This is a genomic window from Paenibacillus sp. JMULE4 (assembly GCF_013337105.1).
Classification (GTDB): domain Bacteria; phylum Bacillota; class Bacilli; order Paenibacillales; family NBRC-103111; genus Paenibacillus_G; species Paenibacillus_G naphthalenovorans.
Map to the genome: position 1 here is coordinate 1 of NZ_SGWF01000018.1, position 57,671 is coordinate 57,671.

Sequence of the window (57,671 nt, forward strand, 5' to 3'; positions counted from 1 at the left end):
TTCTGACCTCACCGTTTAGATCGACATACTCACAGATTTTCCAATCCACTTGCGCTTGTTGCCCGGGTTTCGTCTCGTACCGTTGCACAGCTGGCATTTGTCCAGGTGGACGAAACGGTTTTACATAATCCTTGAGGATGGTGATGCCTCCGGTGTAGCCTTGTTCTTTCAAGAGCCGCATCAGCACTTCACAATTGAATATTCCTTTGGCCAAGTATCGATCGACGAGTGGTTTGTACGGATCCAGTTTGGACGCTTTTTTCTTCCGGGGCTTTGGATCAGGTATTCCATCGGCTCTCAGATATTTGCGAATGGTATTTCTTGCGTGCCCTGTTTCCCGAACAATACCGCGAATACTCTTGCCAGTGGCTTGGAGTTCATGTATTCTGATCACAGTCCCACTCCTTAGCATATGTCTCCCCTCTGAAGCTACTTTGGTCGGTAATTTCAGAGAGATATATTCTACAGGGGTGGGTCATTTTCATTCCGGCGATGATGGGTCAATTATATCCCGGCGGTGACAAATTGTAAGTTATTTAGGGCTTGCTGAACGCTCGAAAATTGGCTAAAAACGGCGTCACAACAAGGGGTTTGAGCTCATTATGTCGAATTCATATGCAAAGAAAACACAGGAAATAGCAGCCAAAACCTTGCAGACGGAGAGTGACGAGCGTGTACAAGCCGACCGTGCATCTAGAAAACCAAATGATTTTGCCGGACGATTTCTTTCTGCCCTTCGGCGGGAAACTGGATAAAGAAAATCGTTGGGTTCAGTTGGCGAAGCTGGTACCATGGGCGCATGCCGAGAAAAACTACGGCCAGTTCTTCAAGGACACGTTTCGCGGGCAGCACACACTCAGCTTGCGAATGGGACTGGGCGCTCTCATTATTCAAGAGCGGATGCAGCTGACGGATCGGGAGACGCTTGCGTCGATCAGCGAAAATCCGTACATGCAGTACTTCATTGGCTTGGCCGGGTTCGAAATGAAGCCCCCCTTTCATCACTCCATGATGACGCATTTCCGCAAACGCCTGAAGGATGTGCTCGCCGAAATCAATGAGATCGTGGCCACCGAAGGCGCGAAGGAATGGAAGGACGATGACGAGGGCGACGCGAATGGCGGCGGCATAAGCAGTAAAAGAAAACGAGCAAGCAAGAAGAGCGCCTCTTCAGATACAGCGGAGCAACAAACGATGTTTGATGATGCGAAGGCCCAAGCCGTGAAGCCGGCGATCCCAGCCACTACGGAGCAGGCGCTTGCGGAACAAGCCCAGGAATGGGCGAATGAGCAGGCGTCAGCAAACGAGCCGCTTTCCACAGATAGGCAAGAACTCGTTACGGAAGCACCGCTCACTCCCAATGCAGGAACGCTTCTCGTTGATGCCAGTTGTGCACCGGCGGATGTCGCGTATCCAACCGATTTGAATCTACTCAATGAGGCACGGGAGAAGCTCGAAGGGATCATCGACACGCTGCATGAACCGGTTGTCGGTAAAGCGACAAAGCCGCGTACCTACAGGGAAAAAGCGCGCAAGCAGTATCTGGCGGTCTCCAAGCAGCGCCGTCCGGGACCGAAAGTGATTCGCAAAGCGATCAGGCGACAGCTTGGATACGTCGGGCGTAATCTGGCCATCATCGCCGAGCAGGCGAAAGAGCAGCCGCTTACGCTGCTTAGCCGCAAAGCCTGCCGCGACTTGTTGGTCATTCACGAACTGTATCGCCAGCAACTTCAAATGTACAACGGTCGTACACATCAGATCGAAGATCGGATCGTCAGCATTCACCAACCGCATGTCAGGCCGATCGTGCGCGGGAAAGCCAAAGCGCGAGTCGAGTTTGGAGCCAAGATCGCCGTAAGCATGACGAAGGGCTATGCGTTCCTTGATCGTATTTCCTGGGACAATTTCAACGAGAGCACGACGCTCATCGAGGCGATTAAGAAGTACCGCAGCCGCATGGGATGCTATCCGGCGGTTGTACAGGCGGATCAAATCTATCGCACGCGGGAGAATCGAAACTTCTGCAAACAACATGGCATTCGGCTCAGCGGACCGGCTTTGGGTCGACCGCCGAAAGACGGTCAGACAAACGAGCAGCGGCACCTGGCTAAACAAGATGCGGGGGAACGAAACGCCATTGAAGGCAAATTCGGAGAAGGCAAGCGAAAGTACGGGCTTGACCGTATTCGAGCGCGCCTTGCACAGACGAGCGAGTCCGTCATCACGCTGCAACTGCTGGTGATGAATCTGGAACGCAGGCTGCGCGTTCTCTTTTGCTTCATTTTTTCCATTCTGCTTCGCCGTCGCCCCACCATCATTTTCAGGTAAACAATCGTTCAGCAAGCCCTATTTATTCCAAAAATTATTCATTTTGAGTAGAAACCTTATATACCTATATAGTTAAATTTAGGAACCCCAACCCTTGTCTGCATAATTGTCCAACCCTCCACATAGACATGTTATCAAGATCAGTTTGATTATGTCGTGGAGGGGATGAAGCTATGCGGCGGTTCACGTGGGTGGTGGCCCTTGTGATGGTTTGCTTGAGCTTGGTGGTCAGCGGATGCGGCCTGATAGGGAAGAAGGATGCGGGATCGGTTGTTAAGGATTTGGATGGGGTAAGAAGCAAGCTGCAAAGTTACCACGGCAAGGGGAAGATGACGCTCAATACGGGGCAGGAGCCGCAGGAGTACGACGTTGAGGTTTGCTACCTGGAGCCTTCTTATTACCGGATTGTGTTGACGAATGCCAAGAAGGACATTACGCAGATTGTGCTTCGCAATGATGATGGGGTGTTCGTGCTGACGCCGCATTTGAACAAGAGCTTCCGCTTCCAGAGCGATTGGCCGGAAAATCAGGGACAAGTTTATTTGTACCAGTCACTTGTGGACAGCATTCTGATGGATAATGAGCGCCAGTTTACGTCCGATGAGAAGTCGTATGTATTTGATGTGGTGGCGAACTACCAGAACGGGTCGCTTGCGCGGCAGAAGGTGTGGCTTGATAAGAGAAATTATGCGCCGCAGCATGTGGAAGTGTCGGATGCGAATGCAAATGTTTTGGTGATCGTGAAGTTTGATGTATTTGAATTCGGTACGAAGTTTGAAAAGGATCATTTTGATATGCAGCGCAATATGACCGGTTGGAACCTGATGACGCAGCCGACGATAGTACATCATGACGATGCGAACGCCGGTGCGGCGGAAGCGGGAAAGACAGGTGAGAGCAAAGGCGCCGCGGCGAACGGAACCGGGGCAAAAGGTACGGCTTCGGGTGAGAAAACGGATGCGGCCAAGCAGCAGTCGTTCGGTATTATTGAGCCGAACTATATGCCGAGCGGGGTGAAGAAGCAGGATGTGACGGAGCTGACGCTGGGTGATGATAAAGCTGTAATGCTTCGGTACTCAGGGACTTATAATTACACGCTGTTGGAATCGCGGCCTGTGACGAAAACGGTGACGAATATGCCGGGGGACATCCTGGACCTGGGCTTTACGCTCGGTGTTGTAACGGGGGATGCCAAAAAAACGCTGACCTGGACATATGATGGGGTAGAGTTCCGGTTGTCGACCGCAGATCTGCCAGAAACGGAAATGATTAAGATTGCGCAAGCCGTTCAAGGAGAAATGGGGAAATAACACCTCTATGGCCTATTGGAGTATGGCCCTGCAGGAAAAATTTCTGCGGGGCTATGATTGGCTATCGCCGCTAAAAGGGTAGAATGAGGCTTAAGCATTTGAATTTTCAGTCTCCAAGCGGAGTGGTGGTTTTTTAGGATATCCAATGTAAAATCGTGGAGTTGAGCTCTTGCTTGATTTCGGCGAAGCGATCGTTGATTCCGGCAGAATTCCCTTTTGGCAGCCTGTCAAAATTTGAAGCTCTACCCGTGTTTCTTTCCGAAGGTCTGGGGCGAGTAAACGGAAATTTTGTTTTTGGCATCTTTCCCAAACTGTTAAAAATCCGTGATATCGTTGACAGGACAAGGGTATACGGATTAACATAGTTCTAGTCATTAGGGAAGCTCTTCCCCAAATGGGGTGGCTTCCCTTGCTTTTGTGAGACTTGAGAAGAAGGTGGACCTAGTGGATTCGTTTTACCGGCCGACGCGGGTAGAAATTTCGCTTGATGCACTGCGTCACAACCTGGAGGAGTTTCGAAGAGTACTTCCTGAGCATGTAAGCATGATGGCTGTCGTCAAAGCGGACGCTTATGGCCACGGCGCCGTAGAGGTTTGCAGGGAGGCGCTTAGCAGCGGTGTAAAGTATATTGCTGTAGCTTTTTTGGACGAGGGCCTGGAGCTGAGGCAAGCGGGAATAACAGCGCCGATCCTGGTGTTGGGTTATACGCCGCCTGAAGGGCTGGAGACGGCCTGGGAGAACGATATTACGCTAAATGTTTACACGCATGAGCTGTTGGATGCTTGGGAGCGTTTGGGGCCCAGGGAGCGTCCGCTGAACATTCATATTAAGATTGACTCCGGCATGAACCGGCTCGGGTTGACTGAAGAGCATGAAGCGATTGAACTGATTGAACGGGCGATGCGGATACCCGGGCTGCGGGTGGAAGGGCTGTTCACCCATTATGCTTGCGCAGACGAGACGGATAAAAGCTATACACTGGAGCAGTACGGTCGCTTTGAACGGGTGGTGGAGCATTTTCACCGTCAAGGAATCCGGTTCCCCTGGGTGCATGCGGGCAACAGTGCCGCGGCGATCGATACGCCGAATTTGACGTATAATATGGTACGGCTCGGGATCAGCATGTACGGCTTGTACCCTTCGGAGGAGGTCAATCAGCAAATCATTGATCTTCAGCCGGTACTAAGCATCAAATCGGCCGTAGTCATGGTCAAAAAGGTGCCTCCCGGCGCAGGTGTTAGCTATGGCGCGATTTACCGGACAGAGGGCGAAGAAACAATCGCTACGCTGCCGATCGGGTATGCGGACGGATTCTCGCGAATACTGACGGGCAAGGCGCAGGTGCTGATCAAAGGACAGCGTGTGCCGATCGTGGGCAGAATTTGTATGGATCAATGTATGATGAATGTGACGGGTCTTGCCGATATATCTGTCGAAGAAGAAGTCGTCATTCTGGGAAGCCAGGGAGAAGAGCGAATCACGGCGGAGGAGCATGCTCATTGGCTTGGAACCATCAATTACGAAGTCATCTGCATGATCTCGCACCGCGTTCCGCGAGTTTATATCAAAGAGGGGCGCGTCTCGCATACGGTCAATCCGCTGCTCCGGCATAGGTGGGAGCGGACAGAGTAAGGGGTTCATTTTTCCAAAGGTTTTTTTCTCCGGGTTGAGAGGATTTTCATGTTTTTCCGCGAATATGTATACTAATAGTCTGTGGACGCCAAACGGTATAGCATATTTGCTATACCTTGTGCATATATTGATTTTGTATATTTTTACTGGGATGTTGCCATAATGGAAATAGGTGTTTGTATGTTTTTGGGGGTGTATGTTGGTGGCGGGTGCGCATAATACGAAGCGAATCATGATCAGCTTGCCGGATTACTTGCTGAAGGAAGTCGACCATCTGGTGGAAAAGGAAAATTCCAACCGCAGCGAGTTTATCCGTCAGGCAATGAAGCTGTATTTGATTGAGCGAAAAAAGAGGCATTTGCGCGATTCCATGCAGCGCGGCTATATGGAAATGGCTAAGATCAACCTACACATAGCCTCGGAAGCATTTCAGGCGGAGGAAGAAGCGGATGGCACGCTTGACCGTCTTGTAAGCGGGGTGTGACGATTGATTGTCAAACGTGGCGATGTCTTTTTCGCGGATCTCTCACCGGTCGTGGGTTCCGAGCAGGGCGGCATTCGTCCTGTTCTGATCATTCAGAATGATATTGGCAATCGCTTCAGCCCCACGGTGATCGTGGCAGCGATTACAGCACAGATTCAGAAGGCCAAGCTGCCGACGCACGTGGAGATTGACGCGGAAGCGCACGGTTTTGACAGGGATTCGGTCATTCTGCTAGAACAAATCCGGACCATTGACAAGCAGCGGTTAACGGATAAAATCACGCACTTGGATGAAGAAACCATGCGCAAGGTCGACGAGGCTTTGCAAATCAGCGTAGGACTAATTGAGTTTTAAAAGGTGCTGGCGAGGCGGGGGTGCGTGTGCCCTCGTTTTTTCGTTGTTGGCATATGGAGAGGAGAAACTTTGGATGGCACAAGAGCAAACGGTACAAGCGGAGAATGAACAATCTAAGGCAGAGCTGACCGCAGAGATGAAGTCGGCGATTCAGGAGCGGATTGTGAAGCAGATCGCTTCGGAGCTTCAAATTGCGGTAAGCCGGGTGAAAACGACCGTTGGGCTTTTGGATGAGGGGAATACCATTCCTTTTATCGCGCGGTACCGTAAGGAAATGACGGGAGAGCTCGATGAAAATCAACTGCGTGACATTGAGGAGCGGCTGACATATCTTCGCAATCTGGAGGACCGGAAGCTGGAGGTTGTCCGTTTGATCGACGAGCAGGGAAAGCTGACCGACGAGCTGCGGACTGCCATTGAACAGTCGGTGAAGCTGCAGGAGGTTGAAGATCTGTATCGGCCTTACCGTCAAAAACGCAAGACGCGGGCAAGCGTGGCCAAGGAGAAGGGCCTGGAACCGCTGGCGGAGTGGATTTTGGCTCAGCCCAAGCAGGGCGAGCTGCTGTCGGAAGCGGCGGGCTATATTAGTGAGGAGAAGGGCGTGCAGACGGCTGAGGAAGCCGTTCAGGGCGCTATGGATATCATTGCCGAGCAAATCGCGGATGACGCGAAAATCCGGGCTTGGGTACGCCGCTACACGTTTGAGCAGGGTGTGCTTCGTACGGAAGCGAAAGACGCTCAGCAGGAGTCCGTCTATGAGATGTACTACAGCTATCAGGAGCCGGTTCGCAAACTGCCGCCTCACCGTATTCTGGCGGTAAACCGCGGGGAGCGGGAGGAAGTGCTGAAGGTGACGCTGGATGTGCCTGTGGGGCGTATCCATGAATATATAGCGAAGCAAATCATCCAAGGACCTTCTGTGGTTCAGGATACGCTGCAGGCCGTCATTGAGGATGCGTATAAAAGGCTGATATCCTCATCGATTGAGCGGGAAGTGCGTAACGAGATGACGGAGAAAGCGGAGGAAAAAGCGATCGAGGTGTTCGCGGAGAACCTGCGCAACCTGCTTCTGCAGCCGCCGGTTAAAGGCAAGGTGGTGCTCGGCGTGGACCCCGCTTACCGGACAGGCTGTAAGCTTGCGGTAGTGGACGATACGGGCAAATTGCTCGAAATCGCCGTTACTTATCCGACACCTCCGAACAATAAGGTGGCGGAAGCGAAGGTCATCTTCGGGCGGCTGATCGACAAGTACGGTGTAGAATTGATCGTTATCGGCAACGGAACGGCTTCCCGTGAAACGGAGCAGTTCGTAGCCGAACTGATTGGCGAACTGAAGGGACGGAAGCTGCAGTATTTGATTGTCAGCGAGGCTGGGGCGAGCGTGTACTCGGCGTCGAAGCTGGCGCAGACGGAGTTCCCTGATCTGGACGTGGCGGAACGTAGTGCGATTTCGATTGCCCGGAGGGTCCAGGATCCGTTGGCGGAGCTTGTCAAAATCGAGCCGAAAGCGATCGGCGTTGGGCAGTACCAGCACGATGTTACGCAAAAAAGGCTTGATGAAAGCCTGACCTTCGTTGTCGAGTCCGTGGTGAACCATGTGGGAGTAGATGTGAATACGGCATCCCCGGCGCTGCTGTCCTATGTGTCGGGTGTGAACAGTACACTGGCCAAAAACATCGTGAAATACCGCGATGAGAACGGGAAATTCGAGAGCCGGAAGCAGCTGCAGAAGGTGCCGCGGCTTGGGGCGAAGGCATTCGAGCAGTGCGCGGGCTTTCTGCGTATCCCGGATGGCGCTAATCCGCTGGATAATACGCCGATCCATCCCGAGTCGTACGAGGTGGTGGATAAGCTGTTCCGCGAGCTGAAGCTGGAGCTATCGCAGCTTGGCACCGCCGAACTGAAAGAAATTCTCGGCAGGCTGGAACCCGAGGAGTTGGCCTTAAAGCTGGATGTCGGGGTACCGACGCTTCGCGACATTCTCGATTCGCTGCAGCGGCCGGGACGCGACCCGCGGGAGGAGCTTCCTGCTCCGATTTTCCGCACCGATGTGCTGCAGATCGAGGATTTGGCTCCGGGCATGGAACTGAAGGGGACCGTCCGTAACGTGATCGATTTCGGCGCGTTCGTCGATATCGGAATTAAGAACGACGGGCTTGTCCACATTTCCCAGATGAGCGATTCCTTCGTAAAGCATCCGATGGATGTCGTTTCCGTAGGCGATGTAGTGACGGTGTGGGTGCTTAACGTGGATGTGAAAAAAGGCCGCGTCGGTTTGACGATGAAAAAGCCTTCTTAAGCAAATAATAGAGCATAGGCCGGAGGCAAGGGGCTTCGCTTGGTTGACATGGCGAGGCGAGTCCCTTTCGACTGGCATATGCTCTATTCGCATTGGTGTGGAGATGTTCAATGAAGCTGGGATTCCGTATAATGCGCGTCTTGTCTGCGTGTCCGGTAAAAGAACCAGCAATCGTTAAGTAAACGGATTTGCCGGTGGTTTTTGTTGTAAAAGGCGCGCATCAGTTGGTTGCATAGCCACTGTGGCAAGCCGATCAGCCCCTTCCCGTCATGCTTCGTACATCTTTAGCATATGGTGAAAGGGACCGTGGGGTGCAGGTCCTTATGAATTACGCAAGTTCTTCTACCTCTTCGTACCACTGCTCAAGCTGTGCTTGAAGGGCGCGAATTTCCGTAAGAAGGGAAATGAGAGGGTACTCTTTTTCCTGTTCCCTAAGGGCGGAGAAGGCTTTCTCGAGTGCATTGATGTAATCCAGGCCGTGCTGCAGCTTGTATGCCGGATGGACGATCTCAAGCTGTTCGAATTCCGCAATAAATACCGGCAAGGCCGGTTTGGACGGGATGGTCAGCTTATCCAGCTCCTTGTGAAGTCTTTGATTGAGTGCGGCCAATTGGTACATATGCGTTGCCGGCATTTCGACAAATTCCAATTGATCGTTATGTTGAAGTAAAGCGTATTTCATTTTGGGCATTGGAAGGCGGCTCCTCTCATAAGATCAAACGTTAATTCGTGCGCAAGAATGATTTTCATGATTCCTACTTGACAGTTTAGCCTAACCTGCGGTTACAATTCAAGTGATGAAACTTGAGGTAGAAAACAAATAAAGGATGGGAAAAATCAATGGATGACCGGCAGCTTCAGCTGTGGGTGGAGCAAATATCATTGACATCGTTTGGGCTGCCTTTTGAGCATCAGGCTCGATTTAACCGGCGGCTGCGTTCTACAGGGGGACGGTATTTTACCCGTACGCATGACATTGAAATCAGTTGGCTTCAGTACGAACAATTTGGTGCCTCCGATGTGGAAAAAATCATTAAGCATGAGCTGTGCCATTACCATCTGCATATTCGGGGCAGAGGTTATCAGCATCGGGACAGTGACTTCAAGCAACTGCTCGCCAAAGTGGGCGGAACTCGATATTGCAGATCACTGCCTCAATCGCTGCGGCGCAAGGAGCCATACCGGTACAAGCTCGTATGTGTGAGCTGCAAGGCGGAGTATTTGCGTAAAAGGAAGGCCGACCCGCGCAAATACGTTTGTGGACATTGCAAAGGGAAATTGAGATTGCTCACAATTGAAATGGCACATGCTTGACTTGGAGCAGCAATCATGATAAATTAAAAATTGTTCTTCCCCGATAGCTCAGTCGGTAGAGCACTCGACTGTTAATCGAGTTGTCACAGGTTCGAGTCCTGTTCGGGGAGCCATTCTTATCTTGGAGAGATACCCAAGTGGCTCAAGGGGACCCTCTGCTAAGGGGTTAGACTGCGTAAGTGGTGCGAGGGTTCGAATCCCTCTCTCTCCGTATATATAGCAAAATAAACCGCCGGAAGGCGGTTTTTGCTATATATGGGAATATGAGAGGGTTCGAACACGAGAAGAGGGGGCGGCGGAGCAGCGTAGGGAACGCTGCGGAGTCTCGCGGTCTCGTAATTCCAACGGTGAAACCGATCATTAAAATCCATACATTCAATAACCGAAAGGCCAATTCAGTTTGGGAATCCTTTTGAAGTTCATGCCTTAACAATTCGACAATAAAGGTCAGCGGCGGAAAAATAAAGCTAATGATCGTGAGCATTTTCGTAATTTCGTTCATCCAATCCGATTAAAAGGCCTGTCAGCGATTCTCTATATATGTCGAGCGGGTCGATTACCCGGGAAATATGATCATCGATGTCGATGACATAAGCTTCTGCTTTCTTGCATAGAAGGTAAGTTTTTGATGTCTTATGGCGTCGAGAAGCGATTTTTCTCCACAAGATGACTCGTCGGAGTTGAACGTTTGAAATGGAAAATTTCATGCGATACGAGAACATAAGGATTGTGGCAAGTGTTCTGCTTCGTACAGTCCAAAAGACCTTTCGTAATATTTCTCGACAATGGCAAAAAACGTCAATCCAATGTTCCTTATGGCGGTTCATTTTGAGACGCTATTTCAGCATGATGCGGACCTCCACCACCAAGGGCAGCAGTGAAACGGCTTTCCAGGAATACTCGACCTGCGCCGGAACCGGGTCGGAGATATGTATCCAGGCGCTATCGTCTTGATCCGGAACGCGAATGTCTTGTTCGGTCATTCGGTCGGCGGTTCATCGGTAATTCAGCAGATAACTGGCACCTCATTAAAAGGCTTTATTTTTCCCTGACTGGCATAACGGAATTTCCGTTCCCAAAGCTTGCTTTTGTTCCCGAAAAACTGTCGAAAAAACATCTTGTCAACCTCGGAACATTCCGCTATAATAACTCTTGTCGCTTAAAAAGCAGTCGATTTTCATTATGGCATGGCCCGTTGGTCAAGGGGTTAAGACACCTCCCTTTCACGGAGGTAACAGGGGTTCGAATCCCCTACGGGTCATATTAAAGGGGATTTGAACCCCTGAGGGTTCGTCGGAGGATAAGCTTCGCTAGCATCGGCTTCGCAGTCTCGGAGCGCAGCGAGGAGTATCCCCTACGGGTCGTTATAATCATTTTAACCTGCGGTTGTGGTGGAATGGCAGACACGCTATCTTGAGGGGGTAGTGAGCGTACGCTCGTGGAGGTTCGAGTCCTCTCAACCGCATTCAATAAGCCTGGTGATCCCAATAGGATCATCAGGCTTATTTTCTGTCGAATGTGGTAAGGGAGAGACGCTCTGGAGGCAAACGCTTGGATGGCGTCTCATCTTTTCCGACGTTGGAGCAGCCTCAATAAATGGATCGCTGCCGGGATCTCTGAAATTCCAGGAAGCGGGTGCCTTGATAGGAAAGCTGCCCCTGATCGCCTTCCGCCAACAGACCGTAATCGCCGGGGCGAACATGGAATTCGCGTCGTTCTCCCTGATCAAATTCAAACGTGACATAATAGGAAGTATGGGCTGAAGTGTGTTCGCCCCCGCTGACTCTTGTCCGTTTGGAAACGACAAAAGCCGGCTTGGTGATTCGTTCGCAGGCGTTATTGCTCATCCAGGTGTAAACCCCCCGGCCCAATATAAACAAAGCAACCCCCACAATGAGCGTCGTAATAAGAGTAAACATCATTGAAAAAACAGGCGGCGGACCACCAAAAGAACCGCTAAACGGATCGCCAAAAGAGATCATTCCGTCCACTCCCCATATGGAAATTTGTTCATACGGTTTAAACGTATTTCCGTGCCGGGATGTTTCATGGTTTAAATATTTCAAACCAATAAAAAGAAATATAGTAAAAAACATTCGGGTATGAAGTGCTGTCAAACGAGCGGGCTTTACTCTTGCTGGAGAACAAGATATAATTATATTATGCGCGGTTGTGGTGGAATGGCAGACACGCTATCTTGAGGGGGTAGTGGGCGTACGCCCGTGGAGGTTCGAGTCCTCTCAACCGCATTTTGGCTTAAATCCGGAAACCCTTGGTATTCAAGGGTTTTTTCTTTTGCGCTTTATCTCTTCGCTGAGAGTAAATAGGGATTAATGCACATTTTTGATGTGTTCAGCATATAAATCAGACATGCCTTAATGGGAGCTGGTTGGGTTGCTGTACCATAAAATCGTTGCAATCATAACGGGAAGCTTGCTGATCGCGATGGGTGTGAATTGTTTTTTGATGCCGTTTAAAGTTTTGGACGGCGGGATTATTGGCATAGCTCTCATTATTAATTATTTGTTCGAATTCAAAGTGGGACTTGTAGTCATCCTGTGCAGCATACCCATCTTTACATTGGCATGGATTTATTACCGGGAGTTGGTCTACAACAGTTTGCATGGCATGCTGCTTTCCTCCTATCTGATTGATATCTTGGAACCGTTCCACTATTATTTTCTCTATTATGTAAATTTGACGCCGGTCAGCAGCAGCGTAATCGGAGGCTTGATTATCGGCGCGGGAATCGGAATCATGCTGCGATATGATACCAGTACCGGGGGAACGGATTTGCTGGCTCAATTTCTTTCGAAGTATGTTACGTTTAATGTAGGGATCATCATTTTTATTCTGGATGCGATCATTATCAGCTTGGGAGGCCTGCTGATCTCGGCGGAGACATTGGTGCTGTCTGTGATTACGATTACGGTTGGAGGCGTGACGACAACGCTCTGTACGCTTAAATCCGTTGGACGGACGCATTGAAAATGACAAAAACCTCCTTCTCGGGAGGACTCCTTATGAGTAAGCTATAGGCGCAGCAGGGCCTGCCGTTCGGCTTGAGGACGGCATAATTTGCAGACACCGACCACTCTGCCGCGGCCGGAATAAAAGGTCAGTTCCTTTGGAGGGACTTTCTTTTTACAGTAAGAGTAGCTTTGCTTGGACAGAGGTCGTTTGCTTCGGCCAGAATGGATGTGCTGCGGGCGATTTCGTTTCTTCCTTAAGACGAGCCGGACGGCGGCGGCAGCAATCACAAGAATAAGCCCATACAGGAGTATCTTTTCTTGATCACCGAACATGATGTCCCTCCCTCGTTTTTGAACCGATGATGAATATGGCCTTACTACACCAATATTTCGTCAAACGGGCGTTGATTCCTTTTTTCGGGTCGACTGTCTATTAACGGAGCATTGAATGCAGCGGCCGCCGGGGATGCCTTGAAACAAGCAATCGGTATAGCCCTCCTCGAAAAGGGAAGAATCTACAGGTCGTGCATTCCGGGACGAATTCAAGGTTTGCTGTAACAAAATATGCCCCTCCTACCGATAAAAAAGGAAAGAGATGGGAGGTATTGCGACTCATGAGAAATGCTAGCAGCCCGATGTGGCGCAAACTCGTGCTTCTGGTGTCATTCACTCTTTTGCTGTCGTTATTGCCGGTCCGGGCATTCAGTGCGGACACCGGCTTCCGGGACGTCGATCCGCAGCGCTACGCCTGGGCGATCAACGCCATACGGCTGATGACCGACAAGCAAGTGTTAACCGGTTATCCCGACGGCCTGTTTCGTCCGGATCAAACGGTCAGCAAAGCGGAATGGACGGTGATGGTCCATCGTTTGTTTAATAAGTACCGTCCCAACCAGTATGCGGTGGGGATGGAGAAAATCAGCTATTTTACGGACGTGCCTCCGCTTCACTGGGCACATCGGCCGATTATGGATATGTATAACGCGTCTTTTCGCATCGGCGGATACGGCGTGAGCCGAACCGGGGATTTGGCCTTCCGGCCTGATCAAGCGTTGAACCGGCTTCAGCTGGCGCAGATGCTTTACGCATTCTTCGATCAGCGGCTGATGGACCGCAGGCTGAGTGAAAACGATGTGTGTGCCGTTATGATGGAGTTTAAGGATGTCCCTGTCAGGCTGTTTACGGATCCTGAGGAATATGCTGCCGCCAAGGCGGACGGAAGATACGAAGCGGGAGGGTTGATGGATATTGAAAGCAGCAATGTATATCCGTCGCTCTTTATGGGCAACCATTCCAGCAACTGCAAGTTTGGAGACGATCCGCTCTCGAACGTGCAATCTACGGCGCTCGTCAGTCTGAAGGCCAACGGCATCATGACGCCGAACGACGATGGATACTTCCGGCCGAAGGATAGAGTGACACGCGCGGAAGCTGTGACCATTCTTAACCGGATTTACAGCTACCTTAAAAACAACAGCCTGCTCTCGGACTATACGTCTGTCGAGCTTGATGCATCCGGCTCCGGCAGTGGTTCTGCGGGAACAGGCGGAGGAGCGCCGTCATCAGGCGGGGGTTCCTTCAATAACAATCCAGGCAGCAGTATCATCGTTCCGCCGAATTCGGGCGGCTCTGCCGGCGGGAATCATCAGAATCCGGAATGGTCGGATAAATCGGTGATTCGTGTAACGGATTATTTTAACGATCAGGGTGTCATTGTGAAAAATGTGAAGCTGTTCGGTGAGATCGAGACGGCGGTGCAGCCGAATGGGAAGAGATTTTTGACCATCGATATGAAATCGCAGGAGAAGGTGGATCTGTACGTTATTCTGGACGGTCGTGTGGGCTTCGTCAAGCAGGAGGAACTGCCGCTTACTCTGCCTTTGGACGGCATTGGGATGGTGGGTCTCCGTTCGCAGAAGCGGGATATGAAATCGCCGCGGACAACGGAGTATCAAACCACATTGAGCGTGGCCCTGTACGACGAGGATCCGGGAAATGGCAAAAAGCGGAAATAGACCGCCGTATGGGAGGCCTCCGTTCCCTTTGAGGGACGGGGGTCTTTTTGTTGAACTCCTGTTTATAACAAGGGGTTCACGCAGCAAAAATCCCTCCCGGCGTATCGGAGAGGGATATCCAAGCTGCTACTGAAGCAGATGCTTATAAGCGGTATAGTCGATTTGCTTCTTGTCGAGAAAGGAGGTCAGACTCTTGTAATCGCGTTTTGGCGTTGCGAGAATGTAACCCTTGATGCAATGATCCTTTGTGATTTCAGTGGCGTTGTCCTCCAGGGCCACTTGTCCGATCCGGGCGGCGATGGAATGCCTGGCGATGTCACGGAAAGGCTTGGGGACCGGTTCAACGAGCATTTCAAGGAAGGCTTTGGATTCCTCCGTCCATAGATGCCGGGATGATTCGACATAATGATTTTGCCAGTCGAGCTTGGATTTACCGTCATTTCCCATCGGAAGCACCTTCAAAAATTTGCGGAACATAAAATAGCCGCCGATCGACATAAAGAACAGCAGCACGAACACCCAAAACAGGATAAACCACATAAATCCCGAGGGCGGGACGGAACTGGATAAAAGCATCGTACATTTCACCTCGCTTCCATTATACCGTAAATCCGGGATTCAGGAAAACGGCAGAACGGAGCAGGAGCGCCTTTTGGTTAGAGAAACATTTCCTATTCTAGATTTCCGGACGCAATCCTAGTAAAATAGAGAGATGTGATGTGAAAAGGAGTGAATTCCGGTCATGGTTAAAATTGGATCACACGTATCGTTTTCAGATAAAGGGCTGCTGAATGCTGCGAAAGAAGCTGTTTCGTACGGCTCCGGCACGTTTATGATTTATACGGGGGCGCCGCAAAATACGCGCCGCAAGCCGATTGAATCGCAGTATATCGAAGAAGGCAAAGAGCTGATGGACAAGCATGGCATCGATGAAATTATCGTACATGCTCCCTATATCATTAACCTGGGATCGTATAAAGAGGACACATTCGAGCTGGCGGTACGTTTTCTTCAGGAAGAAATTCGCCGTACGGATTATATAGGCGTAAAGCAGATTGTACTGCATCCGGGCGCTTACACGGACAAGGATGCCGAGTTCGGTATTGCGCGCATCGCTCAAGGCTTGAATGAGGTGCTGGCAGGCGTGAAGGATACGGATGTAAAAATTGCGCTGGAGACGATGGCTGGCAAGGGGACGGAAATCGGCCGCAGTTTCGAAGAACTGGCGCAGATTATCGAGAAGGTGGATGACAACGGCCGTCTGTCAGTGTGCTTTGATACGTGCCACGTGAATGATGCGGGTTACGATATCGTGAACGATCTGGATGGCGTGCTGGAGGAGTTTGATCGTGTGATCGGTCTGGACCGTATTGCGGTGGTTCATCTGAACGACAGCAAAAATCCGATTGGAGCGGGGAAAGACCGCCATGCCACTGTTGGCTCGGGCTGGATCGGTTTCGATGCGATGAACGGCGTGGTTCACCACGAGAAGCTGAAGCATCTGCCGTTTATACTGGAGACTCCGTGGATCGGTAAGCAGGATAGCTACCAGCGTCCGATGTATGAGGCGGAGATTGCTCTGTTGGGGGGCACCGTGAAAGAGCGGTTCGGCGAAGAGTTCCTCTCGGATGTAGAGCGATTGGCGCACTTTTTCTCGAAGCAGGAGCTGAATCCGAGAACGTATGTGCTTCAGACGTGGGAAGTTCTCAAGACGGATGCCAAAGCCAAAAAAGCGGATGGCCGCGAGCCGATGGAGCGACTTTATGACATGGTTGTTGCAGAAGGCTTGTTCCCCGAATTAACCGAAGAACAGATTAATCACCGTTTGACTGCGTGGTTTGCCGGTGAGCATTTGTTTGCCGCCGTATAATGGTCAGTTTAATGAAGGAGTAGAAAATGTAATGGTTCCAAAAATCACCCCTAAGAGAACAAGTACAGATTTACAAAATCGTGCCCGCATGCTGGTATCCTGTCCGGACAGGCCGGGTATCGTGGCCGCGGTTTCGCGGTTTTTATACGAGCATGGCGCCAATATCGTTCAATCCGATCAATATACGATGGATCCGGAGGGAGGCTTATTCTTTATCCGGATCGAATTCGATCTCGACAATCTGGATGCACGGATCGAACGGCTCAAAGCCGATTTCGACAACGTGGCGAAGGAATTTGAGATGGACTGGAGGATGACACGCGCAAGCCGCAGGAAGCGCCTCGCCATCTTCGTATCCAAGGAAGACCACTGCCTGCTGGAGCTGCTCTGGCACTGGCAGTCGGGGGATCTCGATGCGGACATTGCGATGGTCATCAGCAATCATGACCACATGCGGGAGCTTGTTGAGCCGCTCGGCATACCTTATCATTATATTCCCGTGACACCGGATACGAAGGCTGAAGCGGAGAAGCGTCAGCTTGAGCTGGTGGCCGGGAAGGTGGATGTGGTCATCCTGGCCCGCTACATGCAGATTATCTCGCCGAAGTTTATAGAGCATTTTCCGAACCGGATTATCAACATTCACCATTCGTTCCTTCCGGCTTTCATCGGCGGCAAGCCGTACGCTCAGGCATATAACCGCGGCGTAAAAATCATTGGAGCTACGGCGCATTATGTCACGGAGGAGCTGGATGGCGGGCCGATCATCGAGCAGGACGTGCAGCGGGTAAGCCACCGCGACAATGTGGATGACCTGAAGCGCATCGGGCGCCATATCGAAAGAACGGTGTTGGCGCGGGCCGTCGGTTGGCACGTGGAGGATCGCGTCATTGTGCATCAAAATAAAACGGTAGTGTTCAGTTAAAATAAAACGTGAAAGGGTCAGGAGACCCGGATGCGATTGAATCATGAAGGTCGACACGTCTTCTTTGAAGTAAAGAAGCGGGTCGGCCTTATTTTTGTACTATGAAAGATGTTTATGGAGACTGGTGATATTGAAGTAACCTATCAGCTTTGATTTATATGTAATATAATATAACATAAAATTGAAGTTTATATATTCATTTGAAGGGAAACTTTTATAAAAAACGAACAATAAAATAAATTAAATCATTTAATATTCGGTTTTTTAAAAATAAATACATAAAAAATCAATAAATTTCAGAAGAATATATTGTATAATACGGATTTATCGTGTATATTGGTTTTACACGATTAAATGTAAATAAACATTACACAAAATAGGATTTCCGGATGAAAATATTCAATAATTTCTTAAATATAACGTTTTGTGTAATGTATTTTAGGATGAGGAGTGGAGAGGCATGAAACGGAAGCTGGTGCTGGTTGGCAATGGGATGGCGGGCGTACGGTGTGTGGAGCATATTTTAAAGCTGGCCCCTCAGATGTTCGATATTACGATTTTCGGGGCGGAGCCATATCCGAATTACAATCGGATTTTACTTTCGTCGGTGCTTGCCGGGGATTCCGGGTTGAAGGACATCGTCCTGAACGACTGGGACTGGTATCGGGACAACAACATTACGTTCCATGCAGGGCATACCGTGACGAAGATCGATACGGCCAACAAGAAGGTTGTTTCCGATAAAGGCGTGACCGCAGCTTATGATGAGCTTATCCTGGCAACGGGCTCGCTGCCGTTCATGCTTCCGATTCCCGGGGCGGACAAGGAAGGGGTTATCGCTTTCCGGGATATCAAGGACTGCGAAACGATGATGGAGACGGCCAAGCAATATAAGAAAGCGGTCGTCATCGGCGGAGGTCTGCTCGGACTGGAAGCGGCGCGCGGACTGCTCAATCTGAATATGGAGGTATCGGTTGTCCATATTAACCATTATTTGATGGAGCGCCAGTTGGATGAAACGGCTTCGAGAATGCTGCAGGCCGAGCTGGAGCGTCAGGGCATGAAGTTTCTTTTGGAGAAGCAGACGGAACAAATCGTGGGCAAGAAGAGGGTAACCGGGGTCAAGTTCAAGGACGGCGGCTTTGAGGAAGCCGACCTCGTCGTGATGGCGGTCGGGATACGGCCGAACGTTACGCTTGCCAAGGAAAGCGGGATTGAGCTGAATCGCGGCATCGTGGTGAACGATTACCTGCAAACCAGCGTCCCGAATATCTATGCGGTCGGGGAGTGCGCTGAGCACCGCGGCGTTGCTTACGGACTTGTAGCCCCGTTGTATGAACAGGGGGATGTGCTTGCCAAGAAGCTGTGCGGTCTTGAGTGCGAAGGGTACCGGGGATCGGTCACGTCCACCAAGCTCAAGGTGTCGGGCGTTGACGTCTTCTCCGGCGGTCAATATAACGAAGAGCCGGGAACGCGCGCCATTAGGATTCAAGATGAAATTGACGGCATCTACAAAAAGATTTTGATCCGGGATGGGAAAGTGGTCGGCGCCGTGATGTTTGGCGATACAAGCGACAGCTCCCGCATCTTCCAACTGATACGAACGGGGGAAGATATCAGCGGCCGGGAGAAGGAAATCGTGCTGGGCGAAGACTTTGGCAGCAGGAACGGTAACGGCGGGACGGCGGTCGGGGCGATGAGCGATGACGAGATCGTATGCGGATGCAACGGCGTGACCAAAGGAACCATAGTGAAAGCCATTCAAGAAAAGCGACTCACTTCGGTTGAGGAGATCAAGGCTTGTACGAATGCCTCGCGATCCTGCGGGGGATGTAAACCGCTCGTCGCCCAGGTACTGAACTGTACGCTGGGGGAGGATGCCGTCACCGCGGCCAAAGAGGGAATCTGCGGCTGTACGACATTGGACCGGGACGAGGTGGTAGCGGCTATCCGCTCGATGCATTTGACGACGAGCAAAGAGGTTATGCATGTGCTCGAATGGTCGAATCCGGAGGGCTGCTCCAAATGCCGTCCTGCGCTGAACTATTATCTCGGCATGGTTTGGCCGGTGGAGCACGCAGAAGAGCGGGAGTCGCGCTTTGTTAATGAACGGAATCACGCCAACATTCAGAAGGACGGCACTTACTCCGTCATACCGAGAATTTATGGCGGGGTGACTTCTCCCAAGGAATTGAAAAAAATCGCCGAAGTGGCGGAAAAATATGACGTGCCGATGGTCAAAATTACAGGCGGTCAGCGTATTGATCTGCTCGGCGTGAAGAAAGAAGATCTGCCGGGGATGTGGGAAGAGCTCGATATGCCGTCCGGCTATGGTTACGGCAAAGCTCTCCGTACAGTGAAAACTTGTGTCGGTTCGACCTTCTGCCGGTTCGGAACACAGGATTCGATCTCCATGGGTATTGAGCTGGAGCGGCGTTTTGAGCGGTTGAACACACCGGCCAAGGTGAAAATGGCCGTATCCGGATGTCCGCGCAACTGTGCGGAAGCGACAATTAAGGACTTCGGCGTTGTGGCCATCGACGGCGGCTGGGAGCTGTATATTGGCGGCAACGGCGGCGTCAAGGTCAGGGCATCCGACTTGATGTGGAAGGTCAGGACGAAAGAGGAGGTGCTCGAATACTCGGCCGCTTTCTTGCAGTATTACCGGGAGAACGCCAAATGGAACGAACGGACGAGCGAATGGGTACAGCGTGTCGGCCTGGACGTGATTCGGCAGGCTTTGGATACCGAGGAGAAGCGAAAGGCGCTTGTGGCGCGTATCGACGAGACGCTGAAGCTGATGAAGGATCCTTGGAAGGAAATCATTGAGACGCCCGAGCTGCGCGCCATGTTTGAATCGCTTCCGGCGAAGGATGCCGCCGCCGCGGCGGAATAAGAGGAAACCGGACGGTGGCGCCCGGATTGGGTCGACATTATTTTGAACGAGGTGAGCGCTGATGGAGCGTATTATGGTAGCCCGGGTATCGGATATCCCGGCGCTGCGGTCCAGAACGGTAAAGGTAGCCGGTACGGAGATTGCCGTCTTCAAGCTTTCGAGCGGGGAATTGCACGCCATCGAAAACCGCTGCCCCCATAAGAACGGGAAGCTGTCGGAAGGAATCGTTTGCGATCATCACGTTTTTTGCCCCCTGCACGACTGGAAGATCAATATGAAGGACGGTTTGGTGCAGGCTCCCGATGAAGGCTGTGTGACGACGTTTCCGGTTGAAGTGGATGCGGAAGGGAAAGTGTTTCTGCTGTTGAACAAAGACAGTCTGTCCGCGTAGCAACATATGCGGCAAAAGAAAGACGGTGCTGGCTATGGCTCAGTACCGTCTTGTTTATTTTCCTGTTGCAGCTTGCGCAGAGACCATGCGCCGCAGCGGGCGAGCAGCACAGAATACAAGAAGTGGCTGGCAAGCCACCAGGCCAGCGCCGCTGTGTCAGTGAACAACAATTTTGCAGTAGATTATTTTGTAGAATAGAAGTGTACGGGTTATGGAAAACTCATGCGGAGAATGGTACAATAGGGCAAGTACTTGAAGTGGCCGGAGAATGATGCACACGTGAACAGCTTACGCTGCATAAGGGTAGCTTGCTGTTTGTAATGAAGGCGATTCACGGCTTGACACACTGATGCGATACAAGACAAAGATGTAGAAGTGGGAGGATAATAATGACGGTAACAAACAAATCGATTGAGCAACTTTCCGTGGATACCATCCGCACCCTTTCCATCGATGCGGTAGAGAAGGCGAAGTCCGGACATCCCGGCATGCCTATGGGAGCCGCGCCGATGGGATATGAGCTGTTCGCCAAGCTGATGAAGCATTATCCGGATCAGCCGAATTGGATCAACCGCGACCGGTTTGTGCTGTCGGCCGGACATGGTTCCATGCTGCTGTACAGCTTGCTGCATCTCTGCGGATATGATTTGCCGATGGAAGAGCTGAAGAATTTCCGGCAATGGGGCAGCAAAACGCCGGGTCACCCGGAAGTGGGCCACACGGTTGGCGTCGATGCGACTACAGGCCCGCTTGGACAAGGTTTCGGTATGGCGGTAGGTATGGCCATGGCGGAAGCTCATTTGTCTGCCGTATATAATCGTGATCAATACCGTGTGATCGACCATTATACTTATGTCATTTGCGGTGACGGCGACCTGATGGAAGGGATCTCTTCGGAGTCCGCATCGCTTGCCGGTCATCTGAAGCTTGGCAAATTGATCGTACTTTACGATTCTAACGATATCTCGCTGGACGGCGAGCTCAATCTGTCCTTCTCCGAGAATGTGGCCAAGCGCTTTGAAGGCTACGGCTGGCAGGTGCTTCGCGTAGAGGACGGCAACGATCTGCAGGCGATTCACAATGCGGTGCTGGAAGCGCAGGCCGATTATCGTCCGACCTTGATCGAGGTGAAGACGGTTATCGGTTACGGCAGCCCGAACAAAGCGGGCAAAGGCGGACATGCGGGCCCGCATGGATCGCCGCTGGGTGCGGAAGAAGTCGCGCTGACGAAGAAGGCTTACGGTTGGGACGATACGCAGCATTTCCACGTGCCGGATGAAGTGCGCAAGCATTTTGAAGACGTGAAAAAGCGCAACAGGGATATATACGAAGGATGGAACGCCATGTTTGCCGAATACGCCAAGGCGTATCCTGAGCTTGCAAAGCAGTTTGAAATTGCCGTGAAGGGCGATCTGCCGGAAGGCTGGGATAAAGACATCTCGATCGCTCCGCCTGCAGAGAAAGGAACCCGGACGGCATCGGGCATCGTGCTCAACGAAATTGCCAAGAATGTGCCGCATCTGATCGGCGGATCTGCGGATCTCGAATCGTCGACGATGACGCATATGAAAGACCTCGGCGTATTGTCGGCCAAGGATTACAGCGGGCGGAACGTTTACTTCGGCGTACGCGAGTTCGGAATGGGCGCGGCAGTGAACGGGATGCTGCTGCACGGCGGTCTGAAAGTATTCGGCGGAACGTTCTTCGTTTTCTCGGATTACCTGCGTCCGGCCATTCGTCTCGCAGCCATCATGAATGTACCGGCGATCTACGTCTTTACGCATGACAGCATCGGTGTCGGCGAAGACGGCCCGACGCATGAGCCGATCGAGCAGTTGGCGGCGCTTCGCGTCATTCCGGGCGTAACGGTGATCCGTCCGGCGGACGGCAGCGAAACTGCGGCGGCATGGCGTTATGCGGTAGAGAACAAGGGCGGTCCGGTCGCACTGATTCTCTCCCGTCAAGCGGCTCCGAAGCTGGAGGGCTCGGAGAAGGGCGCGGTCGATCGCGGCGCGTATGTGCTTGCCGATGCTCCGGACGGCAAGCCGCAAGCGCAAATTATCGCGACAGGTACGGAAGTGCAGCTGGCTGTTGAGGCTCAGAAGCAGCTTGCCGAAGAAGGCGTGGCTGTCCGGGTCATCAGCATGCCGAGCTGGGAGTTGTTCGATAAACAGGCGCAAGAGTACAAGGATTCGGTTATTCTGCCGGATGTGAAAGCGCGTTTGGCAGTGGAAATGGGCCATGAGTTTGGCTGGGAGCGTTATGTCGGCGAGCAGGGCGACGTGCTCGGCATCAACAAGTTCGGCGCATCGGCTCCGGGTCCGGTCGTTATCCGTGAGTACGGATTTACCGTAGAGAACGTGGTTGCCCGCGTAAAGCAGCTGTTGAAATAAACCATTCAGAGGGGAACGTTGGCGCGATGTCGCAGTTTGAGAATGTAACGGTAGTAAAAAAAGCAAACGTCTATTTTGACGGGAAGGTCACAAGCCGCGCGGTTCTGTTCGCGGACGGCACGAAGAAGACGCTCGGCATCATGCTGCCCGGCGAGTACGAGTTCGGTACGGACGTGAAGGAAGTGATGGAAATATTGGCCGGTGAGCTGAAGGTGCTGCTCCCCGGTTCAACGGAATGGCTGGAGATTAACGGCACGGGAGAATTCACCGTTCCGGCCGGACAGAAGTTCAAGCTTGACGTCCGTACGGTGACGGATTACTGCTGCTCCTACATTAGCGAATAGTACGGCAAGTCAAACCCCGCTTGTCCGATCCATGATGACATAACGATGGCGGATGGGCGGGGTTTTTATTTTTTCGGCGGCCGGCCTTTCCGCTGCTGCCCTGCAAATCCGTCCGATCGTGTTGATCTCGTCATGGCTGCATGGATTTTTGTATTTTATGGGAGACTGTGAATGTTCTCTTGCGTTATGGACAGAAAGTAAAGTATTCTATGTGATAGGGATTTACGACATAGTCTTCATAAAGAGAGAACCAGATGAATGGATAGGAGGACATGTTTACGATGGGAGCAAAACTTCGTTTTGATTACAGTAAAGCACTGAATTTCATTGGACAACATGAAGTGGATTATTTGGCCGGGGCGGTAGCCGCGGCACATGACCAATTGCATAATAAAACCGGTGCAGGCAATGATTATCTCGGCTGGATCGATCTTCCAGTCAATTACGACAAGGATGAATTTGCCCGCATTCAGAAAGCGGCCCGGCAGATTCAATCGGATTCCGATGCGCTCGTGGTGATCGGTATCGGAGGCTCTTATCTGGGAGCCAGAGCGGCGATCGAGATGCTGTCGCACAGCTTCTATAACCTGCTGCCCAAGGACAAGCGCAAGACGCCTGAAATTTATTTTGTCGGCCAAAACATCAGCTCCACCTATGTCGCTCATCTGCTCCAGTTGCTCGAAGGCAAGGACATCTCGGTAAACGTGATCTCCAAATCCGGAACGACAACGGAGCCGGCGGTCGCCTTCCGCATTTTCCGCGAGCTGCTGGAAAAGAAATACGGCAAGGAAGCGGCGCGCAAGCGTATTTATGCGACAACCGATCAAGCCAGAGGGGCTTTGAAGAAGCTGGCCACGGAGGAAGGCTACGAAAGCTTCGTGATTCCGGATGATGTGGGCGGCCGGTATTCGGTGCTGACAGCAGTAGGATTGCTGCCGATCGCAACGGCCGGCATCGATATCGAAGCCATGATGCGCGGCGCGGCGGATGCGCGTGAAGCTTACTCCAATCCGAATTTGAAGGAAAACGAAGCTTACCAGTATGCCGCGGTACGCAATGCGCTCTATCGCAAAGGCAAAACAACCGAAATTCTCGTCAACTACGAGCCATCCCTGCACTATGTGTCGGAATGGTGGAAGCAGCTGTACGGTGAGAGCGAAGGTAAGGATAACAAAGGAATTTACCCTTCCTCGGTCGATTTTTCAACGGACCTTCATTCCATGGGACAGTTTATCCAAGAAGGCTCGCGCAATTTGTTCGAGACCGTGATTCAAGTCGAGGAGGTTGCTGAGAAAATTGTGATCGGCAGCGATCCGCAGGATTTGGACGGACTCAACTTTCTCAGCGGCCAAACGATGGATTTTGTCAACAAGAAAGCGTTCGAAGGGACGATGCTCGCCCATACGGACGGAGGCGTACCGAATCTTATCGTTACCCTGCCGGATATGAGCCCGTACACGTTCGGTTACATGGTTTACTTCTTTGAAAAAGCGTGCGGAATCAGCGGATACTTGCTTGGAGTCAATCCGTTCGATCAGCCGGGCGTGGAAGCATATAAGAAAAACATGTTCGCGCTGCTTGGAAAACCGGGATACGAGAAACAAAAAGCTGAGCTAGAAGCCAGACTGAAACAGTAAGGCCGACGGACTCTGGCACACGCGACAAAGCGGCTCATCCCTTGGGAGAGCCGCTTTTTTTAGATCTAACACGAATCTACACGGGCAGGGCGGTTAGATATAAAGGAGGCACTGAAAGACCATGCTCACACAGTACAGAACGGTAAAGCGTTTCGGTTCGGCGGAGGTCGTCATCAAGAAATCGCGGTTTATCGGTTATGCCAAGCCGGTGGAGACGGAAGACGAGGCGATCGCTTTTATCGAAAGCATCAAGAAGGAGCATTGGAACGCTACGCATAATTGCTCGGCTTACATGATCGGGGAGCGGGATGAGATTCAGAGAGCGTCGGATGATGGAGAACCGAGCGGTACGGCGGGGAAACCGATTCTCGAAGTCATCAAGAACCAAGGGATGAAAAATGTTGCCGTAGTCGTCACCCGGTATTTTGGCGGGATCCTGCTTGGCGCAGGAGGCTTGGTTCGCGCGTATACCGATGGAGCGGTCATTGGACTCGCGGCGGCGGAGCCCGTGTATAAGGTATTGCACACCGAGGTATTGGTGGAAATCGACTACACATGGCACGGCAAAGTGGATAACGAGCTGAGGAACCGGGGGATGCTGATGGGCGATACCTCATTCACCGACAAAGTGACGCTGACCTGCTTGCCTCTGGCTGAAGAGACGGAGCGGTTCATCCATTGGATGACGGATATTACGCAAGGACAGGCAACGATTATTGAAGGGGAATCGCGTTATATAGATCATGACGAGCTTCCGTGAAGAGTGAAGTGGGGGCGCGGCTGATATAGAATAGTCCATGACAACAATGACACAGTGGGGGTTGGGAAATTTTGGCCAGGAAGGCAGTTGCACAGGAGCTGAGTCGCGAGCGCATATTGGAGGAGGCGAGACAGCTTTTTATCCAGCACGGTTATCATGCATTAACGATGCGGAGCATCGCAAAGTCAATGGGTTACAGCCATGGGGCATTGTACTATCATTTTAGCGAGAAGGCGGAACTGTTCTATGCATTGGTTAGCGATGATTTCCGAATGCTGCTGGATCGGCTGAAGGATATGCTGAGGCGCACCCGCTTAGGGGATCTTGGGCAGCTGGAGAAGCTGATGTTTGAATTTATCCGCTTCGGGTTGGAGAATCCGAACCATTACGAAATCATGTTTATGATCAAGGACCCCGAGCTGCAGCGTTATTCACGGACGGAGCAGGCGGAGTGTTTGGAGCTGTTTGCAACTGTTGTGCGGTCAGTCGTCTCTAAGCGGACGGACGGCGATAAAAAGATGTACAGCCTGCCATGGAGCTTGTTCATGTCACTGCACGGATTTATTTCTTATAATATTCGTTATAATCAATCGTTCGAAGATGTCAAAAAGTTGGCGGAACAACATGTCAAATATTTGTGCGAAGGGCTGCAAGGATAGTGTCATCTCGGCATCCGGAGATGCTTTGCAGCCCCCTGCCACATGACGTTGAAACTCCAAAGTTACCCCCGCATAAACTTCACCATACAAGTCCTCTCGCGAGGACCATCGAATTCGCAAAAATAAATGCCCTGCCAACGGCCTAATATCAGACGAGAACCGGCTATGAGTACGGTTTGCGACGAACCGACGGTCATGGCCTTCAAATGGGAAGCCGTATTTCCTTCGGCATGCTTGTATTTCGGGTGCTGCCATGGATAGACTTCGGAAAGCCTCATCAGAACGTCGTGCTTAACATCAGGATCGGCGTTTTCCTGAATGGTGATACCTGCCGTGGTATGCGGGCAATAGATGACCGCAATTCCTTCCTCAAGTCCTTCCTGCTTTAAGAGATTGTACACCAGGTGGGTAATTTCAATCATTTCGTCCCGTTCTTTTGTTTGCAAGTGCAGCATATGTATCATCGAAGCTCTCCTTCCGGCCGGGGGATAAATACTTTTATTTCGTCATCATTATATTATAAGAAGCGTCTGTTCACAAAACATGGTACAATAAGGGCATATGCTAAAAGCGCCAAAATGGAAAGGGTGATCACGGTGAACTTGACAGCCAATACATTGGAAAATACGGAATTCATGATAGAAGAAATCAAGAAGAAGCTGCGTATGGCGAGCGGCGCCGCGCTCAAAGCATCCAGGCTGAACGATGAACAGTACGATGATCTGCGCGATATCTATGAAATGGTGGCCGGTAAAAGCCAGTTCAGCATCAGCGAGATTGAAGCGATCACGATGGAGCTCGGCCGATTGCGTAAGCCTCAAAGCGCCCCCAAGGCTTAGGACAGCGGCACATTTTGTCTGAAATACGGACAGGGATACAAGCAGGTAAGGGTTGCGCCTCGTATGATATAGCGTTAACACCAATGTTGGAGGGCTTTTAAGCCCGACGCTAACGATATGGAGGTGTACGACTATGCAAAAAGCAGTCCGTAAGCAGGATGCAGCCAAGCTGATCGGCAAGCTGATTTATGCGGTGAAAAAAGACGGTACGGTTGTTCAGGGCAAGCTGGTGCGCATCAGTGGCGGCAAGCTGCTTGTTGCTCCGCAAAAAGGCAAACAAGTTCGAACGTCGGCTATTATCCCTCTCGTTCTTTTTGATCTGCTCGCTATTGGAACATCCCCCTTCGCCTTCGGCGGCGGATTTGGCGGCGGATTTGGCGGTGGATTTGGCGGCGGATTTGACGGTGGCTTCTGGTGATCGGTTGAAACATGAAAAACCTGCGTTTTGCGCTTCTCCCGCAGAACGCGGGTTTTTATTCATGCCCTCGCATGATTGTGTTTTCTTGTTATAACAAGGATCTCAAGTCAACAGAAGAACGGCCTTGTCTCAAGCATGAACGGGACAAGGGCCGTTTTTTTTGGTTGCAAGTAGGCATTGGAAACAGTAACAAGAGAGGATGATCTAACATAAATTATTTTGTCAAGGGAGATCGGCCTAACTAAGCTTTGATGGATGTCTCCATCAAGGCCGGTGGTTTCCCTCATGAATAGAATTTAGCGGAGGGTGTTAACATGAATGATTTTAAAAAAGATATTCAAAATCTGCAGGTTGCCGAATTCAAGGCGGGCGAGGTAACACCCTGGGACAATCAGGCACAGTACGATAGTGCCCGCTTGTGTGTTGGCTTCGGCGGGTTTTGCGGCGGGTTTGGCCAATGCGGCGGATTTTGTGGCGGGTTTGGCCGATGCGGCGGATTTTGTGGCGGATTTGGCCGATGCGGTGGGTTTTGCGGCGGGTTTCGCTGCGGCGGATTTTGTGGAGGCTGCGCTCGCTGCGGAGGCTGTGCCCGCTGCTTCTAGTTACCTCAAGGAAACTGTCGCCGTTTAAGGAGAAATGGCCCCTGCAGCCGCTGCCCGGCTGGCAGGGGTTTTTCTCGACAAAATCAGGCATGAGGGACAAATAGCCATACATAAGATGAGAGTGAAAGTGACGGCTTTTAAGAGCAGCTTGCGGTAAGGAGGAGTGAAATGACAAAGCTGAATCCTTCTATGCGTCTGAAGGTAAAAGGGGATACCTTTTTTCTCCCCGCCTCGAACGGAAGCGTGTATTTTCGTAATAATTCAGGCTCGTTTCGAATGGAAGGCAGCGCGATTGATCAGTGGATTTCCAAGCTTCTGCCGGCATTAGACGGGCAGTACACCTTGGAGGAGCTGACGGACGGATTGCCGGACGAATACCGTAACCGGGTGGTGGAAATCGCAGAAAAGCTGTACCACAACGGCTTCGTACGCGTTGTAGAAGACCGTCCTCATCAATTACCGGATCCGATTCTGCAAAAGTATGCCTCTCAAATTGAATTTTTGAACAGCTTCGGCGGCTCGGGTGCGTACCGTTTTCAGTGCTACCGCCAGGCCAAAGTGTTGGCGGTAGGCTCGGGCTCATGGTTGGTCTCGTTGGCCGCGTCATTGCTCGAATCCGGGTTGCCCCGATTCCATGTCCTGATAACCGACTTGGTTTCGACCAACCGGCAGCGGTTGACGGAGCTTGCGGCTCACGCCCGCAAAACAGACCCTGAAGCGGCGGTAGAAGAAATCACCCTGCCGAAGGAGGGGGTGAGCTCTTGGCGGGAGGCTGTGCGGCCGTTTGATTCGGTTTTGTATGTATCGCAGGAGGGCGATCTGGAGGAGCTGCGGGCGCTTCATGCGGTTTGCAGAGAGGAGAAAAAAGGATTTCTCTCTGCCATTGGTCTGCAGCAGACAGGTCTGGCCGGTCCGCAGGTGCATCCGGACTCTGAAGCCTGCTGGGAATCGGCTTGGCGCCGCATCCACCGGTCTGCCTTGAATAAAGACCAATCGATTCACTTCCCCTCTCCTACAGCCGGAGCAATGCTTGTGAATGTGATCGTGTTTGAGTGGTTCAAAAAGGTGGCGGGCGTGGATGAACCGGAACGTAATAATAAGTTTTTTCTGCTTGATTTGGAGACATTGGAAGGCAGCTGGCATTCGTTCATCCCCCATCCGCTGGTGACCGGACATGCTGAGGCCCGGAGGATCTACGATCTTGAGCTGCGGTTGGACGAGAGCACGGATGAAGGAAATTCGACCGATTTGCTTACTTATTTCAGCTTGTTAACCTCGGAAGAGTCGGGAATTTTTCATCTTTGGGAGGAAGGGGACTTGAAGCAGCTTCCGCTCGCTCAGTGCCGGATTCAAACCGTTGATCCGCTGTCGGAAGGGCCGGCCGGGCTGCTGCCGGAAAAGATCTTTACGGGTCTGACGCATGAAGAGGCAAGGCGGGAAGCCGGATTGGCGGGAATTGAGGCCTATGTGTCACGAATGGCAGGCCTGCTCGTACCTGATGAATTTATCGGCGTCGGAGCGGGGGAAACGATCGTGGAGGGCGTTTGCCGCGGGTTGCACCAATACTTGGCCGAGGAGCTGGGCAAGCGCCAAGGGAATCAGCCGCCTATTGTGGCCCTGGTAAGGCTGAGTGAGGTAGAAGATGAACGCTGCCGGTTTTACTTGCAGGCGTTAACCACAATGCAAGGTGCGCCCACGATCGGCTTGGGAGAGGCAGTATCCGGTTTCCCCGCGGTTTGGGTCGGTACAGGCGGCCGCTGGTATGGCAGTACAGGCTTGAATGTGACCCTGGCGCTCAGGAAGGCGCTCCAGCGGGCGCTGCTGGATGTCCAACATCCCGAGGCCGGCTCTATCACGAGGGAGTTGGAAGCTTCGCCGGTGCTTCGGGAAGAAGCCGAGCCGCTAAGCCTTACGATCCCGGCGTGCGAACAGAGGGCGCAGCGGGAGACGCTTGAGTCCGCCCTGCAGCTTTTGACACGGAACGGCAAGCAGCTGGTGACCTTTGATCTAGCGGTTGAACCGTTTCTGAAAGAGAAATTGGCAGGCGTGTTCGGCGTGTCGTTACGAGAGGGGGAGTCCCGGTGAGCGGCGCTGTCGTGTTGGTTGTCGGAGAAGGGCTGTTGGCGGATTTCGTGTATTCCCAACTGTCTGCACAATACGAGATTGTCCGTCAGTCCGATTTCAAAACAGGAGCACCCCAAGCGGCGGATTTGGTCCTGGTGCTGCACGACGGATGGCAGCCTTATGCTCATTACGAAGCGGAAGAGGTGATGCAATCGGCGGGCATCTCTTGGCTGCGCGGCTTCGTTTCCTTTGGCGAGGCCATGGTGGGACCGTTGGTTCGTCCGGGAAAGCCGGGATGCTCCCAATGTGCGGATTCGCGGTATCTGATGGCAAGACGCGACCGCAAGGAGATGTGGGGACTGCGGCAAATGCTGGCCGAGCATGGGGGAGTGCCGCGTGATGCATGGGCATCCCGTACAGGGCTATTGCAGGCGGCGCACCTGCTTGCGGCGGAGGCGGACAGGGTGCTGCGGGGAGGCCGGGGAGGCCTGGAAGAGAACGTGGTGCTGCTTAATCTGCAAACGCTGAAGAGCTCGCGTCATTTCTTTTTACCCGATCCGCAGTGTGCGGTTTGCGGTCGATTGGCCGACGATACGCCGGAAGCGGCCCGAATACCGTTAAAGCCCAGTCCCAAAATCAACGCCGACAGCTACCGCTGCCGTCCGATCGATGACTTGAAGCCATTTCTGGCCGCGGACTACATCGATTACCGGATAGGTTTGTTGAATGGGAAAATGGTTGATTTCGTATCGCCCTTTGCCGATGTGAGCGTGAATCTGCCGCTGTTTTCGCAGGACGAAGCATGCGGAGGACGAACTCATTCCTATGCGGACAGTGAGCTGACCGGCATTATGGAGGGTTTGGAACGGTACTGCGGTGTGGCGCCTCGCGGCAAACGGACGGTGATCCGCGACAGCTTCCGCCGTCTCGAGGCTCAAGCCCTGGATCCCGTCAAGGTAGGCGTATATGATGTGCAGCAGTATGCGCGGCCCGGATTCCCGTTCAAACCGTTTGATCCGGATCGCCCGATCGATTGGGTATGGGGCTATTCGTTCAGGCAGGAGCGGCCGATCCTGGTTCCTGAGATGCTGGCTTATTACAGCCTGGGGTGCGGGGATAAATTTGTCCATGAAACGTCCAATGGATGCGCATTGGGAGGCAGTCTGGAGGAAGCTGTTTTCTACGGCATCATGGAAGTGGTGGAGCGCGATTCGTTCCTGTTGACCTGGTATGCACAGCTGCCTATTCCACAGCTTGATCTTTCTTCCGCCGGCGACCGGGAATTGCAATTGATGATCGGACGTCTGCGGGCGGTGGCGGGTTATGATGTGGCTGTATTTAACGCTACGATGGAGAATGGAATTCCAAGCGTGTGGGCGCTCGCGAAAAACAGGAAACCCAACGGAGTCAATCTGATCTGCGCGGCCGGGGCTCATCCGGACCCGATCCGCGCGGTGAAAGGCGCGATTCACGAGCTCTCGGGCATGATGATGACGCTGGACGAGAAATTTGAAGCGAACCGGCAGGAAATTGAGCAAATGCTCCACGATCCGTTTCGGGTACGCCACATGGAGGACCATTCCATGCTGTACAGCTTACCCCAAGCGGAAGAACGTTTGCGGTTTTTACTGGATGAGAATCGTCCGCTGCGGACCTTTGACGAGGAGTTTAAGCCGAAGGCGGGATCTGCGGATTTGACCGATGATTTGAAGGACATTCTTCAGGTGTTTCACGACTTGAATCTTGATGTGATCGTGGTGGATCAGACTGCACCGGAGTTAAGGCGAAACGGATTGTACTGTGTGAAAGTATTGATTCCAGGGATGCTCCCTATGACGTTCGGTCATCATCTTACCCGTTTGACGGGACTGGAACGGGTATTCACCGTACCGGTGGAGCTGGGATATGCCAAGCAGCCGCTAGAGCCGGAACAGCTCAATCCGCATCCGCATCCGTTTCCATAATCCGTGAAGAGGAGTGAGGAGGATGAACCTGGATGCTTTTATACACCATCTGCATTATGACACGGATAGGGCGAGGCCTCCGGACTGGGAGACGGATTGGGAGGATGCGCCGCTTTCCTATAAGCTTTACCGCGGTTTGCCGGAGGTGCCCTTATCTCCGGAAGTGCCGCTGACGCTCGAAGGACGGCAAAAGTCAGGAAAGGCAGGTCTTCGCGAAATCGGCCATTTTCTTTGGTATGCATTCGGGCTCACACAAGTGTGCCAGTCCATTCTGCCTTTCAATTCCGAGCATCAGGCGGTAAGCTCCATGCTGTTTAAGCGCCGGTTTATTCCCTCCGGCGGCGGGTTATATCCCAACGAATTATACATATATCTGAAGCTGGAAGACTTGCCTGCCGGGGTATATCACTACGATGCGGCACATCACCGTTTGGTGCTCCTGCGCGAAGGCCATTTCGATTCTTATCTGGCCAGGGCTCTGGGCAGCCATTGTGACGTGTCGGCTTGTTTCGGTATGGTATTTGTTTCAACCCTGTTTTGGAAAAACTTCTTTAAATACCATAACTTTGGCTACAGGCTGCAGGGTCTGGATGCCGGCGTGCTGATCGGACAACTGCTGGAGGTGGCTAAACGGTTCGGTGTTTCCTCGGGGGTGTATTTCCAGTTTCTTGATCGGGCGGTGAACCATCTGCTCGGGCTATCCGAATGGGAGGAAAGTGTGTATGCGGTGATTCCTCTGTCGTCCGATCCTGACATCGCATGGTTTGCAAACCGCGGGGACGGAGATGCGATGGTTTCGACGGCCGAACTGTGCCGGGAGCTGCCGGCAGTTTGGCATCGGCACTATGTCCGGTCACAGAGGATCAGGGGTTATCCGATGCTGGTCCGGATGAACGAAGCGTCCTTGATGGAGTCGCCCCGGTCGTTTCGGCGGATCGGAAAAGAGTGGACAGCTGACGATGCAGGTGAGGGCCCGACGGTAAAATTATCCCCTGTCCGGCGGCTTTCGTATGATCTGGCAGCGGTCTGCAAAAAGCGCTATTCGCCGGAAATGGATTTTGTGACGGGACGGGTAAGCGAGCCGAATTTGGCCGCGCTGCTGCGGGAGGCGGCGGAATCTTACGGATATCGCAATGATTTGGATGGAAACTGTGAGGACCCCGCGCCTCGCGTCGTCCTGTATTGTTGTTTATACGGCGTTGAGGGCATCCCGGACGGCGCTTACCGCTATGACAGTGTTCGTCATGTGCTCAGTCAGGTTCGTCCCGGGGACCATCGGCTTTGGCTGCAGCAGGGGATGTCCCTGGACAATGTGAACCTGTACCAAGTCCCGTTATGCCTGCATGTGGCGGGAGACAAGGACCATCTTCATTCGGCACTGGGGTACCGGGGGTATCGTGTCCAACAGATGGAAGCGGGGATGCTCGTTCAGCGCCTGCTGCTCGCGGCGTTCGCCTTGGGGATGGGCGGGCATCCGCTTCTCGGATATGATGTAAGCTTGTGTGACGAGGTCTACCATATGGCTCGGCAAGGACGAACGAGCCTGATTCAAGTTCCGGTCGGCCCTTATCGTGATCGCCCCCGATTATCGGGCGGATTGCATGGTTGAGAGAGGCGGAAAAACATAAATTACAGCCCGAATGCACACGGCATTCGGGCTGTCCTTCTGTACGTGATTAATAATGAACCGGATAAGAGCAAGGATGATGTTGATGTTGGTGGTGATGCGTCCAAGGATGGTGATAGAACCAGGGATCGTAGTGACCGTGGTGTTGCCACGGACTGTACCAGCCAGGATGGAAGCCGTCAAAATAGCCATGATGAACATGAGCATGATGATAGTGGTGGTCGCGATAAGGATAACCGTACTGATAGTAGTCATAATAAGGGGCATAAGCTTGCGCATCAAATTGAGCCTGCTGCGCAGGGTAATCGAATTCGGCTGCATCTGCCGGTTGTATTACGGATGGGTTTTCCTGAGTCATCTTTGTTCCTCCTTTGTTAACTTACTCTACAATATGCAGAAACGAAAAAAAGGGCACTTGTCTATATCCATTGGCTTGAAAAATTTTATTTTGAACAGCACAACAAAACAGACCTTCCGAAACGGAGGGTCTGTTTGTTATGTAACCGCCGTGCCAGCCTTTCAACGTGTCGGCACGCAGGGATGGTTTATTTACTGCTCAGCGCAACGGCTGCATGTAGTTCTTTGCCCGATGTTGTCCAATTGACGTAAGCCCCGAGAATGTCCCGGACCGTTTTCACGGGAATCATCGTTTTCTCATTGATGATGTGCGGTATTCCTTCATTATATATCTCTTTGCCGTCAACATGATATAGGTTGGAATCGTTCTTCACAGTTATGCTTTTACCCTGCAAAGTGACGACGGCCGATCTTGTCGCGCTGTCCCACGCTACCGTTCCGCCTAATTCTTCGACAATGTCGCGAAGAGGGACATAGAACTTATCGTTGTTCATTACAGTAGGGGAGATGTGTTTCCCGTTGACATTCACATGGATGCTTAGAGACTCCAGAAAATCAGTCTTACGAATGAGACCGTGTATTCCCTTGGTCCGGTCCACAACCTGAGATACTTCATAATCTGTGGCGGCGCTGAGATAAGCGTAAGCCACTTCGCGGCTCATGCCCAGCTTTTCCGACAGGAAGGCAATCGATTCGCGAACCGCTTCTTTCATGGCTTCATCCAGATCGGGATCGAGTCCGATCGGAATCCAGTAATCATCCGTTTCGGCAAAAGGCTGGGTGAATTCGCCGTTGCGGGGAATGGACGGATCTCCCTTTTTAAGTACGGTTAAACGCAAGGTTCCACGCAGGGAAGCTTCTAAAGCGGTTAAAGCGACTTCGCCGTCCCCTTGTGCAAAGTGAGGATCGCCGGTATAGAAAAGGGCGCCGTTGACTTTAACAGGCAGATAAAGCGTCGAGCCTACACCTAATTCATTAATATCGATGTTGCCTCCCGTTTCGGATGGAGGCACCGAATTTATTTTTTCACTCGAGTCGGGGGCCACACCCATGATACCCAGAAACGGGTTGATCGGAAACCGGACTTTTTGATTGTTTTCCGTAGGCAGAACACCGTACCATCTACCATGGATCTCTTCAATAGGGGTGAAGATCGATACGTTATTATACCGTTCCGGATGTTCAGCGCCGGCCCCTTCTTGTCGCCCTTTATTTTCGGGGAATTCGCCAGGTAATGCTCCTTTGTAGTGACGATTGGAAATAACGCCATAGGGGACTCTTGTCTGCAATGAAAGAACTTCTACTTTTAATACATCTCCAGGCTCCGCCCCTTCGACTGCAACAGGTCCTGTAACGATGTGAGGACCGTCTTTATCGAAATCATGCTCGATGGAGGAGGCGGCAATCGCCTTGGCATCATCCAACACCTGATCCGCAGGAATACCGTGAGCTCCAAAGTATTGAACTGGATTTCGTCCCTGGTCCTCGATAATGCCCTCATGAGAGACGGTATCGAATGTCACCGTACTTCCGGAAGGAACGGTGAGTACCGGTTTGCTGTCGCGATTAGGCAAATGCCCCCAACGAATATTTTCTACGGTTGACGGAACATAATATTCCCCTTCCACCTTCTCTAAAGTAGTAGGTTGAAGAGGCATGGCGCTTGCACTGGAAATACCGAAAGATGGTAAGGTTAGTATTGCTGTCATAAATAATAGGAATCCTGTTCGCGAAACCTTACTTTTTTGATCTTTCATCTCAACTTCACTCCCAATTATGTTATTTTATCTAACATATATGAGAGAATTATATAAGATAACTGATTTTTTGACAATATATTTGATTAAAATGTTATAAAACATTACATAAAAATGGAGCGGTATAACTGGAACAGAATCGTTTTCCAAGCGGCGATGTATAAATCTTCTTAAATGTTGTCAACAGTAATCATGACGAAATGAACTTTTCCTTTGGTTGAAACCATCAGTCATCCTGATTTACGATGAAACCATAAACCTTTGTCTGAATAGCGGCAAAGGCAAGTTACAATCAAAGGGGGCTTTTCTAGTGAATACAGCTGCGGCGCAGCAGTCATCGTCCGGCGGGGTTCGGGTAGCTGTACAACGTTTCGGCCGATTCCTGAGCGGCATGGTCATGCCGAATATGGGCGCTTTCATAGCATGGGGTTTGATTACGGCTTTATTTATTCCGACAGGATGGTTTCCTAACGAGTACCTAGCCAAGCTGGTAAATCCTATGATCACTTACCTGCTTCCCATTCTTATCGGGTATACCGGGGGACAGATCATTCACGGTTCCCGCGGCGGGGTCATCGGCGCTGTGGTAACGATGGGAGTCGTAGTAGGTGCGACCATTCCCATGTTTTTGGGGGCTATGATCGTCGGACCGGCCTCGGCGTGGGTTTTGAAGCAGTTTGACAAAGCGGTCGACGGCAAAATCCGTTCCGGTTTTGAAATGCTCGTCAATAACTTTTCAGCCGGGATTATCGGGGGCGCGTTAGCTCTGGTAGCGTATACGGGCGTAGGCCCGGTCGTTCAAGTGATCAGCAATACCTTGGCGGCAGGGGTCCAATTCCTGATCAATGCCGGGTTGCTTCCGCTGGCTAATATCCTGATTGAGCCGGGTAAAGTTCTTTTCCTGAATAACGCGATCAATCATGGCGTCTTGGGTCCGATTGCTTTGGATCAATCGGCCAAAACAGGGCAATCGATCATTTTCATGCTGGAATCGAATCCGGGACCGGGGCTCGGTATTCTGCTCGCTTACTGGCTGGTAGGGCGCGGTACGGCGAAGCAATCCGCACCCGGTGCAGCGGTTATCCATTTCTTTGGCGGAATCCATGAGATTTATTTCCCTTATATTCTGATGAATCCGCGCCTGATTTTGGCTGCGATTACAGGCGGTGTAGTCGGAACGTTCACATTCTCCTTATTTCAAGCCGGACTGGTGGCTACGCCATCGCCGGGGAGTATTTTCGCTTACATCGCGATGGCGCCCAGAGGCGGGCTGTTCCCGGTATTGGCGGGTGTCCTGACGGCAACCGTCGCTTCATTCCTGGTTGCGTCGCTTCTGCTCAAAATGAGCCGTAAGGCAGAGCAGGAAGGCGATTTGGAGCAGGCTGCCGAGAAGATGAAGCAAATGAAAAACGCGGGTAAGGCCGAAGCAGTAGCGGTGGCAGAGAACAAGAAATCCGAAGTGAACAAAATCGTATTTTCTTGTGATGCCGGGATGGGCTCCAGCGCGATGGGGGCATCCATTTTAAGGAAGAAAATGAAAGAAGCGGGCGTTGAAGTGACGGTCATTAATACCGCAATCAGCGAGATTCCGCAGGACGCGGATATCGTGATTACACATAAAACGCTGACCGATCGCGCGAAGGTGCAAGCGCCGAACGCCGAGCACATTTCGATCGACAACTTCCTGAAGAGCCCGGAATACGAAGAGCTCGTCAAGCGGTTAAGCTAATTCAATTGCAGTATATTTAACGCTGGCATTCTGCCGGCGTTATCTCCATTTTGTAAAAGAGGAGATTGTCCGTTATGAACATTTCCAACCGACAACGACAAATCCTGGAGCTGCTGCTGAACCGCAAGGATGAGATCACGGCAGGAGAAATTGCCGCTGAAATCAAAGTCAGCACGAGAACGGTTCACAGAGAGCTGTCGGAGTTGGAGGAAATTCTGGCGGCTTATGACGTCTCACTGCACAAAAAATCCGGCATCGGCATCCAAATTCAAGCTGAACCGGAACAGCTGGAGAAGTTCAAACGGAGTCTCTCCCACATGGGTACAGTGGAATTCTCGGCGGAGGAACGAAAAGCATTGATGCTTTGCCTGCTTTTGGAAGCCGAAGAACCGGTGAAGCTGTTTGCTCTGGCGCATGATTTGCATGTTACCGTACCGACGGTCAGCAGTGATCTGGACGACCTGGAGGATTGGATTCAGAAAAGCGGTCTTACCTTGGTGCGGCGAAGAGGGTATGGCGTGCTTCTCGGCGGATCTGAAGCGAATAAACGCGAAGCCATATGCCGGCTGGCCCGCAAGCATCTGGATGATTCCGATTTGTTCGGAAAAATCGCAAGCGGACCGCTTCATCCGCTTACCGGACGGCTGCTTGCGATGATAGGTAAAGAGCATTGGATGGATGTGGAGCAAGCGCTATGGCAGATGGAGGACCGGTGGCCCTTGGAGCTGTCGGAGGCGGCCTATACCGATCTCTTGATCCGGTTGTCCGTGGCGCTTACGCGAATCAGGCAGGGCAAGACGATCGAGCCGGACCGAAGGGGAGTCCCGGATACCGGCGAAACCGTCCGTGAGGGTACGGTCAGGGATCAAATGGTGCGTCATTTATCCGAAACACTGCATCTTTCCTTGCCTCCGGAGGAAGCCGATTATATAGCCGGGCTATTCGATGAAAATGGGGAGACCCGCACCAACAGCCTGCTGCCTCAAGATGATCTGAGCTTGCTGGAGACCGTTCAAAAGCTTATACGCCGCGTAGAGGATCAGACCGGTGTTCCGTTGAGTGAAGACCGTTCCTTGAGGGACGGTCTAATCAAGCACATTGAGCCTGCATTGCAGAGGATCAGGGAAGGCGTGCAGATCCGCAATCCGCTGCTTGCCCAAATCAAAAAAGATTATGAGCATCTGTTTGGATATGTCAGGCAAGCGGTAGACGAAATTATCACCGGATTTGCAGTGCCGGATGAGGAAATCGGATTTCTGGTCATGCATTTCGGGGCGTCCCTGGAACGTCTGAAGCAGTTTTCCCGGAATGTAAGGGCCATCGTGGTGTGTACCAGCGGCATCGGATCCTCAAAGCTGCTGGCTATCCGTCTGGAGAAGGAGCTTCCCCAAATTGACATCGTCGACAATGTATCCTGGTACGAAGCGGCCAGATTTCCCGCAGAGGCTTACGATTTGATCATATCCACCGTGGATCTTCCGCTGGAACCGGATCAATACTTCAAGCTGAGCCCTCTGCTGACCAAAGAAGAGACGGAGAAACTGCGGCAATATGTTCAAAATATCACCTTAAAACGGGCTCCGGCCGACCTTCCCGAACCCTTGCGGGGAACCCCGGCTTTGGACCGTTTAAGATCGTTAAAAGCTTATTTAAACGAAACGGTCTGCCTGATGGATCATTTTGAAGTATATCGCTTGTCCAATAGCCCGGATTTGCGGCAAACGTTACGGCAGGCTTGCGAAGAGGTCCGCAAGGACGGGGCGTTGGCGAGGCCCGAACCGGTCGTCGAGCAGCTGCTTGAGAGGGAACGATACGGGAGTCAAATCATCCCGGATACCGGACTTGCTTTATTTCATACCAGAAGCGAGCATATCACAAGGCCGCTGCTGTCTTTGTTCAGGTTAAGCAATGCTCTGACCCTGGATCCCGAGCATCCCGCGCAGGTTCGCGAGCTTTTGCTGATGCTAGGGCCACGGGAGCTTTCCAAAGAAGGTCTGGAAGTCCTGAGCGAGATTAGCGCCATGCTGCTTCTGCCGGATATGATTCGGATGCTGGAGAACGGGACGACAGAGCAAATCAGGCAGTTTATATCGAATGAGCTCGCAGGCTTTTTTGAAAATAAAATGGAAATGGAGAGGGTTATCTAGTGAGTATTTTATCGAAGGACAAAGTCAAGCTGAATGCCAAAGTACAGGACAAATATGAAGCGATTCGCATGGCCGGACAGCTGCTCGTCGATGCGGGCCACGCTTCCGTCGAATATATCGATAAAATGATTGAGCGAGAACAAACCTTGTCCACTTATATGGGCGGGGGCTTGGCTATTCCTCACGGCACCAAGGATTCCAAGGAGCTGATCCGCTCCACGGGGCTGTCGATTGTCCAAATTCCCGAGGGCGTCGATTTCGGAGATGGAGAAAAAGCGCATCTGGTCGTGGGCATTGCCGCGGCAGGGGATGATCATCTGGACATTTTGACGAATGTGGCGATGATATGTTCCGATGACGATAACCTGGAGCGTATCCTTAAAGCATCTACGGCGGAAGAAATGATCGCGATCTTCGAAAGCGGGATGGAAGCATGAGGGCGGTCCATTTCGGAGCAGGAAACATTGGCAGAGGGTTTATCGGACTGCTGCTGTCGAGATCGGGATATGAGGTTTGCTTTGTCGACGTGAACGACACGCTCGTTTCCTTGCTTCAGCAAAGAGGCGAATATACGGTAGCCTTGGCGAACGAAGCCCAAGAGGCGGCGGTCGTGAGGGGCGTTACGGCGATCAACGGAAAAGATCTGGAAAGGGTAGCCGAGGCGGTTGCGAATGCGGACCTGGTCACAACGGCTGTCGGAGTTGCGATTCTCAAGCACATTGCCGAAGGAATTGCCAAAGGCATTGAACAGCGCCTTTCGCGCTCCAACGCCCCTCTGCATATTATTGCCTGTGAAAATGCGATCGGCGGAAGCACGCAGTTAAAGGAGCATGTGTATTCCCATTTGAGCGGAGAGATGCGCAGCAAAGCGGATCAATATACAGCTTTTCCGGATGCCGCGGTAGACCGGATCGTACCGATCCAGCATCATGAGGATCCGCTTCACGTAACGGTGGAGCCGTTTTATGAGTGGGTGGTTGACCGTTCTGGGATGATCGAGGGGTTTACCGAAATCCAGGGCGTTCATTATGTGGACGAATTGACGCCTTATATTGAACGCAAACTTTTTACCGTCAATACGGGGCACTGCTGCGCTGCCTATCTCGGATACCTGCAAGGCTTCCAGACGATTCAGGAAGCGATGGCGGACCAGGGTATTACAGCGCAGGTTCGGCAGGTATTGGAGGAAACCGGCGAACTTCTGGTGAAGAAGTACGCTTTTGATCCGCAGGAACATAAGAACTATATTCATAAAATTCTGGACCGTTTCCGTAATCCTTATTTGACGGATGAGGTCATACGGGTAGGGCGTTCGCCTATCCGCAAGCTGTCTCCGAACGACCGGCTGGTTCGTCCGGCCCTTCAGGCGTTTGAGCTGGGAATGACGCCGAATCATCTGGCACAGGCTATGGCTGCCGCCCTGCTGTTCGATCATACGGAAGATCCGGAAGCCGTGGAACTGCAGTCAACCATTCAAGCTATGGGACTGGGCCGGGCGGTGACTCATTATACAGGCATCCCGGAGAATCATCCGGTGCATGGGCTGATTTTGGAGCATGTTCATCAATTAAAGCAGCAGGTTCATTCGTAAGGGAGGTACATCATGTCGAATCAGTTAACGGGTATCGCCGCTTCTCCCGGCTTGGCCATTGCCAAAGTCTACCGGCTGAACAACTCGGCTCATATCCCCGTTCGCAGTACCGTGACGGATCCGAGGCAGGAGGTTCAGCGCTTCCGGCAAGCCGTCGAGCAGGCGAAGCAGGAGCTGGAATCCATTCGGGAGCTGACCGAAGCGAAGCTCGGCGCCCAGAAAGCCGAAATATTCGAATCGCATTTGCTTTCGCTTGAGGATCCGGATTTCATAGATGTCATTATGGATAACATCGAGCAGGAAGGAATCAACGCGGAATACGCGCTTTATGAAGTTTCACAAGCATTTATCAATACGTTGATGGCCATGGATAACGAGCTCTTAAGGGAGCGGGCGGCAGATGTGCGCGACGTATCCGGCCGCTTGATGAGCGGTTTGCGCGGAGAGAAATATACCACCGTTTCAGATATTGCGGAGGAGTCCATCATAATAGCCGAGGATCTTTCGCCGTCGGATACGGCGCAGCTTAACCTGGATGTCGTGCGGGGCTTTATTACGGAAATTGGCAGCCGGACATCCCATTCCGCGATCATGGCCCGTTCTTTGGGCATCCCGGCGATTGTCGGCGTCGGCGCCGCCGCAGGAGACATTCCGGCGGGGGTTACCGTCATTATGGATGCCTCGGAAGGACGTATTGTGGTCGATCCGACTGAAGAGGAACTGAATGCTTATCGTGCGAAGAAAGAACAGTATGACCGCCGTCAGGCCGAACTGAGCAAGCTGAAGGATCAACCCACGGTCTCCAAAGACGGCCGTCAGGTCGAGCTCGCCGCCAATATCGGCAGCGTTGAAGACGTGCAGAAGGCGATTGACAACGGCGCGGAAGCCATCGGACTGTTCCGGACGGAATTTTTATATATGGGACGGAGCTCTTTTCCGACCGAAGAGGAGCAATTCAAGGTTTACAAGTATGTGCTCGAAAAAATGGAGGGAAAGCCTGTCGTGATCCGGACGCTGGATATCGGGGGCGACAAGGAGCTCCCGTACCTGGAGCTTCCGAAGGAGAGCAATCCTTTCCTGGGCCTGCGCGCCGTCCGCCTTTGCCTCGACCGGCAGGACCTATTCCGTACGCAGCTTCGCGCGCTTCTGCGGGCAAGCCGTTACGGCCAGCTGAAGATTATGTTCCCGATGATCGCCGTTCTCGAGGAGCTGCTGGAGGCCAAGCGTCTGCTCCAGGAGGAAAAGGACAAGCTTATTCAAGAAGGCGAGACGGTAGCCGATCGCATTGAAGTAGGCATGATGATTGAAGTGCCTGCAGCGGCGCTTGCGGCGGACAGCTTTGCCGCAGAGGTCGATTTTTTCAGCATCGGGACCAACGATCTGATTCAATATACCATGGCTGCAGACCGGATGAACGAAACGGTATCGTACCTGTATCAGCCGCTGCATCCTTCCATTCTCCGACTCATTCAAATGGTCATTCGGGCGGCCGAGCGGGAAGGCAAATGGGTCGGCATGTGCGGGGAGATGGCCGGCGATGCCACGGCGATTCCTCTGCTGCTGGGACTGGGGCTGCATGAGTTCAGCATGAGCGCCGGTTCGATCCTGCCCGCCAGGGCGCTGATCCGCGAGCTTTCTCAAGAGGAATGGGCCGTTCACGCCGGGCGTGCGCTCGCGATGAGAAGCCAGAATGAAATCAAAGAGGTTGTTCAAATGCTGACAAGGAGTGATTCCAAGTGAAATCCCAAACCTTTACTGTGCTTAATCCTTCCGGATTTCATGCACGGCCTACGAAAATATTCGTTCAGACCGCCGGTGCGTTCCCGTGCAAAGTGAATGTGATCAAAAACGGAAAAAAAGTAAACGGAAAAAGCTCGTTGAGCATGCTTACGCTGGGGATTGCCCAAAATGACGAGGTAACGCTGGAAACAGACGGAGAACAAGAAGAGCAGGCGCTTAAAGAATTAGGAGAGCTGCTGGTCAAGATTTACGAAGAATAGATGGCATAAAACAGGACACCTGCTTTTGTGAGCGGGTGTCCTTGTTTTATGTCCATGATATTAAGAGGACGGCGCTTAATAAGGGAATTGCGAGGAATAGCCGCTGAATTGCTGATGCGCTTGTTGCAGCTTTTGCTGCTCTTCAGCCTCCAGCTTGTACCAGCCGTTCTGGAACATCAAGTTATACAGCTCTCTCGCGCTCTGGTGCGTTTCGGTCAAGATCTGGAGCATGTCGTCATGGAGCTGCTGATGGCTGGCTTCACGGACAGCGACATTGAAGCCGTCCGTCAAGTATTTACACGTACTGAGGCCGTCGTTCAAAAAGTCGCGGTCATTCATCTGCGGTCCTTTGATATTCGGCAGTTGGCCTGACTGCGGATTGGCGATCTCATTAGGATTTGGGGCTTGCTGCGTTGGCATGGATCCAACCTCCTTTTACTGTGACGTTTGCTGCGGACGAGGCAGATTCGCCATTACGGCGTTATTATTCACCTGCAGGTGAGTCAGCAGCTTTTGGTAATGACGTTGATGCATTTGTCCGGCTTTGTCGAACGCTTGTTTCAATTGCGGATTGATCGTTTGTTGGGCGAAAAAATGAAACTTCTTAAATGCGTTCAGTTCCCAGGACAGCGCATCCTTGAGGTAAAGCAAATCTTTGGTCGTAATCACACGGGGAGGAACGGGTATCGGCACTTGAGCCGGAGGATTCATGGTCGTCGTCGTCATCAAAGTACTCCTTTCCTGATTACGAAGTTTTCACTATATATAATGAACATTCAAAGGCGGATTATGCTCTGGATTAATTTTTGATGAATGAAAATGAATGAAAACTGTGCTAAGATAATAATTCATTGAATGACTACAGGTTCCATAACCAGAAAGGTGACCTCATGAGCTCTATAACATCCGGGAGGACGGCAAAGGCTGCCAGTACCAAAGATTTCAATCTTTTTTTATTAACCTGGCCGATTTTTTTGGAATTGTTTCTTTTTATGCTGATGGGGGCTGTCGATACCTTTATGTTAAGCGCGGTTTCGGACGATGCGGTCTCTGGTGTAGGCGTGGCGCATCAGGTGATTTTTATCGCTATTTTAGTCCTTGAGGTGATTGGGAACGGTGCGGCGATTGTCGTCGCTCAATACATAGGCTCCAGAAAACCGGCCGACGCGGCCCGAATTTCAGCGACAGCAGTCACCCTGAACTTAATGATCGGCTTGACGCTGAGCGCAAGCTTTGTTCTCTTTGGAAACCGGCTGCTGCAAGCAGTGAATTTGCAAGGGGATATTTTGCGCTACGCTCAGATCTATATCGTCATTGTAGGCGGCGGCTTATTTCTTCAGGCAATGATCAACACGTTATCCAGCATAATTCGAACGTACGGGTATACCAAGCAGTCGATGTTTGTTTCGTTGGGGATGAACGTCATTCATGTAGCGGGTAACTATCTGTTGATTTTCGGTCATTGGGGTTTCCCGGAAATGGGCGTCGCAGGAGCGGCTTTATCCACGATCCTCAGCCGCGGGATAGCCGTTATCGTCTTTTTTTGGCTGCTGTACCGCATCATGGAGATCAGGGTGAAAGTAAGAGATTATGTTGTCCTTTCCAAAGTTTATGTAGGTAAAATACTGAAAATCGGAATTCCATCGGCCTTTGAACAACTGACATATCATGCCTGCCAGACGGTCTTTCTATACTATGTTACCTTCTTGGGGGCTGCGGCGCTGGCTTCCAGACAATATGCAATGAACATTTCGATGTTTATCTTTTTGTTTAGTGCAGCCATCGGGATGGGGACGGCGATCATCACCGGCCGTCTGGTGGGTGCGGGACGGAAGGATGAAGCTTATTACAGGGTATGGCAAAGCTTGAAATGGGGCCTGTTCCTTACCGTTCTGGTCGATATCGTCGTGATCCTGTTCCGTGACCCTCTGATCGGCATATTTACGCAGGATCCCGTTATCCTTGGCTTGACTTCACAGGTCATTGTTCTAAGCCTATTGCTCGAAACCGGGCGTACGTTTAACCTTGTGCTGATCAATTCACTGCGAGCAGCCGGGGATGCGAAATTTCCCGTGTATATGGGTCTGATCTCGATGGCAGGAATGAGCTTGCCCTTAGGTTATCTCCTTGTATTCCATTTGAATCTCGGATTAGCCGGGGTTTGGCTGGCGATTGCTGCGGATGAATGGACGCGGGGAATCATTATGTTCTTCCGTTGGCGAAGCAGGACATGGGAAAAGCTGGCGCTGGTCGATTCTTCGGGAAATCCGGTGTCGGCGGCTGCCGGCACATCATAAATAAACGATTAAGAAGGGCTGACCAGCCGGTCAGCCCTTTAAACGTATCTGTATTAAATGATTCCTTGTGCCAGCATGGCATCGGCAACTTTGGTAAATCCGGCGATATTCGCCCCAACCAGGAGGTTTCCGGGCTGGCCGTATTCTTCAGCGGCTTGGACGCTGCTTCTGTAGATGTTTTTCATAATAGCATGAAGCTTGTCATCGACTTCGTGGAAGCTCCAGGAATATCTCATGCTGTTTTGAGCCATTTCCAATGCGGATACGGCTACGCCGCCGGCATTAGCAGCTTTCGCCGGTCCAAACAGGACTTTGTTGGCCAAGAATACATCGATAGCTTCCAATGTGGACGGCATATTCGCGCCTTCGCCTACAGCCTTCACCCCATTGGCAACCAGAAGCTTAGCGGAGGTTTCGCTAATTTCATTCTGCGTAGCGCATGGCAGAGCAATGTCACACGGGATCGTCCAAATGCCTTCGCAGCCTTCATGGTATTCGGCGTTAGGATGTTCCTTGACGTATTCGCTGATGCGTTTTCTCTCGACTTCTTTTATCTGTTTTACCGTTTCGAATTTAATGCCGTCCGGATCATAAACATATCCGTTGGAATCGCTGCAAGCGAGCACTTTGGCGCCCAATTGGGTCGCTTTTTGAATCGCATACAGGGAGACGTTGCCGGATCCGGAAATGACGACCGTGCTGTCTTCAAAGCTTAACCCAATGGACTTCAACATTTCTTCTACGAAGTAGACCGTACCGTAACCGGTAGCTTCTGTACGCGTCAAGCTGCCGCCGTAACCGATTCCTTTGCCCGTCAGCACACCGGCTTCATTGCCTCCGCGGATTCTTCTGTATTGACCGAACATATAACCGATTTCTCTAGCGCCTACGCCAATGTCGCCGGCCGGCACGTCCGTATCCGGACCGATGTATTTAAACAGCTCCGTCATGAAGCTCTGGGTAAATCTCATGATCTCTCCGTCGGATTTCCCTTTGGGATCGAAGTCGGATCCGCCTTTGCCTCCGCCGATCGGCTGCCCTGTCAAGGAGTTCTTGAAAATTTGCTCGAATCCTAAAAATTTAATGATGCTGGCATTGACGGAAGGATGAAATCTTAATCCGCCTTTATAAGGGCCGAGAACGCTGTTGAATTGAACCCGGAATCCGCGGTTAACCTGCACTTTTCCTTGATCGTCCACCCAAGGCACTCTGAACGTGATCATTCTTTCGGGCTCGACAATTCTTTCCAGAATACCGGCCTGCATGTATTTGGGATGTTTTGCAAAAACAGGGACAAGCGAAAATAAAATTTCCTTAATCGCCTGATGAAATTCGCTTTCATGAGGATTGCGCTTGATTACGGTATCATAAACTTCATTGACATATGTTCTTGCTGCTAATTCATTATGCTGTGCTGTTTCTAACGCCATGCTTTAACCTCCGTTATTTATTGTCTTCAGGTCAAATGATCCTTTCCCATTCAAATTATTTTTACATATTTATATTAAGAAAACAATAGCTTTTGTACAAAAAATAAGAGGTTGATTTGCATGCAAGTTATATAACATATAATTAACATAATACGTTATAAGCATCTTTTATTTATGGATATATTTTACAACCACATCTATTTGCATGACAAAATTATTTTATGTAGGCACACTAAATAATGAGGCTATTATTACGGACTGGTTCACAGTCAATTTCAAAATGAGCCGGTCTCTTGATCATCGAATCGACTTCAAGAGAACTCTGCCATCAAGTCGGCAAGCAACCAAACGCCCTTCTATCTTATAGAAAGGCGTTTGGTTTGGCTGTATTATCCCGGGCGCAATATGGAGAGTACGGCCTCCTTGATTTCCCGATAGCCCGTACACCGGCAAATGTTGGACTGCAGCCAATCTTGGATGATTTCATCGCTGGCGTGGGGATGGGTTTGAATTAAGGCATGGCAATTCATGATGAACCCCGGGGTACAGTAACCGCATTGAAAGGCCCCATGCTCGATAAACGCTCTCTGGATGGGAGCATCCGTCAATCCTTCAATCGTGGTGACCTGTTTTCCCGCTGCCTCCACGGCAAGCATGATGCAGGACTTCATCGGCTGGCCGTCGACCAGAACCGTGCAGGCCCCGCAGTCTCCATTGAGACAGCCCGGCTTGGCGCCGGTCAGTCCCAGTCCTTCCCTCAGCACGTGCAGCAGCGTATCCGCCGGTCTGACGGCAGCATCTTTGACTTCCTTATTTATGTTAAGCTCCACCATGACCTTATAGGCGTCGATATCTTTCATGCGATTCTCCTTCCAGTGAAAGGATCGTGTCCAGCAGCGTGTGTTTCAGAACCCATTCCCGGTAAGCCGCCGATCCGTTGAAATCGTCCAGTATCGGAGCGGGCAAATGGACAAGGGCCTGCTCGATTCTCAGCCGAAGCGGAAGCTCCCGCCGGTTTAGCGCGTCTTCCATCATCGGCGACCGAAACGGAAATGCGCACACACCGCTGAAAGCCACGCGGATCATGGCATTCGTCCGGATGGCGGCTACCGTTAGCAGCGGATAACCGATATCGGACACCTTCCGCTTTTTTACCGCGGCATAAGGCATGCCGATATAGCTTGAGTCGGTAAGCGAGTGAACCAGGAATTCCCCCTTTTCCAGCTGCAGCTGTCCATGGAACACCTGATGGATCGACACCTGCTTCCACCCTGCAGGACCGGCGATCCGCACTTCACTGTCGGTCAATAATAAGGGCAGCACCGTCTCCCTATACATCAGCCGGCTGCAAATGTTTCCGCCCAGGGTAATTTTATTCCGGGAGGTTCGGTCGGCCACGCCGGCAGCGGCTTCTCCCAGCAGGGGAAAGGCGAGGGAGTCATGCAGCCGGGACAGACTCAAGGCCGATCCGAGAACCAGCTTTTGATCCTGGACGGCAAGGATCGTGCATTCGGGAATTTTTTTGATATCGATCACGGCGCGAGGCTGGACCGGGAGGGTTCTGCCCATCGTAATGATTTCCGTTCCGCCGGCATAATACATCGGTTCTTTGCCCTGAAGCGCAAGATCATGGAACAGGCGAACGCCTTCAAGCGCGGTGACGGGCTGATAATATTCGAAATTATACGGAATCATGCCGCGCCTCCATGACTGTTTGCCAAACGAGCTCCGGGAAAAGGGGGAGCCGGTTGAGCGGGACCCCGGCGGCTCTGGAGAGTGCGCTTGCAAGGGCCGCAGGCATCCCGATTAACCCGTGCTCGCCCAGTGCCCGTGCCCCGAATGGAGCTTCCAGGCAAGGATTCTCCACGAATTGCACGACATATTCCGGCTGTTCTCCGTAGCGGAACAGATGGTAATCGCGAAGCGTGGCGTTGCCGATGACTCCCTGGTTATCAAAAAGGAAGGTTTCCCGGTTGGCGAAACCCAGACCCATGCTCATCGCGCCCATGACCTGTCCTTCGGCCGTCTTCGGATTCAGCACTTTTCCCGCATCGATCACGGAGACGGCCTTTAGTATTTTATAAGTATAATCTCGGGTATCCAGCTCAATTTCCACCGCTTGCGCCGCCACATTCCATTCCGGTCCGGGATTGCCTTCCCCTGTTTCCGGATTAAGGTAGGTCATCTGTCTTTGGATATAATGGCCTCTCCCGATAATTTGTCCTCCAATCGCGTTCCCGTTAGGATACGTGTAGCCGTAACAGATGTCTTTGATCGCGATTTGAACGGAAGGATCGGCTTTAACAAAAATGTTCCCCCGTCCGACTTCCAGGTCTTCCGGGTCGACCCTGAGCACACAAGCGGCAATATCCAGCAGTTGGCGGATCGCATCGTCCGCTGCTTTCAAAACCGCGCGTCCGGCCATAAACGTGCCGCGGCTTGCCACGGTTTTCCAATGCTCGGGGGTGATCTGAGTATGGATGGGATAACGGACATGAATTTGATCAGGATCCATCCGCATGCGTTCGGCGAGCATCTGCGCGAGCACCGTCTTCGTTCCTGTCCCGATTTCCACGACACCGCATTCCAGATTCATGCTGCCGTCGGGATTGAAAGAAACAATAGCTCCCGAGCCGGCATCCGGATCCATGGAGGAATTTTTCCAGCTGCAGCTGATGCCTTTGGCCCTGATTTTATAAGCGTCAACCCGCCGGACGGTCCAGTCGTCCCATTCGATCAGCGTCCGCAGCCTTCGCATGCATTCCTGTAAATCGCCGAGATTGCTGGAATTCAGGACATTGCGCGTCGGGCTGATATCGCCCGGGGTCACGATGTTCCTCAAGCGAAGCTCCATAGGGTCTAGCTGCAGCTTATCGGCCAAAGCGTCCATTGCCCGTTCTATGGCAAACGTAAGCTCCGAATGGCCGTATCCGCGGTAGGCGGAAGCGTAAGGATGATTGGTATAGACGGTCAAACAATCGCAGAACAGGTTGTCGATCGCATAAGGTCCCGTACAATCTGCCGCCGCCGCTCTGGCAACGTCGCTCGATTTGTCACAGTAGGCGCCTCCGTCAAACCGGTAGATGATCTCTGCGGCAGTAATTTTGCCTTCCTGCGAGCATCCCAGCTTGACGGCGGCTTCAAGGCCGATATGCCCGGGGGAGGTCACCATATCCTCCTCTCGGGTGTTGACGATTTTGACCTTGCGGCCGCCGACTGCCTTGGAAGCGATATAGGCGACAAGCTCGAGCTGGATGGCTGCTTTCCCGCCATAGCCTCCGCCGACAAAGGGCGTTTCGACGATAATTTTGCCCGGATCTATGCGGAAATAGATCCCCATATATTTTTTAACCGCAAAAGGCGCTTGGGAGGAGGTTTCGATATGGATATAACCGTCCGGCCTTATTTCCGCAACGGCGCTTCGCGTTTCCATCGCGGCATGATCGGACGGGACGAATGCCACGCTGGTTTCGATGACCGTGTTACTCTCATTCCAGCCCTTCTCCATCTCTCCCTTCCGGATTTGGATGATGCTGGCGATATTGGTACCGGGACGGGAAACGACACCGGGCGCTTTATCATATTCCCCGAGCTTTTCGTGCACTAAAGGAGCATCGAACCGCAAGGCTTCCGTGGGGGAATTCACCACCGGCAGGGGATTATACTGCACATCAATGAACAAGGCGGCCCGAAGTGCGCAAGCTTCGCTGTCCGCCACGACAACGGCAACGGTTTCACCGAAAAATCGGACCTTGTCCTTAGCAATAACGGGCCGGTCACGAATTTCTTCTCCTGTCAGCACATCGCAGTCTTCTCCCGTCAGTATGGCGCGGACGCCTCTGATCTGCCAGGCCCGGGACGTATCGATCTTCACGATGGCGGCATGGGCATAGGGGCTGGTCACCATCCTTGCGTGAAGCATTCCGGCTTCCATACGGTCGCCGGTGTATTTGGCCGCTCCCGTTACCTTATCACGCGACTCCTTCTTGGGAATGCTCTTGCCGATGACTTTCAAGTGATCCATGCTCTCCCTCCCGATTCATTCACTTTACCGATTGGCTGATTCCCGAACGTCAGTAAATTATATGAATCCGAGGTCTCTTTAGTACGAATTGCATTTCATGGGGAAGGAGGGGCGGTGGTGAAAGGGGCTTCTGTTTTATACAGATCGGTGTATCATCATGCGGAAGGAATGGCTGCGTCCTGTTGAAAATAAAGTGAAGCGGGGAGTTGCGGCTTGCGGGTCCAAGCGGAGCAGAGCCGGGAGGGGCATCACCTTAAAGCAGTCTGAAACGTTCCAGTTGATCCCACAAGCGTTCTTTTCGCAGAATCTCTATTTGCTTTGCACCGATCAGGTCAAAGTGGGGAAAAGGGTCGCGGTTATGAATATATCTTGGATCTAATCCGTTGGCTGCGCACCACTCGGATAAGCGCTCCAGATTCGAGCAGCCGACTTTGGTTACCGTATGAATGCCCGGAAAACGGGGCTCCAGCCAAAAGTGGGTGATAAAAGCGATCTCTCCCCTGGACACAGCTTCTTTCCACTGCGTCAGTTCTTCTCTGGTGATCCCGAATGCCACTGTGTTTCCTCCTTCACCTATCCGGTCGTTCATGATGAATTATGATGTATAATGGCAAGAATGATTGCGACTTCCCATTGGTTCAATTATTTTGCTCCTGCCGGGGCCGAATCCCATTCATCCGCGAGCATCCCGTAAACGGCAAGGTCGATATAGCGGTCATACAACCGCTGTCCTCCGCGGGCGACTCCTTCGAAGGAGAATCCGAGCCTCTCCGGCACGGAACGGCTCTTCAGGTTATTCACGCCGGCCCGGATTTCCACCCGGTACAGGCCCAGTCCCTTAAAGGCATGAGAGACCATCGCGCGGCAAGCGCGGGTCATGATCCCGAGGCCTTGATGGGATTCGGCCAGCCAATACCCGATGGACGTGCGGCGGTTCAACAGACAAAGCGCATGATGATCGATCGTTCCGCACAGTTCTCCGTGAAACAGGATGCCTGCCGTCATGCCATCTCCCTTGGCCCAACGGATTCGTGCGGACTCGATGAAGGATCGGGTGTCCTGGGGACTTTTGGTTGCATCGACCCAGGCCATCCATTTCCGCAGATAGCTGCGGTTCGCATGAATAAGCCGGTATAGCGCTTCTGCGTCAGCGGGCTCCAACAGCTTTAATTCCAATTCGTCATCGATCCTGTATTTAAACATGCTCCCGGGACCTCCTGCGGAAAGACCGTACATGCGGCCGATTTTTCTCCTTGAACAAAGTCCTCTTTGATCAGAAGATGATTCTATTATATCGCAGAACAGTAAAGGATGCCGAATCCTGAAAACGGTAAATCCGGGTTAAACCGCCTCTTTCGCAAATCTTATGCCGTCTCTTGCTTCCTTTAAATAAAGGAGAGCGGTCTCCTCATCCCAATGGAAGGTGTCTCTCATGAAGCGGACGGTGGGCTCCAGCCACCGCGCGGCGCTTTGGTGGTCGAAATTGACCGCCCCTGTACGGCGATTGAGAAAATCAAGAGGGCGAGTTACCATTTCTTCCTCTATGCCGTAGATGAGCGAAGCCAATGCGTCAATCTCCATTCCGTAGGCCGCGGAGGCTTCGCGCAGGGAGTCAAATTTGGCGTACACCGACGGCACGTTGCTGCCGTAACGACGGACGAGGGCCGCCGCCCGCTTCTCAGACAAGCCCTGGTGGATGCCATGCTGCGTCCACTTGGCGGTAAACGCATCAAAGCCTTCCGGAAAATCTCCGCCGGACAGCTTGATTTGATCGGTACTGCAGCCCGGGAACGTACGGCCGGTTTCTTTGTTCAGCTGCTCCGCTACCAGATCGATAACCCGTTCGGCCATTTTGCGGTAGCCGGTCAGCTTGCCTCCGGCAATGGTGATGAGACCCGAGGGAGAAAGGAAGATTTCGTCCTTGCGGGACAGCTCGGACGGTGATTTGCCGTCTTCGTGGATAAGCGGCCGCAGCCCCGCCCAACTGGCCTCGACATCTGCTTCCGTAAGTCCGATGGAAGGGAACATGTAATTTGCCGCATCGAGTAAATAAGTCAAATCAGCCTTGGTCATCCGGGGATGCTCCAGATTGCCTTCGTAATCGGTGTCCGTCGTCCCAATGTAGGTCTTGCCGTCCCGTGTGACTGCAAACACCATACGGCCGTCCGGTGTATCGAAATAAATCGTCTGCCTCAGCGGGAATCGGCTTTGATCGACGACGATATGGACCCCTTTGGTTAAGTGCAGCCGTTTGCCCTGCTTCGATTGGTCCAGCTCGCGCAGCTTGTCTACCCACGGGCCGGCGGCGTTCACGATCTTGCTTGCCCGAATCTCGAAGGTTTGTCCTGAATTCCGGTCTTCCGCCTTCACGCCGACAACCTTGCCGTTCTCATACAAGAACTGTGCCGCTTTCGTATAATTGACGGCTTTGACCCCGCGGCTTACCGCCGCTTTCATAATCTCGATCGTCAACCGCGCATCATCCGTACGGTATTCGACATAATAACCGCCCGCGAGCAGCTTATCCTGCCACAGCAGCGGTTCTTTGGCGATCGTTTCGCTTTTGGACAGCATTTTGCGGCGTTCCTCCCGCTTGACCCCGGCAAGCCAATCGTACACGTAAAGACCGACGGATGTGGCTAGCTTACCGTACGTGCCCCCTTTGATAATCGGCATCAGCATCCATTCCGGGATGACGACATGCCGGGCATTTTCGTAGACGATAGCGCGTTCGCGCCCGACTTCCCGCACCAGCTTGACCTCGCCCTGCTTCAGATATCTCAATCCTCCGTGAACGAGTTTTGTCGACCGGCTGCTGGTACCTGCCGCGAAATCCTGCATTTCGATCAGAGCAACCTTGAGTCCGCGCACCGCGCCGTCCAGTGCAATGCCCGCACCCGTAATCCCGCCTCCAATCACCAGCATGTCGTATGTTTCCCGTGCCAGTTCAGACTGAATTTCGTTCCGTTTTAAGCTGGAGAATGCTTGTGACATGAGTACTCCTCTCTGGAGACAATGAGAAAAAAAAGAAAAAGACGCACAACAGCATCATTGATACTCCATCAATGAAGGGTTGTGGTCTTTTTCCTCGTCTCCGACCCAGTGGTTATTATATTGCCCTCATCATAAACCTTTTTTTCATAGGTTGCAAGAGGCGGTGAACGTTTTTTTATTCCGGTACATCTTTACAGATGCCGTGATTTCTTGTATCGTAGTGCTGCGAAAGAGATCGATGGACTCATCAGTTTAAGGAATTCGGAAACAGGTTTATCTTACAGGAGAAGGAGCGATATCTTTGTATGTGATGGCTCTTGATCAAGGTACAACGAGCTCTAGAGCGATTTTGTTCGATAAAGCGGGGCAAATCGTCGCCGATGCCCAAAAGGAATTTCGGCAAATCTATCCGAAACCGGGCTGGGTGGAGCATGATCCGGAGGAAATATGGGACGTCCAGCTGGAGATGATTCATGAAGCGTTAGCGCAGGCTGGAATTCAGCCTCAGCAGGTGGCCTCCATCGGCATTACGAACCAGCGGGAAACCACCGTGGTTTGGGATCGGCGTACAGGCCGGCCGGTGTACCATGCCATTGTGTGGCAAAGCCGGCAGACCAGCGACATTTGTCGCGAGCTGCAGCAGCACGGGTATGAAGACCTCGTGCGGCGCAAGACCGGACTTTTGATCGACGCCTATTTCTCGGGTACGAAGCTGAAGTGGATTCTCGACCACGTCGAAGGCGCGCGTGACCAGGCCGAACGGGGAGAGCTCGCGTTTGGCACCATCGATACATGGCTCGCCTGGAAGCTGAGCGGAGGAAAGCTGCATGTTACCGACTACTCGAACGCATCACGAACGCTGATGTTTAATATTCATTCCCTGGAGTGGGACGACGAGCTGTTGAACATGCTAAAGGTTCCGCGCTCCATGCTTCCGGATGTCCGCTCATCGAGCGAGGTTTACGGGTACACGGAGGAGAGTCTGCTGGGCGCCGGTATTCCGATTGCGGGCATTGCCGGTGACCAGCATGCGGCCTTATTCGGTCAAGCCTGCTTTGATGAAGGAATGGTTAAAAATACGTACGGTACCGGCTGCTTTATGCTCATGAACACCGGTACTAAAGCGGTTACATCCACGCATGGTTTACTGACGACGATCGCCTGGGGGTTGAACGGCAAGGTGGAATATGCTCTGGAAGGAAGCATATTTATTGCCGGGGCGGCGATTCAGTGGCTGAGGGACGGGCTGAAGCTGATCGGTACCGCGTCCGAATCTGAGGAGAGAGCGGCATCGGTTTCCAGCACGGAAGGCGTATATTTCGTCCCCGCGTTTGTTGGCCTCGGTGCGCCCTATTGGGATATGGAAGCCCGCGGAGCCATATTCGGTCTAACCCGGGGTACGACGGATAACCATTTGATCCGTGCGGCGGTTGAATCGCTGGCGTATCAAACGCGCGATGTGCTGGAGGCGATGGAAGCCGATTCAGGCATTAAGGTACAAAAGCTTGCGGTTGACGGCGGCGCTGCGGCGAATAACTTCTTGATTCAATTTCAAGCGGATTTGCTGGGTACGAAAGTGGAGCGTCCGACGGTCAATGAAACTACGGCGTTGGGAGCGGCCTATTTGGCCGGTCTAGCCGTTGGCTATTGGCGCAGTAAAGAGGACATTATCCATAACCGTGTCGTCGAGCGGACATTTACGGCCGCTGCCAAACCCGAAGAACGCGATCGCTTGTATGCCGGGTGGAAGAGAGCCGTACATGCGACCATGCGCTACAAAGAAGGCGAGCAAAGCTAATTCAGGAGGAGCAATAGGATGAAAGCCATCATAAACCAGTCCATCGTACCCGCAATTCGCAATATGAAGGATTTTGATCAGCTGCTGAAGACAGACTACGAATTTCTCGTCCTGTTAAACGCGCACATCGCTCAGGTGAAGCCGCTTGTACGCCGGGCTGCCGAGCAGGGGAAGAAGATGTTTCTCCATGCCGATCTCATCGAAGGCTTAAAATCGGATGAATACGCAACCGAATTTTTGGCGCAGGAAATCAGGCCTGCCGGCATCATTTCCACACGCAACAACGTGGTGCTTACCGCGAAGAGAAAAGGACTTATTGCGATTCAACGCTTATTTATGCTCGATACGCTGGCGCTGGAGAACAGCTACGTGCAGCTTGAAAAAACGAAGCCTGATTACGTCGAGGTGCTTCCCGGCATTATGCCGCATATCATCCGGGAGTTTTTGGAGGAAACGAAAATTCCCGTGCTGGCCGGCGGCCTGATCCGCACCGATGAAGATGTGCGGCTGGCGCTTGAAGCGGGGGCGACGGCAGTCACCACATCGAGAAAAGCGCTATGGCAGAAGCAAGAAGCGTGAGGAAATAGAGGGATTTACCAATAAAAATGCTGTTGATTTTTGTGAATTTTTAATTTATACTGAGTACCAAGTTAATAGAAGCGGTTACATGAATTGGAGAAGACCTTCAACTGCTCGTATCGATGGTACATTCGGTACGTGAATTTGAAGGTTCTTCTTTTTATTCTCTTAGAGGGGGTTGTCCGATGGAGAAGCTGGCCAAACGCAGTGACGCAAGGGGAGGCCTTACCCCTAATGCAAAGCGGAAAGCGGTTTCCAATTTTTTATTAGGGATGTTGTATCTGGGACCGATGCTTTTTCTCATGAGTGTGTTCATTTTTTATCCGATTTTAAAAACGCTGTATTACAGTTTTTATTCGACGAATCCGCGAGGCGTTCCGGTATTGTTCGTCGGATTGGACAATTACATCAACCTGGTGACTTCAGACAGCTTTTTGACAAGCATGAAAGCGACGTTTCTTTATGTGCTGTACACGGTGCCTATTGGAGTAGCATTGGCTTTGTTCCTGGCGGTGATAGCAAGCGAAAAATTGAGGGGAATCGAATTTTTTCGGGTCATTTTTTCATCTACCGTCGGTATTTCCGTCGCGGCAGGATCCACCATCTGGCTTTTTATTTTCCACCCAAGCATCGGATTGCTTAATCGCGTGTTGGGTTATGCCGGAATTTCTCCGATTGCCTGGCTGACCGATTCGGACTGGGCGCTCATTTCGGTATCTATCACTTCGATCTGGATGGGTATCGGCTTTAACTTCATCATTCTGCTCGGCGGATTGCAGAGTATTCCAGAGGATATTTACGAGAGTGCTACGATTGACGGGGCCGGTTATTGGACCAAATTGTTCCGTATTACCTTGCCGATGGTATCACC

At 52.0% G+C, this 57,671-nt stretch carries 52 protein-coding genes, 5 tRNA genes and 1 pseudogene (1 of these 58 running past the window's edge); 39 read left to right on the top strand and 19 right to left on the bottom strand.

Annotation, left to right across the window (positions count from 1 at the left end; genetic code table 11):
• Positions 1-412 (bottom strand): annotated as a pseudogene (locus EXW96_RS20310) (IS21 family transposase); the annotation flags it as partial.
• Between the two features lie 260 nt (positions 413-672).
• On the opposite strand from EXW96_RS20310, the gene EXW96_RS20315 reads away from it, so the two are divergent.
• The 6 genes from EXW96_RS20315 (at position 673) to EXW96_RS20340 (ending at position 8,407) form a co-directional block, all read left to right on the top strand.
• Complete coding sequence (locus tag EXW96_RS20315) at positions 673-2,328, top strand: IS5 family transposase (protein WP_174351011.1); 1,656 nt, start codon at positions 673-675, stop codon at positions 2,326-2,328.
• A 173-nt stretch (positions 2,329-2,501) separates the two neighbouring features.
• Positions 2,502-3,638: an outer membrane lipoprotein-sorting protein gene (locus tag EXW96_RS20320; protein ID WP_174351255.1), complete on the top strand. Its 1,137-nt coding sequence runs from the start codon at positions 2,502-2,504 to the stop codon at positions 3,636-3,638.
• Positions 3,639-4,082: 444 nt separating this feature from the next.
• Entirely contained in the window at positions 4,083-5,270 is a 1,188-nt protein-coding gene (gene alr / locus EXW96_RS20325; RefSeq protein WP_174351256.1) for an alanine racemase, read from the top strand.
• Between the two features lie 202 nt (positions 5,271-5,472).
• On the top strand, positions 5,473-5,754 hold the full coding sequence (locus EXW96_RS20330; RefSeq protein ID WP_062411056.1) for a CopG family ribbon-helix-helix protein: 282 nt from the start codon (positions 5,473-5,475) through the stop codon (positions 5,752-5,754).
• A 3-nt stretch (positions 5,755-5,757) separates the two neighbouring features.
• Positions 5,758-6,108 (top strand): type II toxin-antitoxin system PemK/MazF family toxin, encoded by a 351-nt coding sequence (locus EXW96_RS20335; RefSeq protein WP_010494553.1) that lies wholly within the window; start codon positions 5,758-5,760, stop codon positions 6,106-6,108.
• Positions 6,109-6,181: 73 nt separating this feature from the next.
• Complete coding sequence (locus tag EXW96_RS20340; protein ID WP_174351257.1) at positions 6,182-8,407, top strand: Tex family protein; 2,226 nt, start codon at positions 6,182-6,184, stop codon at positions 8,405-8,407.
• A 107-nt stretch (positions 8,408-8,514) separates the two neighbouring features.
• Here EXW96_RS20340 and cmpA read toward each other — a convergent pair whose 3' ends face one another.
• Together cmpA and EXW96_RS20350 are read right to left on the bottom strand one after the other, a co-directional pair.
• Entirely contained in the window at positions 8,515-8,655 is a 141-nt protein-coding gene (cmpA, locus tag EXW96_RS20345) for a cortex morphogenetic protein CmpA (RefSeq protein WP_137670414.1), read from the bottom strand.
• Between the two features lie 80 nt (positions 8,656-8,735).
• On the bottom strand, positions 8,736-9,098 hold the full coding sequence (locus tag EXW96_RS20350) for a hydrolase/acyltransferase (protein ID WP_174351258.1): 363 nt from the start codon (positions 9,096-9,098) through the stop codon (positions 8,736-8,738).
• A gap of 149 nt (positions 9,099-9,247) precedes the next feature.
• On the opposite strand from EXW96_RS20350, the gene EXW96_RS20355 reads away from it, so the two are divergent.
• The 3 genes from EXW96_RS20355 (at position 9,248) to EXW96_RS20365 (ending at position 9,932) form a co-directional block, all read left to right on the top strand.
• Positions 9,248-9,721, top strand: coding sequence for a SprT family protein (locus tag EXW96_RS20355; RefSeq protein WP_174351259.1), 474 nt, complete (start codon positions 9,248-9,250; stop codon positions 9,719-9,721).
• Between the two features lie 37 nt (positions 9,722-9,758).
• Positions 9,759-9,834: transfer RNA gene (locus EXW96_RS20360), tRNA-Asn, on the top strand.
• A 10-nt stretch (positions 9,835-9,844) separates the two neighbouring features.
• A tRNA-Ser gene (locus EXW96_RS20365) sits at positions 9,845-9,932 on the top strand.
• 625 nt (positions 9,933-10,557) lie between these two features.
• On the opposite strand, the gene EXW96_RS20370 is transcribed toward EXW96_RS20365, so the two are convergent.
• Positions 10,558-10,704 (bottom strand): hypothetical protein, encoded by a 147-nt coding sequence (locus EXW96_RS20370; protein WP_160327392.1) that lies wholly within the window; start codon positions 10,702-10,704, stop codon positions 10,558-10,560.
• Between the two features lie 206 nt (positions 10,705-10,910).
• Here EXW96_RS20370 and EXW96_RS20375 point away from each other — a divergent pair.
• Positions 10,911-10,982: transfer RNA gene (locus EXW96_RS20375), tRNA-Glu, on the top strand.
• Positions 10,983-11,103: 121 nt separating this feature from the next.
• Positions 11,104-11,186, top strand: a tRNA-Leu gene (locus tag EXW96_RS20380).
• A gap of 124 nt (positions 11,187-11,310) precedes the next feature.
• On the opposite strand, the gene EXW96_RS20385 is transcribed toward EXW96_RS20380, so the two are convergent.
• A complete protein-coding gene (locus EXW96_RS20385) occupies positions 11,311-11,703 on the bottom strand; it encodes a DUF2500 domain-containing protein (RefSeq protein ID WP_174351260.1) in 393 nt (130 codons plus the stop codon).
• Between the two features lie 184 nt (positions 11,704-11,887).
• Here EXW96_RS20385 and EXW96_RS20390 point away from each other — a divergent pair.
• Both EXW96_RS20390 and EXW96_RS20395 read left to right on the top strand, forming a co-directional pair.
• Positions 11,888-11,970, top strand: a tRNA-Leu gene (locus tag EXW96_RS20390).
• 145 nt (positions 11,971-12,115) lie between these two features.
• Entirely contained in the window at positions 12,116-12,709 is a 594-nt protein-coding gene (locus tag EXW96_RS20395; protein WP_174351261.1) for a YitT family protein, read from the top strand.
• A gap of 44 nt (positions 12,710-12,753) precedes the next feature.
• Here EXW96_RS20395 and EXW96_RS20400 read toward each other — a convergent pair whose 3' ends face one another.
• A complete protein-coding gene (locus EXW96_RS20400) occupies positions 12,754-13,026 on the bottom strand; it encodes a hypothetical protein (protein ID WP_174351262.1) in 273 nt (90 codons plus the stop codon).
• A gap of 281 nt (positions 13,027-13,307) precedes the next feature.
• Between EXW96_RS20400 and EXW96_RS20405 the strand changes: the two genes are divergently transcribed.
• Positions 13,308-14,708 carry an S-layer homology domain-containing protein gene (locus tag EXW96_RS20405; protein ID WP_174351263.1) on the top strand — a complete coding sequence of 467 codons (1,401 nt, stop codon included), beginning with the start codon at positions 13,308-13,310 and terminating at the stop codon, positions 14,706-14,708.
• 126 nt (positions 14,709-14,834) lie between these two features.
• Here EXW96_RS20405 and EXW96_RS20410 read toward each other — a convergent pair whose 3' ends face one another.
• A complete protein-coding gene (locus tag EXW96_RS20410; RefSeq protein ID WP_054818170.1) occupies positions 14,835-15,284 on the bottom strand; it encodes a DUF2621 domain-containing protein in 450 nt (149 codons plus the stop codon).
• Between the two features lie 166 nt (positions 15,285-15,450).
• On the opposite strand from EXW96_RS20410, the gene EXW96_RS20415 reads away from it, so the two are divergent.
• The 9 genes from EXW96_RS20415 to EXW96_RS20455 all read left to right on the top strand — a co-directional run bounded on the left by EXW96_RS20415 (position 15,451) and on the right by EXW96_RS20455 (position 26,583).
• Positions 15,451-16,578 (top strand): deoxyribonuclease IV, encoded by a 1,128-nt coding sequence (locus tag EXW96_RS20415; protein ID WP_062409887.1) that lies wholly within the window; start codon positions 15,451-15,453, stop codon positions 16,576-16,578.
• 31 nt (positions 16,579-16,609) lie between these two features.
• On the top strand, positions 16,610-17,503 hold the full coding sequence (gene purU, locus EXW96_RS20420) for a formyltetrahydrofolate deformylase (protein ID WP_054818171.1): 894 nt from the start codon (positions 16,610-16,612) through the stop codon (positions 17,501-17,503).
• Positions 17,504-17,963: 460 nt separating this feature from the next.
• Positions 17,964-20,399 carry a nitrite reductase large subunit NirB gene (gene nirB / locus EXW96_RS20425; protein ID WP_174351264.1) on the top strand — a complete coding sequence of 812 codons (2,436 nt, stop codon included), beginning with the start codon at positions 17,964-17,966 and terminating at the stop codon, positions 20,397-20,399.
• 61 nt (positions 20,400-20,460) lie between these two features.
• Positions 20,461-20,790 (top strand): nitrite reductase small subunit NirD, encoded by a 330-nt coding sequence (gene nirD / locus EXW96_RS20430; protein WP_174351265.1) that lies wholly within the window; start codon positions 20,461-20,463, stop codon positions 20,788-20,790.
• A gap of 389 nt (positions 20,791-21,179) precedes the next feature.
• Positions 21,180-23,183 carry a transketolase gene (gene tkt, locus EXW96_RS20435; protein WP_174351266.1) on the top strand — a complete coding sequence of 668 codons (2,004 nt, stop codon included), beginning with the start codon at positions 21,180-21,182 and terminating at the stop codon, positions 23,181-23,183.
• Between the two features lie 26 nt (positions 23,184-23,209).
• Positions 23,210-23,527, top strand: coding sequence for a pyrimidine/purine nucleoside phosphorylase (ppnP, locus tag EXW96_RS20440; RefSeq protein ID WP_174351267.1), 318 nt, complete (start codon positions 23,210-23,212; stop codon positions 23,525-23,527).
• Positions 23,528-23,808: 281 nt separating this feature from the next.
• Entirely contained in the window at positions 23,809-25,164 is a 1,356-nt protein-coding gene (locus EXW96_RS20445) for a glucose-6-phosphate isomerase (protein ID WP_054818174.1), read from the top strand.
• Positions 25,165-25,285: 121 nt separating this feature from the next.
• On the top strand, positions 25,286-25,924 hold the full coding sequence (locus EXW96_RS20450) for a YigZ family protein (protein WP_062409884.1): 639 nt from the start codon (positions 25,286-25,288) through the stop codon (positions 25,922-25,924).
• A 71-nt stretch (positions 25,925-25,995) separates the two neighbouring features.
• Positions 25,996-26,583 (top strand): TetR/AcrR family transcriptional regulator, encoded by a 588-nt coding sequence (locus EXW96_RS20455; RefSeq protein WP_174351268.1) that lies wholly within the window; start codon positions 25,996-25,998, stop codon positions 26,581-26,583.
• Between the two features lie 62 nt (positions 26,584-26,645).
• Here the strand turns inward: EXW96_RS20455 and EXW96_RS20460 are convergent, their stop codons facing one another.
• Positions 26,646-27,047 (bottom strand): secondary thiamine-phosphate synthase enzyme YjbQ, encoded by a 402-nt coding sequence (locus tag EXW96_RS20460; RefSeq protein WP_174351269.1) that lies wholly within the window; start codon positions 27,045-27,047, stop codon positions 26,646-26,648.
• A 132-nt stretch (positions 27,048-27,179) separates the two neighbouring features.
• Here EXW96_RS20460 and EXW96_RS20465 point away from each other — a divergent pair, with 132 nt between their 5' ends.
• From EXW96_RS20465 to EXW96_RS20490, 6 genes are all read left to right on the top strand, one after another.
• Positions 27,180-27,422 (top strand): DUF1128 domain-containing protein, encoded by a 243-nt coding sequence (locus EXW96_RS20465; protein WP_054818197.1) that lies wholly within the window; start codon positions 27,180-27,182, stop codon positions 27,420-27,422.
• A 133-nt stretch (positions 27,423-27,555) separates the two neighbouring features.
• Positions 27,556-27,840 (top strand): 50S ribosomal protein L33, encoded by a 285-nt coding sequence (locus tag EXW96_RS20470; RefSeq protein WP_174351270.1) that lies wholly within the window; start codon positions 27,556-27,558, stop codon positions 27,838-27,840.
• Positions 27,841-28,154: 314 nt separating this feature from the next.
• Positions 28,155-28,442 (top strand): heterocycloanthracin/sonorensin family bacteriocin, encoded by a 288-nt coding sequence (locus EXW96_RS28665; protein ID WP_074729158.1) that lies wholly within the window; start codon positions 28,155-28,157, stop codon positions 28,440-28,442.
• A 168-nt stretch (positions 28,443-28,610) separates the two neighbouring features.
• Positions 28,611-30,527 (top strand): putative thiazole-containing bacteriocin maturation protein, encoded by a 1,917-nt coding sequence (locus EXW96_RS20480; protein WP_174351271.1) that lies wholly within the window; start codon positions 28,611-28,613, stop codon positions 30,525-30,527.
• Entirely contained in the window at positions 30,524-32,470 is a 1,947-nt protein-coding gene (locus EXW96_RS20485) for a TOMM precursor leader peptide-binding protein (RefSeq protein ID WP_174351272.1), read from the top strand. The genes EXW96_RS20480 and EXW96_RS20485 overlap by 4 nt, the downstream gene beginning before the upstream one ends.
• A gap of 22 nt (positions 32,471-32,492) precedes the next feature.
• Positions 32,493-34,079, top strand: a complete 1,587-nt coding sequence (locus EXW96_RS20490; protein ID WP_174351273.1) for a SagB family peptide dehydrogenase — start codon at positions 32,493-32,495, stop codon at positions 34,077-34,079.
• A 67-nt stretch (positions 34,080-34,146) separates the two neighbouring features.
• On the opposite strand, the gene EXW96_RS20495 is transcribed toward EXW96_RS20490, so the two are convergent.
• Both EXW96_RS20495 and EXW96_RS20500 read right to left on the bottom strand, forming a co-directional pair.
• Positions 34,147-34,455 (bottom strand): hypothetical protein, encoded by a 309-nt coding sequence (locus EXW96_RS20495; protein WP_174351274.1) that lies wholly within the window; start codon positions 34,453-34,455, stop codon positions 34,147-34,149.
• A 187-nt stretch (positions 34,456-34,642) separates the two neighbouring features.
• Positions 34,643-36,163: an acetamidase/formamidase family protein gene (locus EXW96_RS20500; RefSeq protein ID WP_174351275.1), complete on the bottom strand. Its 1,521-nt coding sequence runs from the start codon at positions 36,161-36,163 to the stop codon at positions 34,643-34,645.
• 358 nt (positions 36,164-36,521) lie between these two features.
• Between EXW96_RS20500 and EXW96_RS20505 the strand changes: the two genes are divergently transcribed.
• The 6 genes from EXW96_RS20505 (at position 36,522) to EXW96_RS20530 (ending at position 43,678) form a co-directional block, all read left to right on the top strand.
• Positions 36,522-37,940, top strand: coding sequence for a PTS mannitol transporter subunit IIBC (locus EXW96_RS20505; RefSeq protein ID WP_062409878.1), 1,419 nt, complete (start codon positions 36,522-36,524; stop codon positions 37,938-37,940).
• Positions 37,941-38,014: 74 nt separating this feature from the next.
• A complete protein-coding gene (locus EXW96_RS20510) occupies positions 38,015-40,087 on the top strand; it encodes a BglG family transcription antiterminator (RefSeq protein WP_174351276.1) in 2,073 nt (690 codons plus the stop codon).
• The gene (locus EXW96_RS20515; protein WP_062409876.1) at positions 40,087-40,524 is read left to right on the top strand and encodes a PTS mannitol transporter subunit IIA; all 438 of its coding nucleotides are present in this window, start codon (positions 40,087-40,089) and stop codon (positions 40,522-40,524) included. Before EXW96_RS20510 ends, EXW96_RS20515 begins: the two co-directional genes overlap by 1 nt.
• The gene (locus EXW96_RS20520; protein ID WP_174351277.1) at positions 40,521-41,678 is read left to right on the top strand and encodes a mannitol-1-phosphate 5-dehydrogenase; all 1,158 of its coding nucleotides are present in this window, start codon (positions 40,521-40,523) and stop codon (positions 41,676-41,678) included. The genes EXW96_RS20515 and EXW96_RS20520 overlap by 4 nt, the downstream gene beginning before the upstream one ends.
• Positions 41,679-41,690: 12 nt before the next feature.
• Positions 41,691-43,418, top strand: a complete 1,728-nt coding sequence (gene ptsP / locus EXW96_RS20525; protein WP_174351278.1) for a phosphoenolpyruvate--protein phosphotransferase — start codon at positions 41,691-41,693, stop codon at positions 43,416-43,418.
• Positions 43,415-43,678 (top strand): HPr family phosphocarrier protein, encoded by a 264-nt coding sequence (locus tag EXW96_RS20530; RefSeq protein WP_054818181.1) that lies wholly within the window; start codon positions 43,415-43,417, stop codon positions 43,676-43,678. Before ptsP ends, EXW96_RS20530 begins: the two co-directional genes overlap by 4 nt.
• A gap of 75 nt (positions 43,679-43,753) precedes the next feature.
• Here EXW96_RS20530 and EXW96_RS20535 read toward each other — a convergent pair whose 3' ends face one another.
• Together EXW96_RS20535 and EXW96_RS20540 are read right to left on the bottom strand one after the other, a co-directional pair.
• Positions 43,754-44,098: a spore coat protein gene (locus EXW96_RS20535; protein WP_062409873.1), complete on the bottom strand. Its 345-nt coding sequence runs from the start codon at positions 44,096-44,098 to the stop codon at positions 43,754-43,756.
• Between the two features lie 15 nt (positions 44,099-44,113).
• Positions 44,114-44,404: a ferritin-like domain-containing protein gene (locus EXW96_RS20540; RefSeq protein WP_062409872.1), complete on the bottom strand. Its 291-nt coding sequence runs from the start codon at positions 44,402-44,404 to the stop codon at positions 44,114-44,116.
• A gap of 164 nt (positions 44,405-44,568) precedes the next feature.
• On the opposite strand from EXW96_RS20540, the gene EXW96_RS20545 reads away from it, so the two are divergent.
• Positions 44,569-45,975: an MATE family efflux transporter gene (locus EXW96_RS20545; protein WP_074729174.1), complete on the top strand. Its 1,407-nt coding sequence runs from the start codon at positions 44,569-44,571 to the stop codon at positions 45,973-45,975.
• Positions 45,976-46,028: 53 nt separating this feature from the next.
• Here EXW96_RS20545 and gdhA read toward each other — a convergent pair whose 3' ends face one another.
• From gdhA to EXW96_RS20580, 7 genes are all read right to left on the bottom strand, one after another.
• Entirely contained in the window at positions 46,029-47,405 is a 1,377-nt protein-coding gene (gdhA, locus tag EXW96_RS20550; protein ID WP_174351279.1) for an NADP-specific glutamate dehydrogenase, read from the bottom strand.
• Positions 47,406-47,794: 389 nt separating this feature from the next.
• Complete coding sequence (locus EXW96_RS20555) at positions 47,795-48,238, bottom strand: (2Fe-2S)-binding protein (protein WP_174351374.1); 444 nt, start codon at positions 48,236-48,238, stop codon at positions 47,795-47,797.
• Between the two features lie 4 nt (positions 48,239-48,242).
• Complete coding sequence (locus EXW96_RS20560) at positions 48,243-49,100, bottom strand: FAD binding domain-containing protein (RefSeq protein WP_174351280.1); 858 nt, start codon at positions 49,098-49,100, stop codon at positions 48,243-48,245.
• The gene (locus EXW96_RS20565; protein ID WP_174351281.1) at positions 49,087-51,429 is read right to left on the bottom strand and encodes a xanthine dehydrogenase family protein molybdopterin-binding subunit; all 2,343 of its coding nucleotides are present in this window, start codon (positions 51,427-51,429) and stop codon (positions 49,087-49,089) included. Before EXW96_RS20565 ends, EXW96_RS20560 begins: the two co-directional genes overlap by 14 nt.
• A 253-nt stretch (positions 51,430-51,682) precedes the next feature.
• Positions 51,683-51,985, bottom strand: a complete 303-nt coding sequence (locus EXW96_RS20570) for a hypothetical protein (RefSeq protein WP_062409868.1) — start codon at positions 51,983-51,985, stop codon at positions 51,683-51,685.
• Between the two features lie 86 nt (positions 51,986-52,071).
• The gene (locus tag EXW96_RS20575) at positions 52,072-52,632 is read right to left on the bottom strand and encodes a GNAT family N-acetyltransferase (RefSeq protein WP_174351282.1); all 561 of its coding nucleotides are present in this window, start codon (positions 52,630-52,632) and stop codon (positions 52,072-52,074) included.
• A gap of 138 nt (positions 52,633-52,770) precedes the next feature.
• Positions 52,771-54,423 (bottom strand): glycerol-3-phosphate dehydrogenase/oxidase, encoded by a 1,653-nt coding sequence (locus EXW96_RS20580; RefSeq protein WP_174351283.1) that lies wholly within the window; start codon positions 54,421-54,423, stop codon positions 52,771-52,773.
• 310 nt (positions 54,424-54,733) lie between these two features.
• On the opposite strand from EXW96_RS20580, the gene glpK reads away from it, so the two are divergent.
• The 3 genes from glpK to EXW96_RS20595 all read left to right on the top strand — a co-directional run.
• On the top strand, positions 54,734-56,221 hold the full coding sequence (gene glpK / locus EXW96_RS20585) for a glycerol kinase GlpK (protein WP_174351375.1): 1,488 nt from the start codon (positions 54,734-54,736) through the stop codon (positions 56,219-56,221).
• Between the two features lie 18 nt (positions 56,222-56,239).
• On the top strand, positions 56,240-56,800 hold the full coding sequence (locus tag EXW96_RS20590; RefSeq protein WP_174351284.1) for a glycerol-3-phosphate responsive antiterminator: 561 nt from the start codon (positions 56,240-56,242) through the stop codon (positions 56,798-56,800).
• 185 nt (positions 56,801-56,985) lie between these two features.
• Positions 56,986-57,671, top strand: the 5' portion of a protein-coding gene (locus tag EXW96_RS20595) for a carbohydrate ABC transporter permease (RefSeq protein ID WP_174351285.1). Its footprint extends 247 nt past the window's final position; only the first 686 of its 933 coding nucleotides appear in the window; its start codon is at positions 56,986-56,988; its stop codon lies beyond the right edge, outside the window.

Bases quoted from the DNA above. Each gene is read 5' to 3' on its own strand.
- EXW96_RS20320 (WP_174351255.1), top strand. From the start codon at position 2,502: ATGCGGCGGTTCACGTGGGTGGTGGCCCTTGTGATGGTTTGCTTGAGC.
- EXW96_RS20340 (WP_174351257.1), top strand. From the start codon at position 6,182: ATGGCACAAGAGCAAACGGTACAAGCGGAGAATGAACAATCTAAGGCA.
- EXW96_RS20350 (WP_174351258.1), bottom strand. From the start codon at position 9,098: ATGCCCAAAATGAAATACGCTTTACTTCAACATAACGATCAATTGGAA.
- EXW96_RS20355 (WP_174351259.1), top strand. From the start codon at position 9,248: ATGGATGACCGGCAGCTTCAGCTGTGGGTGGAGCAAATATCATTGACA.
- EXW96_RS20370 (WP_160327392.1), bottom strand. From the start codon at position 10,704: ATGACCGAACAAGACATTCGCGTTCCGGATCAAGACGATAGCGCCTGG.
- EXW96_RS20385 (WP_174351260.1), bottom strand. From the start codon at position 11,703: ATGATCTCTTTTGGCGATCCGTTTAGCGGTTCTTTTGGTGGTCCGCCG.
- EXW96_RS20400 (WP_174351262.1), bottom strand. From the start codon at position 13,026: ATGTTCGGTGATCAAGAAAAGATACTCCTGTATGGGCTTATTCTTGTG.
- EXW96_RS20405 (WP_174351263.1), top strand. From the start codon at position 13,308: ATGAGAAATGCTAGCAGCCCGATGTGGCGCAAACTCGTGCTTCTGGTG.
- EXW96_RS20410 (WP_054818170.1), bottom strand. From the start codon at position 15,284: ATGCTTTTATCCAGTTCCGTCCCGCCCTCGGGATTTATGTGGTTTATC.
- EXW96_RS20415 (WP_062409887.1), top strand. From the start codon at position 15,451: ATGGTTAAAATTGGATCACACGTATCGTTTTCAGATAAAGGGCTGCTG.
- purU (WP_054818171.1), top strand. From the start codon at position 16,610: ATGGTTCCAAAAATCACCCCTAAGAGAACAAGTACAGATTTACAAAAT.
- nirB (WP_174351264.1), top strand. From the start codon at position 17,964: ATGAAACGGAAGCTGGTGCTGGTTGGCAATGGGATGGCGGGCGTACGG.
- nirD (WP_174351265.1), top strand. From the start codon at position 20,461: ATGGAGCGTATTATGGTAGCCCGGGTATCGGATATCCCGGCGCTGCGG.
- tkt (WP_174351266.1), top strand. From the start codon at position 21,180: ATGACGGTAACAAACAAATCGATTGAGCAACTTTCCGTGGATACCATC.
- ppnP (WP_174351267.1), top strand. From the start codon at position 23,210: ATGTCGCAGTTTGAGAATGTAACGGTAGTAAAAAAAGCAAACGTCTAT.
- EXW96_RS20445 (WP_054818174.1), top strand. From the start codon at position 23,809: ATGGGAGCAAAACTTCGTTTTGATTACAGTAAAGCACTGAATTTCATT.
- EXW96_RS20450 (WP_062409884.1), top strand. From the start codon at position 25,286: ATGCTCACACAGTACAGAACGGTAAAGCGTTTCGGTTCGGCGGAGGTC.
- EXW96_RS20460 (WP_174351269.1), bottom strand. From the start codon at position 27,047: ATGATACATATGCTGCACTTGCAAACAAAAGAACGGGACGAAATGATT.
- EXW96_RS20470 (WP_174351270.1), top strand. From the start codon at position 27,556: ATGCAAAAAGCAGTCCGTAAGCAGGATGCAGCCAAGCTGATCGGCAAG.
- EXW96_RS28665 (WP_074729158.1), top strand. From the start codon at position 28,155: ATGAATGATTTTAAAAAAGATATTCAAAATCTGCAGGTTGCCGAATTC.
- EXW96_RS20480 (WP_174351271.1), top strand. From the start codon at position 28,611: ATGACAAAGCTGAATCCTTCTATGCGTCTGAAGGTAAAAGGGGATACC.
- EXW96_RS20490 (WP_174351273.1), top strand. From the start codon at position 32,493: ATGAACCTGGATGCTTTTATACACCATCTGCATTATGACACGGATAGG.
- EXW96_RS20495 (WP_174351274.1), bottom strand. From the start codon at position 34,455: ATGACTCAGGAAAACCCATCCGTAATACAACCGGCAGATGCAGCCGAA.
- EXW96_RS20500 (WP_174351275.1), bottom strand. From the start codon at position 36,163: ATGACAGCAATACTAACCTTACCATCTTTCGGTATTTCCAGTGCAAGC.
- EXW96_RS20510 (WP_174351276.1), top strand. From the start codon at position 38,015: ATGAACATTTCCAACCGACAACGACAAATCCTGGAGCTGCTGCTGAAC.
- EXW96_RS20520 (WP_174351277.1), top strand. From the start codon at position 40,521: ATGAGGGCGGTCCATTTCGGAGCAGGAAACATTGGCAGAGGGTTTATC.
- ptsP (WP_174351278.1), top strand. From the start codon at position 41,691: ATGTCGAATCAGTTAACGGGTATCGCCGCTTCTCCCGGCTTGGCCATT.
- EXW96_RS20535 (WP_062409873.1), bottom strand. From the start codon at position 44,098: ATGCCAACGCAGCAAGCCCCAAATCCTAATGAGATCGCCAATCCGCAG.
- EXW96_RS20540 (WP_062409872.1), bottom strand. From the start codon at position 44,404: ATGACGACGACGACCATGAATCCTCCGGCTCAAGTGCCGATACCCGTT.
- EXW96_RS20545 (WP_074729174.1), top strand. From the start codon at position 44,569: ATGAGCTCTATAACATCCGGGAGGACGGCAAAGGCTGCCAGTACCAAA.
- gdhA (WP_174351279.1), bottom strand. From the start codon at position 47,405: ATGGCGTTAGAAACAGCACAGCATAATGAATTAGCAGCAAGAACATAT.
- EXW96_RS20555 (WP_174351374.1), bottom strand. From the start codon at position 48,238: ATGGTGGAGCTTAACATAAATAAGGAAGTCAAAGATGCTGCCGTCAGA.
- EXW96_RS20560 (WP_174351280.1), bottom strand. From the start codon at position 49,100: ATGATTCCGTATAATTTCGAATATTATCAGCCCGTCACCGCGCTTGAA.
- EXW96_RS20565 (WP_174351281.1), bottom strand. From the start codon at position 51,429: ATGGATCACTTGAAAGTCATCGGCAAGAGCATTCCCAAGAAGGAGTCG.
- EXW96_RS20575 (WP_174351282.1), bottom strand. From the start codon at position 52,632: ATGTTTAAATACAGGATCGATGACGAATTGGAATTAAAGCTGTTGGAG.
- EXW96_RS20580 (WP_174351283.1), bottom strand. From the start codon at position 54,423: ATGTCACAAGCATTCTCCAGCTTAAAACGGAACGAAATTCAGTCTGAA.
- glpK (WP_174351375.1), top strand. From the start codon at position 54,734: ATGGCTCTTGATCAAGGTACAACGAGCTCTAGAGCGATTTTGTTCGAT.
- EXW96_RS20590 (WP_174351284.1), top strand. From the start codon at position 56,240: ATGAAAGCCATCATAAACCAGTCCATCGTACCCGCAATTCGCAATATG.